General features: G+C 74.1%; 54 protein-coding genes and 1 pseudogene (1 of these 55 only partly in view). 38 read left to right on the plus strand and 17 right to left on the minus strand.

The window, feature by feature from the left end:
* Window positions 1–198: 198 nt before the first annotated feature.
* Window positions 199–831: pseudogene (gene cofC, locus GCE86_RS00800) on the minus strand (2-phospho-L-lactate guanylyltransferase); the annotation flags it as partial.
* Window positions 832–942: 111 nt separating this feature from the next.
* Between cofC and GCE86_RS00805 the strand changes: the two are divergent.
* From GCE86_RS00805 to GCE86_RS00825, 5 genes are all read left to right on the plus strand, one after another.
* Window positions 943–1,668 (plus strand): lysophospholipid acyltransferase family protein, encoded by a 726-nt coding sequence (locus tag GCE86_RS00805; RefSeq protein WP_154225121.1) that lies wholly within the window; start codon window positions 943–945, stop codon window positions 1,666–1,668.
* A gap of 55 nt (window positions 1,669–1,723) precedes the next feature.
* The gene (locus GCE86_RS00810; protein WP_154225122.1) at window positions 1,724–2,731 is read left to right on the plus strand and encodes an NAD(P)H-dependent glycerol-3-phosphate dehydrogenase; all 1,008 of its coding nucleotides are present in this window, start codon (window positions 1,724–1,726) and stop codon (window positions 2,729–2,731) included.
* Window positions 2,732–2,738: 7 nt separating this feature from the next.
* Window positions 2,739–3,851, plus strand: coding sequence for a cystathionine gamma-lyase (locus tag GCE86_RS00815; protein ID WP_154225123.1), 1,113 nt, complete (start codon window positions 2,739–2,741; stop codon window positions 3,849–3,851).
* Between the two features lie 171 nt (window positions 3,852–4,022).
* Window positions 4,023–4,814 (plus strand): putative protein N(5)-glutamine methyltransferase, encoded by a 792-nt coding sequence (locus GCE86_RS00820; protein ID WP_154225124.1) that lies wholly within the window; start codon window positions 4,023–4,025, stop codon window positions 4,812–4,814.
* 97 nt (window positions 4,815–4,911) lie between these two features.
* The gene (locus GCE86_RS00825) at window positions 4,912–5,964 is read left to right on the plus strand and encodes an ROK family protein (RefSeq protein WP_154225125.1); all 1,053 of its coding nucleotides are present in this window, start codon (window positions 4,912–4,914) and stop codon (window positions 5,962–5,964) included.
* Window positions 5,965–6,044: 80 nt separating this feature from the next.
* On the opposite strand, the gene GCE86_RS00830 is transcribed toward GCE86_RS00825, so the two are convergent.
* The gene (locus tag GCE86_RS00830; RefSeq protein ID WP_154225126.1) at window positions 6,045–6,245 is read right to left on the minus strand and encodes a DUF397 domain-containing protein; all 201 of its coding nucleotides are present in this window, start codon (window positions 6,243–6,245) and stop codon (window positions 6,045–6,047) included.
* A gap of 5 nt (window positions 6,246–6,250) precedes the next feature.
* Entirely contained in the window at window positions 6,251–7,096 is an 846-nt protein-coding gene (locus GCE86_RS00835; RefSeq protein ID WP_154225127.1) for a helix-turn-helix domain-containing protein, read from the minus strand.
* Window positions 7,097–7,370: 274 nt separating this feature from the next.
* Between GCE86_RS00835 and GCE86_RS00840 the strand changes: the two genes are divergently transcribed.
* The gene (locus GCE86_RS00840) at window positions 7,371–7,601 is read left to right on the plus strand and encodes a hypothetical protein (protein ID WP_154225128.1); all 231 of its coding nucleotides are present in this window, start codon (window positions 7,371–7,373) and stop codon (window positions 7,599–7,601) included.
* Between the two features lie 254 nt (window positions 7,602–7,855).
* A complete protein-coding gene (locus tag GCE86_RS00845; RefSeq protein ID WP_154225129.1) occupies window positions 7,856–8,950 on the plus strand; it encodes a D-alanine--D-alanine ligase family protein in 1,095 nt (364 codons plus the stop codon).
* A 23-nt stretch (window positions 8,951–8,973) separates the two neighbouring features.
* Here the strand turns inward: GCE86_RS00845 and GCE86_RS00850 are convergent, their stop codons facing one another.
* The gene (locus tag GCE86_RS00850) at window positions 8,974–9,588 is read right to left on the minus strand and encodes a DUF3515 family protein (RefSeq protein ID WP_208818060.1); all 615 of its coding nucleotides are present in this window, start codon (window positions 9,586–9,588) and stop codon (window positions 8,974–8,976) included.
* Entirely contained in the window at window positions 9,589–9,822 is a 234-nt protein-coding gene (locus GCE86_RS00855; RefSeq protein ID WP_091268792.1) for an Lrp/AsnC ligand binding domain-containing protein, read from the minus strand.
* A 162-nt stretch (window positions 9,823–9,984) separates the two neighbouring features.
* Between GCE86_RS00855 and GCE86_RS00860 the strand changes: the two genes are divergently transcribed.
* Together GCE86_RS00860 and GCE86_RS00865 are read left to right on the plus strand one after the other, a co-directional pair.
* On the plus strand, window positions 9,985–10,932 hold the full coding sequence (locus GCE86_RS00860) for a thiamine-phosphate kinase (protein ID WP_154225130.1): 948 nt from the start codon (window positions 9,985–9,987) through the stop codon (window positions 10,930–10,932).
* Between the two features lie 64 nt (window positions 10,933–10,996).
* Window positions 10,997–11,458, plus strand: a complete 462-nt coding sequence (locus GCE86_RS00865) for a GNAT family N-acetyltransferase (RefSeq protein ID WP_244317138.1) — start codon at window positions 10,997–10,999, stop codon at window positions 11,456–11,458.
* A gap of 9 nt (window positions 11,459–11,467) precedes the next feature.
* Here GCE86_RS00865 and GCE86_RS00870 read toward each other — a convergent pair whose 3' ends face one another.
* Window positions 11,468–12,724 (minus strand): ATP-grasp domain-containing protein, encoded by a 1,257-nt coding sequence (locus GCE86_RS00870; RefSeq protein ID WP_154225132.1) that lies wholly within the window; start codon window positions 12,722–12,724, stop codon window positions 11,468–11,470.
* 187 nt (window positions 12,725–12,911) lie between these two features.
* Window positions 12,912–13,103 carry a 50S ribosomal protein L28 gene (rpmB, locus tag GCE86_RS00875; RefSeq protein ID WP_091064024.1) on the minus strand — a complete coding sequence of 64 codons (192 nt, stop codon included), beginning with the start codon at window positions 13,101–13,103 and terminating at the stop codon, window positions 12,912–12,914.
* A 224-nt stretch (window positions 13,104–13,327) separates the two neighbouring features.
* Between rpmB and GCE86_RS00880 the strand changes: the two genes are divergently transcribed.
* From GCE86_RS00880 to GCE86_RS00890, 3 genes are read left to right on the plus strand one after another with little or no spacing between them, the layout of a single operon-like run.
* On the plus strand, window positions 13,328–14,938 hold the full coding sequence (locus GCE86_RS00880) for a DAK2 domain-containing protein (protein ID WP_154225133.1): 1,611 nt from the start codon (window positions 13,328–13,330) through the stop codon (window positions 14,936–14,938).
* Window positions 14,935–17,136 carry an ATP-dependent DNA helicase RecG gene (recG, locus tag GCE86_RS00885; RefSeq protein ID WP_154225134.1) on the plus strand — a complete coding sequence of 734 codons (2,202 nt, stop codon included), beginning with the start codon at window positions 14,935–14,937 and terminating at the stop codon, window positions 17,134–17,136. Before GCE86_RS00880 ends, recG begins: the two co-directional genes overlap by 4 nt.
* Before the next feature lie 36 nt (window positions 17,137–17,172).
* Window positions 17,173–18,099: a serine hydrolase domain-containing protein gene (locus GCE86_RS00890; RefSeq protein ID WP_154225135.1), complete on the plus strand. Its 927-nt coding sequence runs from the start codon at window positions 17,173–17,175 to the stop codon at window positions 18,097–18,099.
* Window positions 18,100–18,151: 52 nt separating this feature from the next.
* On the opposite strand, the gene GCE86_RS00895 is transcribed toward GCE86_RS00890, so the two are convergent.
* Complete coding sequence (locus tag GCE86_RS00895; RefSeq protein WP_154225136.1) at window positions 18,152–19,654, minus strand: LPXTG cell wall anchor domain-containing protein; 1,503 nt, start codon at window positions 19,652–19,654, stop codon at window positions 18,152–18,154.
* 288 nt (window positions 19,655–19,942) lie between these two features.
* On the opposite strand from GCE86_RS00895, the gene rsmD reads away from it, so the two are divergent.
* The 11 genes from rsmD (at window position 19,943) to GCE86_RS00950 (ending at window position 30,116) form a co-directional block, all read left to right on the plus strand.
* Window positions 19,943–20,506: a 16S rRNA (guanine(966)-N(2))-methyltransferase RsmD gene (rsmD, locus tag GCE86_RS00900; RefSeq protein ID WP_154225137.1), complete on the plus strand. Its 564-nt coding sequence runs from the start codon at window positions 19,943–19,945 to the stop codon at window positions 20,504–20,506.
* The gene (coaD, locus tag GCE86_RS00905; RefSeq protein ID WP_154225138.1) at window positions 20,503–20,979 is read left to right on the plus strand and encodes a pantetheine-phosphate adenylyltransferase; all 477 of its coding nucleotides are present in this window, start codon (window positions 20,503–20,505) and stop codon (window positions 20,977–20,979) included. The genes rsmD and coaD overlap by 4 nt, the downstream gene beginning before the upstream one ends.
* Window positions 20,980–21,204: 225 nt before the next feature.
* On the plus strand, window positions 21,205–21,702 hold the full coding sequence (locus GCE86_RS00910; protein WP_091269033.1) for an SPFH domain-containing protein: 498 nt from the start codon (window positions 21,205–21,207) through the stop codon (window positions 21,700–21,702).
* A gap of 165 nt (window positions 21,703–21,867) precedes the next feature.
* Window positions 21,868–22,431, plus strand: a complete 564-nt coding sequence (locus GCE86_RS00915) for a YceD family protein (RefSeq protein ID WP_154225139.1) — start codon at window positions 21,868–21,870, stop codon at window positions 22,429–22,431.
* 5 nt (window positions 22,432–22,436) lie between these two features.
* Window positions 22,437–22,610 carry a 50S ribosomal protein L32 gene (gene rpmF / locus GCE86_RS00920; protein ID WP_091096818.1) on the plus strand — a complete coding sequence of 58 codons (174 nt, stop codon included), beginning with the start codon at window positions 22,437–22,439 and terminating at the stop codon, window positions 22,608–22,610.
* Window positions 22,611–22,717: 107 nt separating this feature from the next.
* Window positions 22,718–23,701: a phosphate acyltransferase PlsX gene (locus GCE86_RS00925; RefSeq protein WP_239542837.1), complete on the plus strand. Its 984-nt coding sequence runs from the start codon at window positions 22,718–22,720 to the stop codon at window positions 23,699–23,701.
* Entirely contained in the window at window positions 23,698–24,471 is a 774-nt protein-coding gene (gene rnc, locus GCE86_RS00930) for a ribonuclease III (protein ID WP_154225141.1), read from the plus strand. Before GCE86_RS00925 ends, rnc begins: the two co-directional genes overlap by 4 nt.
* Entirely contained in the window at window positions 24,464–25,321 is an 858-nt protein-coding gene (gene mutM, locus GCE86_RS00935; protein ID WP_154225142.1) for a bifunctional DNA-formamidopyrimidine glycosylase/DNA-(apurinic or apyrimidinic site) lyase, read from the plus strand. Before rnc ends, mutM begins: the two co-directional genes overlap by 8 nt.
* A gap of 236 nt (window positions 25,322–25,557) precedes the next feature.
* Window positions 25,558–27,777, plus strand: coding sequence for an MMPL family transporter (locus GCE86_RS00940; protein ID WP_154225143.1), 2,220 nt, complete (start codon window positions 25,558–25,560; stop codon window positions 27,775–27,777).
* Between the two features lie 173 nt (window positions 27,778–27,950).
* A complete protein-coding gene (locus GCE86_RS00945; protein ID WP_154225144.1) occupies window positions 27,951–29,456 on the plus strand; it encodes an MFS transporter in 1,506 nt (501 codons plus the stop codon).
* A 195-nt stretch (window positions 29,457–29,651) separates the two neighbouring features.
* On the plus strand, window positions 29,652–30,116 hold the full coding sequence (locus GCE86_RS00950) for a hypothetical protein (protein WP_154225145.1): 465 nt from the start codon (window positions 29,652–29,654) through the stop codon (window positions 30,114–30,116).
* 109 nt (window positions 30,117–30,225) lie between these two features.
* Here the strand turns inward: GCE86_RS00950 and GCE86_RS00955 are convergent, their stop codons facing one another.
* Complete coding sequence (locus GCE86_RS00955; protein ID WP_239542798.1) at window positions 30,226–30,525, minus strand: hypothetical protein; 300 nt, start codon at window positions 30,523–30,525, stop codon at window positions 30,226–30,228.
* A 54-nt stretch (window positions 30,526–30,579) separates the two neighbouring features.
* Window positions 30,580–30,738 (minus strand): DNA-binding protein, encoded by a 159-nt coding sequence (locus GCE86_RS00960; RefSeq protein WP_341874574.1) that lies wholly within the window; start codon window positions 30,736–30,738, stop codon window positions 30,580–30,582.
* A 379-nt stretch (window positions 30,739–31,117) separates the two neighbouring features.
* On the opposite strand from GCE86_RS00960, the gene GCE86_RS31520 reads away from it, so the two are divergent.
* On the plus strand, window positions 31,118–31,291 hold the full coding sequence (locus GCE86_RS31520; protein ID WP_167537016.1) for a hypothetical protein: 174 nt from the start codon (window positions 31,118–31,120) through the stop codon (window positions 31,289–31,291).
* 13 nt (window positions 31,292–31,304) lie between these two features.
* Here GCE86_RS31520 and GCE86_RS00965 read toward each other — a convergent pair whose 3' ends face one another.
* Both GCE86_RS00965 and GCE86_RS00970 read right to left on the minus strand, forming a co-directional pair.
* Window positions 31,305–32,171, minus strand: a complete 867-nt coding sequence (locus tag GCE86_RS00965; protein ID WP_154230278.1) for an endo alpha-1,4 polygalactosaminidase — start codon at window positions 32,169–32,171, stop codon at window positions 31,305–31,307.
* A 148-nt stretch (window positions 32,172–32,319) separates the two neighbouring features.
* Window positions 32,320–33,645: a CAP domain-containing protein gene (locus GCE86_RS00970; protein WP_154225146.1), complete on the minus strand. Its 1,326-nt coding sequence runs from the start codon at window positions 33,643–33,645 to the stop codon at window positions 32,320–32,322.
* 374 nt (window positions 33,646–34,019) lie between these two features.
* On the opposite strand from GCE86_RS00970, the gene GCE86_RS00975 reads away from it, so the two are divergent.
* The 3 genes from GCE86_RS00975 to GCE86_RS00985 all read left to right on the plus strand — a co-directional run bounded on the left by GCE86_RS00975 (window position 34,020) and on the right by GCE86_RS00985 (window position 38,733).
* The gene (locus tag GCE86_RS00975) at window positions 34,020–34,214 is read left to right on the plus strand and encodes a hypothetical protein (protein WP_154225147.1); all 195 of its coding nucleotides are present in this window, start codon (window positions 34,020–34,022) and stop codon (window positions 34,212–34,214) included.
* A gap of 302 nt (window positions 34,215–34,516) precedes the next feature.
* A complete protein-coding gene (smc, locus tag GCE86_RS00980) occupies window positions 34,517–38,116 on the plus strand; it encodes a chromosome segregation protein SMC (protein WP_154225148.1) in 3,600 nt (1,199 codons plus the stop codon).
* Window positions 38,113–38,733 carry an HAD-IA family hydrolase gene (locus GCE86_RS00985; protein WP_154225149.1) on the plus strand — a complete coding sequence of 207 codons (621 nt, stop codon included), beginning with the start codon at window positions 38,113–38,115 and terminating at the stop codon, window positions 38,731–38,733. Before smc ends, GCE86_RS00985 begins: the two co-directional genes overlap by 4 nt.
* Window positions 38,734–38,743: 10 nt before the next feature.
* On the opposite strand, the gene GCE86_RS00990 is transcribed toward GCE86_RS00985, so the two are convergent.
* From GCE86_RS00990 to GCE86_RS01010, 5 genes are all read right to left on the minus strand, one after another.
* A complete protein-coding gene (locus GCE86_RS00990; RefSeq protein ID WP_154225150.1) occupies window positions 38,744–39,280 on the minus strand; it encodes a DinB family protein in 537 nt (178 codons plus the stop codon).
* Window positions 39,281–39,323: 43 nt separating this feature from the next.
* Window positions 39,324–39,812 (minus strand): universal stress protein, encoded by a 489-nt coding sequence (locus tag GCE86_RS00995; RefSeq protein ID WP_154225151.1) that lies wholly within the window; start codon window positions 39,810–39,812, stop codon window positions 39,324–39,326.
* A 4-nt stretch (window positions 39,813–39,816) separates the two neighbouring features.
* Entirely contained in the window at window positions 39,817–41,436 is a 1,620-nt protein-coding gene (locus GCE86_RS01000; protein ID WP_154225152.1) for an MDR family MFS transporter, read from the minus strand.
* 113 nt (window positions 41,437–41,549) lie between these two features.
* Window positions 41,550–41,975: a MarR family winged helix-turn-helix transcriptional regulator gene (locus GCE86_RS01005; protein ID WP_154225153.1), complete on the minus strand. Its 426-nt coding sequence runs from the start codon at window positions 41,973–41,975 to the stop codon at window positions 41,550–41,552.
* Window positions 41,976–41,988: 13 nt separating this feature from the next.
* Window positions 41,989–43,701 (minus strand): alkaline phosphatase D family protein, encoded by a 1,713-nt coding sequence (locus GCE86_RS01010; RefSeq protein ID WP_154225154.1) that lies wholly within the window; start codon window positions 43,699–43,701, stop codon window positions 41,989–41,991.
* A 146-nt stretch (window positions 43,702–43,847) separates the two neighbouring features.
* Between GCE86_RS01010 and ftsY the strand changes: the two genes are divergently transcribed.
* The 11 genes from ftsY to GCE86_RS01065 all read left to right on the plus strand — a co-directional run.
* Window positions 43,848–45,038, plus strand: a complete 1,191-nt coding sequence (gene ftsY / locus GCE86_RS01015; RefSeq protein WP_154225155.1) for a signal recognition particle-docking protein FtsY — start codon at window positions 43,848–43,850, stop codon at window positions 45,036–45,038.
* Window positions 45,013–45,909: a phosphotransferase gene (locus tag GCE86_RS01020; protein ID WP_204342277.1), complete on the plus strand. Its 897-nt coding sequence runs from the start codon at window positions 45,013–45,015 to the stop codon at window positions 45,907–45,909. Before ftsY ends, GCE86_RS01020 begins: the two co-directional genes overlap by 26 nt.
* Window positions 45,910–46,141: 232 nt before the next feature.
* Window positions 46,142–47,539 carry an ammonium transporter gene (locus GCE86_RS01025; RefSeq protein ID WP_154225157.1) on the plus strand — a complete coding sequence of 466 codons (1,398 nt, stop codon included), beginning with the start codon at window positions 46,142–46,144 and terminating at the stop codon, window positions 47,537–47,539.
* Between the two features lie 25 nt (window positions 47,540–47,564).
* Window positions 47,565–47,903, plus strand: a complete 339-nt coding sequence (locus tag GCE86_RS01030) for a P-II family nitrogen regulator (protein ID WP_013284578.1) — start codon at window positions 47,565–47,567, stop codon at window positions 47,901–47,903.
* A gap of 10 nt (window positions 47,904–47,913) precedes the next feature.
* Window positions 47,914–50,178 (plus strand): [protein-PII] uridylyltransferase, encoded by a 2,265-nt coding sequence (locus GCE86_RS01035; RefSeq protein ID WP_154225158.1) that lies wholly within the window; start codon window positions 47,914–47,916, stop codon window positions 50,176–50,178.
* Between the two features lie 76 nt (window positions 50,179–50,254).
* A complete protein-coding gene (locus GCE86_RS01040) occupies window positions 50,255–51,157 on the plus strand; it encodes an ABC transporter ATP-binding protein (protein ID WP_154225159.1) in 903 nt (300 codons plus the stop codon).
* Window positions 51,147–51,968, plus strand: a complete 822-nt coding sequence (locus GCE86_RS01045; RefSeq protein ID WP_154225160.1) for an ABC transporter permease — start codon at window positions 51,147–51,149, stop codon at window positions 51,966–51,968. Before GCE86_RS01040 ends, GCE86_RS01045 begins: the two co-directional genes overlap by 11 nt.
* A gap of 20 nt (window positions 51,969–51,988) precedes the next feature.
* Entirely contained in the window at window positions 51,989–53,113 is a 1,125-nt protein-coding gene (locus tag GCE86_RS01050; protein WP_154225161.1) for a sensor histidine kinase, read from the plus strand.
* Complete coding sequence (locus GCE86_RS01055) at window positions 53,110–53,766, plus strand: response regulator transcription factor (RefSeq protein WP_091268723.1); 657 nt, start codon at window positions 53,110–53,112, stop codon at window positions 53,764–53,766. Before GCE86_RS01050 ends, GCE86_RS01055 begins: the two co-directional genes overlap by 4 nt.
* A 148-nt stretch (window positions 53,767–53,914) precedes the next feature.
* Window positions 53,915–55,468 carry a signal recognition particle protein gene (gene ffh, locus GCE86_RS01060; protein WP_154225162.1) on the plus strand — a complete coding sequence of 518 codons (1,554 nt, stop codon included), beginning with the start codon at window positions 53,915–53,917 and terminating at the stop codon, window positions 55,466–55,468.
* Between the two features lie 104 nt (window positions 55,469–55,572).
* A protein-coding gene (locus GCE86_RS01065) for an amidohydrolase family protein (protein ID WP_154225163.1) crosses the window boundary here: on the plus strand, window positions 55,573–56,644 show its 5' portion. It continues 17 nt past the right edge of the window; the window shows 1,072 of its 1,089 coding nt (coding positions 1–1,072); the start codon lies at window positions 55,573–55,575; its stop codon lies off the right edge, out of view.

Below are 56,644 nucleotides of genomic sequence, written 5' to 3' on the forward strand. Positions count from 1 at the left end.
CGGCAATGTCACCCGGACGACCTCGCCGGCGGCGTCCCGCTCGATGCGGACCCGCTGCCCGAGCCGGAGCAGCCGCAGGCCGGAGGCGTCGAACGCGCGGGCCGGGAACGCCAGCTCGGTGCCGTCGTCGAGGAGCAGCACGCCGCTGCGGGTCGACGCGTCGTAGGTGGCCACCGTGCCCTGCATGCCAGCACCGTACCCGACGTCCCCGCCGGCCCGGGCCAGCAGCGCGGCGGTGCGCGGACCGGCGCCGAGGCGGGCGGCGGCCGCGAGGTCGGCCGGGGTGTCCACGTCCCGGCGCAGCGTGGGCCAGCCGCCGGGCAGCGGCAGCGCCCCGCTCGCCGCGTGCGCCGCCGCCGAGCCGGGCCCGAACCGGGGCGCCAGGGGCACCCCGGGTGGCGCGGCGAGCAGCACGGTGCCGCTGCCCGGGGCGTCGGCCACGAATCCGCGTACCCCGTCGGCAGGAACGGCCCGGAGCGCCGCGGCCAGGTCGGCCGGGCGCAGCGCGGGCAGGTCGGCGGTCAGGCCGGCCACGGCGGCGCCCGCGCCGGCCACCGCCGCGCCGTGCCGGAAGGCCGCGTTCAGGCCGGCCGCCGGGTCCGGCGCGACCGCCGCGCCGGCCGCGGTCGCCTCCGCCGCGACCCGGGGATCGTCGGTCACCACGAGCACCCGGGCCACCGCCGGGCAGGCCCGCACCGCGCGGACCGTGTCGGCCGCGAGGGCCAGCGCCAGCTCCTCATGGGGTACGCCGGGCAGCGCCCCGCGCAGGCGGCTCTTCGCCACCCCGAGGCGCTTCACCGGCACCACCACGGTCCAGGTCGGCTCAGGCACGTGACAATCCTGCCAGCCGCCCGGCGGTACCCTCACTGGCCGGACCGGGAGCGAGCAGGCATGATTTCGTCCCGGGGCGTGCGCGCGCGTGGGGCGGAACGAGGAGGCAGGGTGGCACCGCGGAGGCTGGGATTCTGGCCACGGTTCGCCGTGGTGCTGGTGAAGCCGGTGTTGACCGTCTGGACCCGCCGCACCTGGCGGGGGATGGAGCACCTGCCCCGCGAGGGCGGGATCATCATCGTGCCGAACCACATCTCGCACGCGGACCCGCTGGTGTCCGCGCACTTCATCCACGACGCCGGGCGCTGGCCGCAGTTCCTCGGCAAGGCCAGCGTGTTCCGGGTGCCGGTGATCGGCTGGATCCTGCACCGCTGCAAGCAGATCCCGGTGGAGCGCGGCAGCGTCGAGGCGGCCCGGTCGCTGGACAAGCTGGTGGCCGCCGTGCACGAGGGTGGCGCGGTGGTGATCTACCCGGAGGGGACCACCACCCGCGAGCCGGACCTGTGGCCCATGAAGGGCAAGACCGGCGCGGCCCGGCTGGCGCTGGCCACCGGCGCCCCGGTGATCCCGGTCGCCATGGTCGGCCCGGAGAAGATGTTCGACCCGCGGACCGCCCGCGTCGGGCTGCGCCCGCGTACCCCGGTGACGGTGGTCGCCGGGCCGCCGGTCGACCTGAGCCGGTGGGCGGGCGCCACGCCGACCCGGGCGATCCTGGAGGAGATGACCGACACGATCATGCTGCGGATCCGGGACCTGGTGGCGGAGATCCGCGGTGGCACACCGCCGCCGCTGTGGGAGCGGCCGGCCCGGACGCGTACGCCCGAGGTGACCGAGTGAGCGCGAGGAGTGAGCCGGTGTTGCGAGCCCCGCAGTCGCGAACGAAGGTGGCGCAGTGAGCGGGCATGTCGCGGTGTTGGGAGCGGGCTCGTGGGGCACCGCCTTCGCCAAGATCCTTGCCGACGCCGGCCGGGAGGTGACCATCCTGGCCCGGCGCGCCTCGGTGGCCGAGGCGATCCGGACCGGGCGCCACAATCCGGACTACCTGCCGGACGTGCGGCTGCCCGACCGGGTCACCGCGACCGGTGACGCCGAGGAGGCCATCGCCGGCGCCGAGGTGGTGGTGCTCTCCGTGCCGTCGCAGACGCTGCGCGGCAACCTCGCCGAGTGGACCCCGTACCTGGACCCGGACGCCACGCTCGTCTCACTCATGAAGGGCATCGAGCTGGGCACCACCAAGCGGATGAGCCAGGTGATCATGGAGACCGCCGGGGTGCCGGCCGACCGGGTGGTCGTCGTCTCCGGCCCCAACCTGGCCCCGGAGATCGCCGCCGAGCAGCCGGCCGCGACCGTGGTCGCCGGCACCGACAGCCGCCGGACCGCCCTGGTGCAGTCGTCGATCCGCACGCCGTACTTCCGGCCGTACACCAACGACGACGTGATCGGCTGCGAGCTGGGCGGAGCCGTGAAGAACGTGATCGCCCTGTCGTACGGCATCGCGACCGCCATGGGCTTCGGCGACAACACCCGCGCCATGCTCATGACCCGCGGCCTGGCCGAGACCGCCCGGCTTGGCGTGGCCCTGGGCGCCGATCCGATCACCTTCGCCGGGCTGGCCGGCATGGGCGACCTCGTGGCCTCCTGCACGTCGCCGCTGGCCCGCAACCGCACCTTCGGCGAGCACCTGGGCCGGGGGGAGACGCTGGAGCAGGCGCAGGCGGCCACCCGGCAGACCGCCGAGGGCGTGAAGAGCTGCCTCGCCATCCGGGACCTGGCCCGGGCGCACGGCGTCGAGATGCCGATCACCGAGCAGATCGAGCGGATCTGCCACGAGGGGATGGACCCGCGGCTCGCCGTGGACGCCCTCATGAGCCGCACCGCGAAGCCCGAGTCGTACGAGTGAGGCGGCGATGACCGACGAGTGGGGTGACGGCACGCGCAGCGTGCACGCCGGGCTGCCCGCGCCGGAACCGGGCCAGCCCTTCCTGCCCGGGCCGGTCTTCGCGGCGCCGTACCACCTGGACCCGTGGCGGGGGCCGGAGGCGACCCCCAACGGGTACGGGCGGCCGGACAACCCCACCCGGCGGCTGCTGGAGGCGGCCGTCGGCGAGCTGGAGGGCGGCGACTGCCGGGTCTTCGCCAGCGGCCAGGCGGCCATCACGGGGCTGCTGCTGGCCCTGCTGCGCCCCGGCGACACCGTGCTGCTCCCCGCCGACGGCTACTTCCCGGTGCGCGCCTTCGCCACCGCCACCCTGGAGGGCATCGGGGTACGCGTCGGTTTCGTGCCGACGGCCGGCCCGTACCCGTCGTTCGAGGGCGTCCGGCTGGTGCTGCTGGAGACACCGGCGAACCCCGGCCTGGACGTGGCCGACGTGCCGGCGCTGGCTGTCGCGGCGCACGGCGCCGGAGCGCTGGTGGCCGTCGACAACACCACCGCCACCCCGCTCGGGCAGCGCCCGCTGGAGCTCGGCGCCGACGTGGTGGTCGCCTCCGGCACCAAGGCCCTCACCGGCCATTCGGACCTGCTGCTCGGTTACGTGGCGACCCGCTCGGCCGAGCTGCTCGACGCGGTGACCGCCTGGCGGACCACGACCGGCGGGGTGCCCGGGCCGTTCGACTGCTGGCTGGCCCACCGCTCGCTGGCGACCGTGGACCTGCGGCTGGGCCGGCAGACCGCCAACGCCGAGGCGCTGGCCCGGCTGCTCGCCGGCCGCGACGATGTCACCGGCCTGCGCTGGCCGGGGCTGGCGACCGACCCGGCGTACGCGGTGGCGTCGGTCCAGATGCGACGGATGCCGGGCGTGCTCTCCTTCGACCTGGGTGACGCCGACCGGGTCGCCCGGTTCCTCGACGCGTCCCGGCTGGTGTCCGCCGCCACCTCGTTCGGCGGGCTGCACACCACCGCCGACCGCCGGGCCCAGTGGGGGGACGACACGGCGCCCGGCTTCGTCCGGCTCTCCTGTGGCATCGAGGACGCCGCCGACCTGGTCGCCGACGTGACCGCCGCGCTCGACGCGGCCTGACGCCGGCCCGGCCGCTCCGCTACGCTGACGGGGCAGCAGCGGCCCGCGTGGGCCCCGACCGGAGGAGGTGAGACCGATCCACCAGCAGAGGACCGGCGCTCCCTCCGAGTCCGCGTCGCCCCAGGGTTAGGCGACGCCGGGAGCGCCGACGAGCGTTCCGAAAGGCCTGCCATGCCAGCCACCCTGTTCTCCCCGGACCGTCCCGCCCTCGTCCGGCGGTTGCGCGCCGCCGGCTGCGTCTTCGCCGAGGACGAGGCGGAGCTGCTCATCGCCGCCGCCGACTCGGCCGAGGCGCTGACCGACCTGGTCGACCGCCGGGTCGCCGGCCTGCCGCTCGAGCACCTGCTCGGCTGGGCCGAGTTCTGCGGCCTGCGGGTCGCCGTCGACCCCGGGGTGTTCGTGCCCCGCGGGCGGACCGCCCTGCTGGTCACCGCCGCCGCGGCGGTGGCCGGCCCGTCGCCCGCCGTGCTCGACCTCTGCTGCGGTTCGGGCGCCGCCGCGCTGGTGCTGCACGGCCGGCTGGCGCCCCGCTGGCTGGCCGCCGCCGACGTCGACCCGGCCGCGGTGGCCTGCGCCCGGCGCAACCTGACCCCGCTGGGCGTGCCGGTCTACCAGGGCGACCTGTTCGCGCCGCTGCCGGCCCGGTGGCGGGGGCGGCTGGACCTGGTGGTGGCGAACGCCCCGTACGTGCCGAGCGACGCGGTGGCCATGCTGCCGCCGGAGGCGCGGCTGCACGAGGCCCCGGTGGCGCTGGACGGCGGCGCGGACGGGCTGGCCGTGCTGCGCCGGGTGGCCGCCGGCGCGGCCGAGTGGCTGGCCCCCGGTGGGCACCTCGCGGTGGAGGTGAGCGCCGGCCAGGCCACGGCGCTCTGCGCCATCCTCACCGACGCCGGCCTGGACCCGTCCGTGGTGCACGACGACGACCTGGAGGCCACCGCCGTCACGGCCCGCCGCCCCGGGTGAGGCGCCCGGCCCCGCCCACCCGGGCGGGCCGCGCGACCGTGGCGGGACCCCGCGGCGGCAACTAGCCTCAGGTCAGGCTCGGCGGGAGGCGGTGGCGGTGGGCAGTGCGGGTGTGCCGGTGGTGGTGGGTCTGGACAACGGCGGCACGAGCAACAACGCCACCGTGCTGACGGTCGACGGCCGGTTCCTGGTGGACGGGCTGGTCGAGATCCCGAGCGAGGTCCAGGCCGGTCCGGAGGCGGCGATCGAGGCTCTCGCCCGGGCCCTGGACGGGGTGCTGGCGCTCACCGGGGTGCCCCGCGAGCTGGTCCGCGCGGTCGGGCTGGACACCCCCGGCCCGGCCAGCGCCACCGGGGTGATCTCCTCGCGCGGCTCGACCAACTTCTCCCAGCCCGCCTGGCGCGGCTACGACGTGCGCAGCGCGCTGGAGCACCGGCTCGGCCTGCCCGTGGTCTACGCCAACGACGGCAACGCGGCGGCCCTCTACGCCCACCACACGCATTTCGGCGCCGACGCGATGGCCCGGTCCTCGGTCGCCGCGATCGTGGGCACCGGGCTCGGTGGCGGCGTGGTCGAGAGCGGCCGGGTGGTCGGCGGTGCGGCCGGCATGGCCGGCGAGTTCGGGCACGTGCACATCCCGCTCGACGGGCTGCTCGGGCCGGGCCAGCCGGTGCCCGTGTGCGCCTGCGGCTTCGCCGGCGACGTGGAGAGCGTCGCCTCGCTCACCGCCATCGCGAACAACCTGCTGCCGTACTGGCTGGGCCGGTTCCCGGGGCACCCGCTGGCCGCCGAGGAACCGGCCCGGGCGGCGAAGCTCGTCCGCGGCTACGGCGAGCGGGGCGACCCGCTGGCGCGCGAGCTCTTCACCCAGCAGGCCATGGCGCTGGGTCGGCTGTTCACCATCGCGGCCAACTTCACCGACCCGCACGCGTACTTCGTGGGCGGCGGGGTGGTGGAGGCGGCGCCGGAGTTCCGCGACTGGTTCCTGGCCACCGTGCGGGAGCACACCGTGCTCCGCGCCGAGCAGCGCGCGGTGGCGACCTTCGCGCTGGTGCCCGACCGGGACATGGCCGGGGCGCGCGGGGTGGCCATCGCGGCGCTGGAGGCGGTCCGCGGCGGGGCCGCCGCCGGCCCGCTGGTCGCCGGCTGAGCCGCGGCGTCGCCGCCCGGCGGACCAGGGCCGGCGGGTCAGGGCCGGCGAGTCAGGGGCGGCGGATCAGGGCTGCCGGATCAGGGGCGCGGCGGGGCGTCGGTGAAGGCGGCCCAGGCGGCCGGGCGGAACACCAGCACCGGGCCGGCCGGGTCCTTGGAGTCGCGGACCGCGACCGCCTCCGGCAGCGGCGCCATCTCGACGCACGCGCCCTCATCGCCGCTGTGGCTGCTCTTGCGCCAGCCGGTCACCGGCCGTCGGTGGCTGTTCGTGCCGTTCATGCTTCCTACCTCTCGTTCAGCAGGCGGAGCAGCTCGTCCCGGCTGGCCGCCGGGCTCAGCGCCACGGTCCGCAGGTGCTCCATGATCTTCGTGCAGGTGCGCAGGTCGCCCGGCCGGTCCAGCACCATCTGCCCGGCGACCGTCTCCACCGAGGCGATGATCGGGTCCTCCGGGTCGGCGAACTCCAGGATGTGCAGCGACCCCCGGGTCCCCCGGTGGTATCCGGCGGAGAGGGGGATCACCTGCACGGTGATGTTCGGCAGTTCGGCCATCTTGAGCAGGTGCTGGAGCTGACCCCCCATCACGGTCCGGTCCCCGACCGGGCGCAGTAACGCCCCCTCGTCGATGATGGCGTCGAGGATCGGCGGATCGTCACCCGTGAGCCGTTGCTGGCGGTCGAGGCGCAGCTTGACCCGCTGCTCCACCTGCTCGTCGCTGAGGGTGTGCGGGCCACCGCGCATCACTCCCCGGATGTAGTCGGCGGTCTGGAGCAGGCCGGGCACCACCGACGGCTCGAAGTTCGCGATGCCGGTCGCCTCCGCCTCCAGGGCGATGAAGTCGATGGTCCGCCGGTCCAGCAGGTACGAGTAGGAGACCCACCAGCCCGGCTTGCGGGCGTCCTTGGCGAGCTGCACGGCCGCGGCGATCTCGTCGGGCCCCACCCCGTAGAGGGTGAGCAGCGCCCGCACGGTGGCCGGGCTGACCAGCGTCTGCGCGTTCTCGTAGCGGGACAGGGTGCTGCGGGTGCTGTTGATCTCGTCGGCCGCGGCCTCCAGGGTGAGGCCGGCGGCCTCCCGGTGGGTCCGCAGGGCGATGCCGAGCCGTCGGGCCCGGGCGGTCTTCGGCGCCATGCATCGATGGTCGCACATCAACGGGAGCTTGGGCATGAGAGAAGATCGATGAGAGTTGCATTCACGCGTGTCCACCTGTCAATCTGTGACGGCGTCCTCACCGCCGGTTGTCGTGGCGACGGTGGTGGTGAGCGACCGGAGGGGATGGGGCGCGCGGCGATCGGGTTTTACTCCCCCACGACCCGATCGTCGCGTGCCCCGACCGGCACACCGGACGGGGAGGAGCGGCGATGACGGTGACGGCCTGCCAGCCGGCGGACGAGGGCGGGCGGGGATGACCCGGTTCCTCGTGGTCCTCACCGACGTGCGTCCCCTCGACGGCCTCTGGCGCAACGAGCGCACCAGCCCCGAGCGGCGCCGGCAGGTCGTCGGCGCGAGCAGCCGCGAGGCGGCGGACCGGATCGCCGGCGCCTTCATGGCGCTGGGCATGGTCCGCGCCGGCCGGCAACGGGTCAAGGTCATCGCGGTCGGCCGCCGGCCGCGCACCCCGGATCACCTCAACTGAACCGGGCCCGCCCCCGGATCGCGGCGACGGGGGCGGGGAGCCGGGCGGCCGGTGGCAGGTCCCGCCGCCGGCCGCCTGGCCTGACCGCCGCCCATCCGGTTACTCCCCGTATACGACTCGTTGACCGGCTGCGGCCTGCTGTGCCGTCTCCCCGGGTATCCACCACCGACGCTCGCCACGCACAGTAAGGTCAAGCGGGTGAGCGCCCCCGGCGAGCACGGCCAGCCGCAGTCGTGGACGAAGAGGTGACCGGAGTGACCACCCCAGGTAAGACCCGCGTGGCGATCGTCTTCGGCGGCCGCAGCCCGGAGCACGGCATCTCCTGCGTCAGCGCCGGCAGCGTGCTGGCCGCCCTCGACCCCGACGAGTTCGAGGTCGTGCCGGTCGGCATCACCCGGCAGGGCCAGTGGGTGCTGGCCAGCGGCGACCCCGGCCAGCTCGCCATCGCCGACCGCAAGCTCCCCGAGATCACCGCCGGCTCCGGCGCCGAGCTTGTGCTGCGCGCCGACCCGGCCGTGGGTGGCCTCATGGTGCTCGACCCGACCCAGGGTCCGGTGGCGCTGGCCGACGTGGACGTGGTCTTTCCGGTGCTGCACGGCGCGTACGGGGAGGACGGCACCATCCAGGGGATGCTGGAGATGGCGGACATCCCCTACGTCGGTGCGAACGTGTTCGCCTCGGCGGCCGCCATGGACAAGGAGTTCACCAAGAAGCTCTGCGCCGCCGAGGGCATCCCGGTCGGCCCGTACGTGGTGCTGCGCGCCGGGATGACGCTGACCGAGGAGGACAAGGAGCGCCTCGGCCTGCCGGTCTTCGTGAAGCCGTCCCGCGCCGGTTCGTCGTTCGGCATCACGAAGGTCGACGACTGGGCGCAGCTCGACGCGGCGGTCGCCACGGCCCGGGAGATCGACACGAAGGTGCTCGTCGAGGGCGCGATCGTGGGCCGCGAGATCGAGTGCGGCGTGCTGGAGGGCGAGGCCGGCGGCGCCCCGGAGGCGTCGGTGCTGGCCGAGGTGCGGGTGGTCTCCGGCCACGACTGGTACGACTTCGAGGCCAAGTACATCGACGACGCCTGCGAGTACGACATCCCGGCGAACCTGCCCGAGCACGTGACCCGGCAGGTGCGCGAGTACGCCACGCGCGCGTTCACCGCGCTGGACTGCTCCGGCCTGGCCCGGGCCGACTTCTTCGTCACCCCGGAGCTGGACGTCTATCTCAACGAGATCAACACCATGCCGGGCTTCACCCCGACCTCGATGTTCCCGCGCATGTGGGCGGCCAGCGGGCTGGAGTATCCGAAACTGGTCAACCGGCTCATCCGCACCGCCCTGCGCCGCGCCGGCCGCTGACTCCGCGGCCGGCGCGGCGACGGTCAGGCGGAGCAGCCGGACGGTGCCGTCTTCGCGGCGGGCACCGAGGCGACCACCGCGTCGGAGATCGGCGTGACCCACTGGAGCGGCTGCTCGTACTGCTTCGGCACCCGCACCCGCACCGGGGTCTCCCGGTCGACGGTGGTCAGCACGGTGGCGTCGGCCTCCTGCACGGCATGCCAGCAGACCTTGTTCACCGACCACACCTCGTCGGTGGGCTGCACGATCGGCGGCGTGCCGCCGCAGGCAACGGTGAGCGCCGGATCGCCGTACGCGGCGTTCTGCTCGGCGCCCGCGGTGACCGGACGCTGCGCCAGGTCGCGGACGGTCGCCGGCAGCTGCGACACCAGGGCGCGGCACACCGTGGCGGGCCGCTCGGCCAGGGCCGGGGCCGGCAGCTCGACCGGCGCGCTCGACTGCGGCCGGGCGGCGGACGCCGACGGACTCGGCGCGGCGGCCGGGGAGTCCGGGGCGAGCTTGGCGAAGGTGAACCCGGCCACCGCCAGGGTGACCGGCACCGCGACGAGGGTGGCCCAGAGCGCGGCGCTGCGGGTCGACCGGTCGCGGCGCGCCGGGCGGGACTCCTCGGCGGCGGGGGAGGACGTGATCTCTTCCACTTACAGGCGCACCACCGAACACGTGAGGGTGCGGGTGATGCCGGGCACCAGCTGCACCTTGCTGACGATGAGTTTGCCGAGCTCGTCGACGGTGTTCGCCTCGGTGAGGACGACCACGTCGTAGGGCCCGGTGACGGCGTCGACGCGTACCACGCCGGCGAGGTCCGCGATCTGACCGGCCACGTCACGTGCGCGACCGACCTCCGTCTGGATGAGGATGTACGCCTGTACCACGACTCGACCTCCGTCCGTCGCCGCTTCGGCGGCCCGAAGGGTGAAACTACCCTACGGAGCGGCCCTGATCTGTCTCGGTCGCCGGGGGACCGCGGTGAGCGAGCACACGTGGGGCAGTGGTGGCGGGACTGCGGAGCTGGAAGAGCGCGACGAGGGGACGGCATGACGGTCGCGGGTGTCGGTGAGTTCGGGCTGATCGACCGGGTGACCGCCCGGTTGGCCCAGGGGGAGAGCTGCCTGCTCGGCCCCGGAGACGACGCGGCGGTGGTGGCGGCGCCGGACCGGCGGGTGGTCGCCTCCACCGACGTGCTGGTCGAGGGGCGGCACTTCCGCCGGGACTGGTCGGGGGCCCGGGACGTGGGGCACCGGGCCGCGGCGGCCAACCTGGCCGACATCGCGGCCATGGGGGCCACCCCGACCGCGCTGCTGGTCGCCCTCTGCATGCCGGCGGACCTCGACCCGGGCTGGGCCGAGGAGCTGGCCGACGGGCTGGGCGCCGAGGCGGCCCTGGTGGGCGCGAGCGTGGTGGGCGGGGACATGTCCGCCAGCCCGACGCTGACCGTCGCGGTGACCGCCCTGGGTGACCTGGCCGGCCGGCCGCCGGTGGTCCGCTCCGGCGCCCGCCCCGGCGACGTGGTGGCCCTCGCCGGGCGCACCGGCTGGGCGGCCGCCGGCTACACCGTGCTGTCCCGGGGGTTCCGCACGCCCCGGCTGCTCGTGGAGGCGTTCCGCCGCCCCGAGGTGCCCTACGCCGCCGGCCCGGAGGCCGCCGCGCACGGCGCCACCGCCATGATCGACGTGTCGGACGGGCTGCTCGCCGACCTGGGGCACGTGGCGAAGGCCAGCGGGGTGGCCGTCGACCTCACCCGGGAGGCGTTCGAGGTGCCCCGGCAGATGCGCGACGCGGCGCAGGCGCTCGGCGTCGACCCGTACTCGTGGATCCTGGCCGGGGGCGACGACCACGCGCTGGCGGCGACCTTCCCGGCGGAGGCGACGCTGCCGGCGGGCTGGCGGCCGGTCGGGCGGGTGATCGAGGGAACGGGGGTGACCGTCGACGGCACGCCGTACGCGGGCCCGGCCGGCTGGGACCACTTCCGCCGGGGGGAGTGATCTGCGTCCGATGCGGGTGATCGGGCCACCGGCGGGCCGGGGACCGGCCGTACGCTTGCATCCCGTGAGTGAGATCGAGATCCGGGCGCAGCGCTTCGACGCGCCCGAGTCGCAGGCGTTGATCCGGGCGGCCCTGGCCGACCTCGGCGCGCGGTACGGCGGCAACGGCGACGACACCCCGGTCGACGCGGCCGAGTTCGAGCCGCCGGCCGGCACCTTCCTGGTGGCCTACCTCGACGGGGAGCCGGTGGGCTGCGGCGGGTGGCGCAGCCACGGCGACGACACGGCCGAGCTGAAGCGGATGTACACGGCGCCGGCGGCCCGGGGCCGGGGCGTGGCCCGAGCGGTGCTCGCCGCCGTCGAGCGGTCCGCCCGGGACCACGGCCGCAAGCGGATCATCCTGGAGTGCGGCGACAAGCAGCCCGAGGCGATCGCCATGTACACCTCGGCCGGCTACGAGCGCATCCCGAACTTCGGCTTCTACCAGGACGCGCCCGGCTGCCTCTCGTACGGCCGCACGCTCTGACCCGCGCCGTCAGCCGGCGGTGATCCGGATCTCGCCGGCGGCCTTGCGGGCGGCGCTCTCCGCGTCGGTGGGGGTGGCGCCCCAGGCCAGCAGGTGCCCGCTGCGGTGCGCCGAGGAGAGCAGCTCCGGCACCTGGTCGCCGACCTTCGCCTCGATCTGCACGTCGAGCACACCGGGCACCCGCAGGGCGGCCCGGCGGCCGTCCACCGCGGTGACCCGGCCGGGTGCGGCGACCAGGAACTCCACGGCCGCCGCGCCGGTCGGCCGGGCCGGCAGCGTGGGCCGCTCGCCACGCAGCACCCGCAGGTACGCCTCGATGAAGTCGACCTCGTAGGCGATCGAGACCAGCGCGGTGATCATGTCGCCGGGCATCCGGGCGGCGCACTCGACCAGCGTCGGCACACCGTCGACCAGGATCCACTCGCTGTGCAGCATGCCGCTGCGGAAGCCGGCCGCCCCGGCGAGCCGGACCGCGGCGTCCCGCAGCGCCGCCTGCTCGGCCCCCGGCAGCGCGGACGGCACCGTGTGCCCGGTCTCCACCGGGTACCGGCCGCGGGCGACCCGCTTGTCCGTGACGTTCGCGAAGATCGTCTCGCCGTCGGCGACCAGCAGCTCGACGCTGTGTTCCGAGCCGACCAGCAGCTCCTCGACCAGGACCCCGGTGGGCAGACCGCGCTCGACGGCCTCGTCCGGCTCCGGCGGCGCCGCGCTGGCCGCCCACCGCCCGGCGATCTCCGCGGGATCGCTGACCAGCTGCACGCCCAGGCTGCCGGACCGGCGGGTGGGCTTGAGCACGCACCGGCCGCCGTGCGCCCGGGCGAACGCTTCGGCCCGCGCCGGGTCGTCGACCAGCTCGTACGCGGGGTTGGCCAGGCCGGTCGCGTCGGCCAGCAGCCGCATCCGGTGCTTGTCGGAGAAGACGTCGGCCGCGGGCACCCCGGCGCCGGGCAGGCCGAGCCGGTCGGCGAGCCGGGCGGCGGCGCCCACGGCGTACTCCAGGCCGGGCAGGACGAGCCGGGCGGCGGCGAGGCCGGGCTCGCGGTCGAGCAGGGCGTCGGCGTCGAAGCCGGTCTGGTACTCGGCCGGCACCAGCCGGGCGACCAGCGGCAGCCCGGCGACGAAACGGTCCAGGCCGCGGCGCCGGATCACGTCCGGCTCCTCGACCAGGACCACGCTGCCCGGCGGCAGCTCCTGGTCGAACCAGCGCAGCGAGCCGAACGACCCGCCGACCACCACCAGCTGCTCCCGCCCCAGGTCCAGCTCCACCGGTCGTTCCTCCCCACGCCTGGCACCGGAACGGACGGCCGGCGCAGCAGCACCCTAACCGGGCCGGGGCGGCCGGTCCTCGGACGGTCGGCGACCCGTCAGCGGGAGACCGGTGGGCACGACGAAAGCCGGCGGACCCGAGGGGTCCGCCGGCATCCGGCGAAACTGTGCAGGCGGTGCGGCCGCGTCAGGCGCGGGCGACCTTGCCGGCCTTGATGCACGAGGTGCAGACCTGCAGCTTCTTGGTGGTGCCGCCACCGGCCGGGGTGCGCACCGACTGGATGTTCGGGTTCCAGCGGCGGTTGGTCTTCTTCTTGGACCAGGGCACGTTGTGGCCGAAGCCCGGCCCCTTGCCACAGACGTCGCACACGCTAGCCACGGGATACTCCTGGGATTGAAACGTTCATGAGGTCGCCGCCAGGCGCAGCCCGGGCAACCTGGCCAGGTTACCCGATGACAGGCCCGGACGCCCAACCGGCCCGGTCGGGACCGGCCCAGCGTACCCGGGAGGCCGCCGGGCGGCGGCGGGCCCGTCCCCGGACCGTCCGGGACACGCCGGGCGGGCCCCGGCGGCTGTCGGTGCGCGCCAGTAGGCTTCCCGACGTGCTGGACACCCTCGACGCCGCCGCGGTGCGCCGCTGGTGCGCGAGCGGGCTGGCCGCCCTCCAGCGCCATCAGGGCGAGATCGACGAGCTCAACGTCTACCCGGTCCCCGACGGCGACACCGGCACCAACCTGGTGCTCACCCTCACGTCGGCCCAGCAGGCCCTCGCCATGGACCTGGAGACCCTCCCCGACGACGGGCACACCCCGCACGGGCACGCCCTGCGGCTGATGGCCCGGGGCGCGCTGCTCGGTGCCCGGGGCAACTCCGGGGTGATCCTCTCGCAGATCCTGCGCGGCTTCGCCGACGCGCTCGCGGCCGCCCCGGCGGTCCGTGGCCGGCAGCTCGCCGCCGCGCTGGCCGACGCCACCACGGCCGCCTACGCCGCGGTCGCCCACCCGGTCGAGGGCACGCTGCTCAGCGTGGTCGCCGCCGCCGCCCGCGCGGCCGAGCGGGCCGACTCCGACGACCTGCGCGCGGTGGCCCGGGCGGCGGCCGGCGAGGCGGCCCGCGCGCTGGCGCGTACCCCCGAGCAGTTGCCCGCGCTCGCCCGGGCCGGCGTGGTCGACGCCGGCGGGCGTGGCCTGTGCCTGCTGCTCGACGCGCTGGTCGAGGTGGTCACCGGGGAGAGCCCACGGCAGGCGGCGCCCGCGCCGCCGGCGGCCCGGGCGCCCGTCACCGCCGTCCGGGAGACCGGCTCCTCGGCGTACGCCTACGAGGTGCAGTACCTGCTCGACGCCACCGACGAGGCGGTGGCCCGGCTGCGCGGCGAGCTGGACGCCCTCGGCGACTCCCTGGTGATCGTCGGCGACGCCGGCACCTGGAACGTGCACGTGCACGTCAACGACGTCGGGGCGGCCGTCGAGGCCGGGGTGGTGGCCGGCCGGCCGCACCGGATCACGGTGACCCGGTTCGCCGACCAGGCGGCCCCGGCGCTGTCGCCCCCGGCAGCGCGACCCGACGGCCGGGCGGCCGTGGTGGTGGCCACCGGCGCCGGCATCGCCGAGCTGTTCGGCGCCGAGGGCGCCACCGTGGTGCCGGCCAACCCGTCGACCGGCGAGCTGCTCGACGCGATCCGGGCCACGCGCGCCGCCCGGGTGGTGGTGCTGCCCAACGACCCCAACACCCAGTCGGTGGCGAGCGCCGCCGCGCGGGAGGCGCACGGCCTCGGGGTGAAGGTGAGCGTGGTGCCCACCCGGTCCCCGGTGCAGGCCCTCGCCGCCCTCGCCGTGCGGGACCCGCAACGCCGCTTCGAGGACGACGTCATCGCCATGGCCGAGGCCGCCGGCGCCTGCCGCTACGCGGAGGTCTGCCACGCGAGCAAGGAGGCGCTCACCGTGGCCGGGCCGTGCCGGCCCGGCGACGTACTGGCGCTGGTCGAGGGGGAGGTGCACCTCATCGGCGCCGACCTCCTCGACACCTGCACCGCCGTGGTCGACCGGATGCTCGGCGGCGGCGGCGAGCTGGTCACCCTGCTCTGCGGGGCGGACGCCCCGGCCGGGCTGGCCGACCGGGTGCGCGAGCACGTCGAGCGGTCCTGGCCGTTCGTCGAGGTGCAGGCGTACGAGGGCGGCCAGCCGCACTATCCGCTCCTGGTGGGGGTCGAATGACGAGCGAACCGGCGACGGTGGACACGCCGCTCAAGAAGCTGGTCGGGGAGCGCACGGCCAAGGCCCTGGCGAGCCACCTCGACCTGCACACCGCCGGCGACCTGATCTACCACTTCCCCCGCCGCTACGACGAGCGCGGCGAGCACACCGACATCCGCTCGCTGGACGTGGGGGAGCAGGTCACCGTGCTGGCCCAGGTGCAGCGCACCGCGGTCCGGCCGATGCGGCAGCGCCGGGGCAACCTGCTGGAGGTCACCGTCGGCGACGACTCCGGCGGGGTGCTCACCCTCACCTTCTTCGGCAACCAGGCGTGGCGGGAGCGGGAGCTGCGTCCCGGCCGCTGGGGGCTGTTCGCCGGCAAGGTCACCGAGTTCCGGGGCAAGCGGCAGCTCAACGGCCCCGAATACGTGCTGCTCGGCGAGGGCGGCGACGGCGAGGCGGCGGCCAACGAGGAGGTCGAGGAGTTCGCCGGGGCGCTCATCCCGGTCTACCCGGCCGCCGCGGCCGTGCCGACCTGGGTGATCGCCCGCTGCGTGCGGGTGGTCCTGGACACCTTCACCCCGCCGGACGACCCGCTGCCGGCCACCGTGCGGGCCAGCCGCAACCTGGTCGGCATCGGCGCCGCGCTGCGCGAGATCCACCGGCCCACCAGCAAGGAGGAGCTGTACAAAGCACGCCGCCGGCTCAAGTGGGACGAGGCGTTCGCCGTGCAGCTCACCCTGGTGCAGCGCAAGCACCGGGCCGCCGCGTGGCCGGCGAAGGCCCGGCCGGCGAAGCCGGGCGGGCTGCTCGACGCGTTCGACGCCCGGCTGCCCTACGAGCTGACCTCCGGCCAGCAGGCCGTCGGCCGGGAGATCGCCGCCGACCTGGCCACCGCGCACCCGATGCACCGGCTGCTCCAGGGCGAGGTGGGCAGCGGCAAGACCGTGGTGGCGCTGCGGGCCATGCTCCAGGTGGTCGACGCCGGTGGGCAGGCCGCGCTGCTCGCCCCGACCGAGGTGCTCGCTGCCCAGCACCACCGGGGCATGCTCGACCTGCTCGGCCCGCTCGCGCAGGCGGGCGAGCTGGGCGCCGCCGACGACGCCACCCGGGTGGAGCTGGTCACCGGCTCGCTGGGCGCGGCCGCCCGGCGGCGGGCACTCGCCGAGGTGGCCGAGGGGCGCGCCGGCATCGTGCTCGGCACCCACGCCCTGCTCTACGAGGGCGTCGACTTCGACGACCTGGGCCTCGTCGTGGTCGACGAGCAGCACCGGTTCGGCGTGGAGCAGCGGGACGCGCTGCGGGCCAAGGCCGAGCAGCCGCCGCACGTGCTGGTCATGACGGCCACCCCGATCCCGCGCACGGTCGCCATGACCGTCTATGGCGATCTGGAGACCTCCACCCTGTCGCAGCTGCCGCAGGGCCGCTCGCCGATCGCCTCGCACGTGGTGCCGGCCGCCGAGAAGCCCGCCTTCCTCGACCGGGCCTGGCGCCGGCTGCGCGAGGAGGTCGCGAAGGGACACCAGGCGTACGTGGTCTGCCCGCGGATCGGCGAAGGTCCGGCCTCCGATGAGGAGGCACCGCGCGAGGACGACAACGGCCGGCGGCCCCCGCTCGCCGTGACCGAGGTGGCCCCGCTGCTGGCCGAGGGACCGCTGCACGGGCTGCGGATCGGTGTGCTGCACGGGCGGCTGCCGGCCGACGAGAAGGACGCCGTGATGCGCTCCTTCGCCGCCGGCGACCTGGACGTGCTGGTGGCCACCACGGTGGTCGAGGTGGGCGTCAACGTGCCCAACGCCACCGTCATGATCGTGCTGGACGCCGACCGGTTCGGCGTGTCCCAACTGCACCAGCTGCGTGGCCGGGTGGGCCGGGGCTCGGCCGCCGGCCTCTGCCTGCTCGTCACCGAGGCCATGGAGGGTTCCGCGGCCCGCGAACGGCTCGACGCGGTCGCCTCGACCACGGACGGGTTCAAGCTCGCCGAGCTCGACCTGGAGCAGCGCCGGGAGGGCGACGTGCTGGGCGCCACCCAGTCGGGCCGCCGGTCCCACCTGCGGCTGCTGTCGCTGCTGCGCGACACCGACCTCATCCGGGACGCCCGGGCCGAGGCGATCACCCTGGTCGAGGAGGACCCGGAACTGGCCCGGCACCCGGCGCTGGCCGCCTCGGTCGCGGCCCTGGTCGACGAGGAACGCGCCGAATACCTGGAGAAGGGCTGACCCCACCGGGTGGCCGTTCCGGCCTAGGCTCGGCCGATGCCGAAACCCTCTCTCGACCGCGGCGTGCTCCTGCTGGCCCAGGGCGACGAGATCCTGACGTCCCGGGTCACCGGTGCGGCCGACGCGGCCACCGCATCGCCCTGCACGCCCGCGACCCGGTTCCAGATCGCCTCGATCAGCAAGCAGATGGCCGCCGTCGCGGTGCTGCTCCTCGCCGAGCGGGGCGCGCTGCGCCTGGACGACCCGATCGGCCGCTGGCTGCCGGACCCGCCGGCGGCCTGGTCCGGGATAACCCCGCACCATCTGCTCACCCACACCTCGGGCCTGGGTCATTGGGAGGAGTACCCGATGATCGACCTGGCCGAGCCGGCCGAGCCCGACAAGCTGCTGGCGGTCTTCGCCGGCGTGCCGCCGCTGTTCGCCCCCGGCACCGGCTGGCACTACAGCAGCCCCGGCTACGTCCTGCTGGCCCGGGCCGTCGAGCGGGCGTCCGGCCGCCCGTACGCCGCGTTCCTCGCCGAGGAGGTCTTCGCGCCGCTCGGCATGACGGGCAGCTTCGCGGGCGGCGCCGCCGGGCGGGACGACGTGGCCACCGGGCACGAGGGCGGCCGGCCCGTGCCGTCCTGGGACCTGGACACGGTGAGCATGGGCGCCGGGGACGTCTGGTGCACCGGCGCCGACCTGCTCACCTGGCTGGACGTGCCCCGCCGGGGACGGCTGCTCGGGCCGGCGGCGGCGGCCGTGCTGACCGCCCCCCACGCGCCGACCGGCCGCCCCGGCGAGGCGTACGGCTACGGCTTCTTCGTCGGCCGGCTGGCCGGGGAACGGGCCGTCCACCACTCCGGGGACAACGGGGGCTACAAGGCGTTGGCGGCCTGGTTCCCCGACTCGGACCGCCGTCTCGTGGTGCTGACCAACCAGGCGGAGATCGACCCCGCGCTGCTGAAGGCGGAGCTGGAATGAGGGCGAGGGCGCGCCGGCCGGGTGGGCGGCGCGCCCTCTGCTCACGCGTACGTCAGGCGGTGAAGCGGATCCGCCGCCGCCGGGTCACCACGAAGAGCACCGCGCCGGCCGCCACCAGGGCACCCGCCGCGGCGGCCATGACGCCGGCCGCCGCGCCGGTGACCGGCAGGGCCGGCTCCCCGCCACCGCTGCCGCCGCAGTTCCCCTCGGGGGCGTAGACCGCCTGCATCTCCAGGTCGAGGTCGGGCAGGGCCACGGTGGCCTGGTCGTCCTTGCCGGCCTGGAAGGTCACCTTCTCGGTCCCGCCGGGCGCGACCGTCCGGGTCTCGGTGCGCCCGCCGTAGGTCAGCTCGGCCTTCACCGGCAGGCCACCCTTGGGGTTGGTCACGGTGAGGGTGAAGGTGTCGCAGTTCGCCTTGGTGGCCACCGTCGGCAGCGCGCAGTCCTTCGGGCGCTGCCAGGAGTAGGTGCCCTTGTCGACCACCTTCCCGTCGACCAGCACCTCGACGGCGCCGGCGTTGGCGGCCGGGACGACGGTGTCGGTGTTCGCCTTGCCCGGCTCGACGGTCACCTTCTTCGACCAGCCGTTCGCGCCGCGCACCTCGAACTCGACCGCGTAGCGGCTCAGGCTGCCGTCGTTGCTCAGGGCCACGGCGACCGTGCCGTCGCACTTCGAGGTGAAGAGGGTGGCGGGGTTGGCGCAGGTGCGGCTGCCGCCGTTGTACCAGCCCTGCGGGCCGTGCGACCGGTTGCCGGGTGCCCCCGGCGAGCCGAGCTTGAGGTTGCCGTACCGCTTGCCGTCCTCGGTCAGCGGGTCGATGACCTGGCTCGTGTCGCCCCAGATCAGGTCCACCTGGGTGTTGCAGTCGGGCAGGTCGACCTTCAGCTCGATGGAGGTCCTGGTGCCGCCGATCCAGTCGCTGTCCGGGGTGCCGTGGACGTACTGCGGGGTGGCGAACCGCGGGCGCGGCGCGAAGTAGGAGACGAGGGTGAACCACTGCTTGCCGTCGCCGCAGAGCGGCAGGTCGTCGTCGAGCTTGACCGTCGCGGTGCCCTTCGGGCCGTCGAAGGTGTGGCTGTAGGTGGCCTTGTCGAGGTCCACGCACTTGGGCGCCGGGGCGCAGGAGCGGTCGCCGGTCAGGTCGACGGTGCCGGTGTCGGTGTGTTCCTGGCCGTTGGCCTTCCACAGCGCGTAGATGGTCAGCGAGGCCGACCGGGTGTCGCCGGGCACGCGCTGGACCGCCTGGACGGAGCCGCCGTCGGGAACGACGGTGCCCTCCAGCGGGACGGGGGAGGCGCCCTCGACGGCGACGGTCACGTCGGTCTTCGGGTTCGGGGTGACCTGCTGGAGCGTGGCGGCCTTGTCCCGTTCGCTGTTCTCCACCGTCCAGGTGAGGACCCGCTCTCCGGTGAGCTGGTCACAGGCGGAGGTGGCCTTGATGGTGGTGTGGTGGGCGCTGGCGGGTGCGGAGACCGCCACTGCCCCGACGAGGCCGAGCAGGGCGGCGCCCAGCACGGCGAGCGGTCGCCGGGGCGACAGCCTGGTACGGATCACGGGTACTCCCGGATTGAGGGGGTTCGGGGTGGTTGCGCGGGGGCCGCGGGCGCGCGGGGGTTCCTGCGCCGGCGGCGTCCCGATGCCGATGCCGGCGAGGCGAGCCGACAACCGGGCAGACGCTAGCGAAATCGACACGGATGGCGTTACCGCTACCGATGGCTCGTAAAGGGTCTGTTATAGATTTGAGATCATTGATGTACCGCCGGTGACGGGCCGTCGCGCCGGGTGGTCCGCGCACCCCAGTTCGGGCATCGCGTAGCGTCGGGTCATGCGGAGCGAGCGACGGTGACCCGGATCGTGGGCGGGACGCTCGGCGGCCGGCGGATCGCCGCGCCGCCCGGCGCCGGCACCCGGCCGACCTCGGACCGGGTCCGGGAGGCGTTGTTCAGCGCGGTGCAGGCCGAGCTCGACCTCGACGGCGCCCGCGTCGCCGACCTCTACGCCGGCTCCGGCGCGGTCGGGCTGGAGGCACTGTCCCGGGGTGCCGCCCATGTGCTGCTGGTCGAGTCCGACCCCCGGGCCGCCCGGGTGATCCGCGAGAACGTCGCCGCGCTCCGGGCCGCTCCGGCCGCACGCCTGGTCACCGGCAAGGTGGCGACCGTGCTGGCCGCCGGCCCGGACGGTGGGCCGTACGACGTGGTCTTCGCCGATCCGCCCTACGCCGTACCCGACGGCGAGATCACCGCGATGCTGGCCGCGCTGGTCGGCGGTGGCTGGCTGGCCCCGGACGCCCTCGTGGTCGTCGAGCGTTCCAGCCGCACGGGCCCGGTCGAGTGGGTGGAGGGCGTCACTGGCGAGCGCAGCCGCCGCTATGGCGAGACCACCCTTTGGTACGGTCGCCGATCATGAGACGTGCGGTCTGTCCCGGCTCGTTCGACCCGGTCACCAACGGACACCTCGACATCATCGGCCGGGCGAGCCGGCTCTTCGACGAGGTGATCGTCGGCGTGCTGGTCAACCAGTCGAAGCAGGGGCTGTTCACGGTCGAGGAGCGCATCGACATGCTCCGCGAGGTGACCGGGTCCTACGAGAACGTGCGGGTCGAGTCGTTCCGCGGCCTGCTGGTCGACTTCTGCCGCGCCCAGCACGCGAGCGTGCTGATCAAGGGCCTGCGCGCGGTCAGCGACTTCGACTACGAGCTCCAGATGGCCCAGATGAACATCGGCCTGGCCGGGGTCGAGACCCTCTTCATGCCGACCAACCCGCTCTACTCGTTCCTCTCCTCCAGCCTGGTGAAGGACGTGGCCAAGTGGGGCGGCGACATCTCGGCACACGTCCCGGACGTGGTCCGCGATGAGTTGGTGGCCCGCCTGCGCCGCTAACCCCCCGGCCCTCGGTGATCTTGCACATGTGGCCCTTGCGATGCCCGGTATGGAGGGAATGTCGGGGCCGAAAGTGCAAGATCGGCACGCCGGGGGTGAGCGACGCGCCGGGTAGGGTGCAGCGGCACGGGGTCAGGGCGCGTTACATGATGATGTGACAGCGCTGAACCCGGGCGCAGGCCGCATCATGAAGGTCGGCCGACCAATGACAGGAGTGAGGTGCCGGTGGACCCGCTCGATCGCATCGACGAACTGATCGCCATGGTGGAGCAGGCCCGCTCCGTGCCGATGTCGCGCAACAACTGCATGGTCGACCGGGGCGAGATGATCGCCGCTCTGGACGAGCTGCGGGTGGAGCTTCCCGCCGACCTGCGCCGGGCCGCCGCGCTGCTGGAGGAGCGGGACAAGATCATGGAGGCCGGCAAGCGCGAGGCCGACCGGATCATCAGCGAGGGTGAGGCGGAACACGCCCGCCTGGTCTCGGTGAACGAGATCACCGTCTCCGCCGAGCACGAGGGCGCGCGGATCATCGCGGAGGCCCGGGCCGAGGCGCAGCGCCTGCGGGACGAGGTCGACGACTATGTCGACACCGCCCTGGCAAACTTCGAGCAGTTCCTGACCCGGGCGCTCGCCTCGATAGAGCGCGGCCGGGACAAGATGCACGCGCTGCGGGAGATCGGCACCTTCGCCGGCGACGAGGCGGACCGCCCGCTGCCCTTCTGAGCGACGCCGGCGGCGGTCGGCGGCCGCGCTACCCTTGCCAGCGGCACGCGGGCCGGTGGCCGACAGCCGGCAGTCGACGGGCCAGGGACGACGCCCCGGTTCGACGGTGCGCCGGTCGTCCAGGTAACCTTCTTTGTCGGCCTCTCACCCGGCCGGAGTCTGACTATGCCCAAACACACGCCAAGCACACTCGACCCCAGGTCGCCGCTGGTCCTCGACACGAGGGACCTGCCGCGTCGGCCTGGCGCGTTGCGTACGCTCCAGCGCGTCGTGCCGGCACCGGCGGACCTCGGCGTGGAGTTGATCACCGTACCGGAGGGTGCGGACCTCGACCTCGACCTGAGGTTGGAGTCGGTGTCCGAGGGTGTGCTCGTCTCCGGGACCGTCACCGGTCCCGTCAAGGGCGAGTGCGGGCGTTGCCTGCGCGAGATCGACGAATCGGTGGCCGTGACGATCCAGGAGCTGTACGCGTACGAGAACAGCACCACGGACGACACGACCGACGAGGACGAGGTGGGCCGGATGCAGGGCGATCTGATCGACCTGGAGCCGGCACTGCGGGATGCGGTGGTGCTCGCACTGCCGACCAACCCGCTCTGCCGGGAGGACTGCCCAGGCCTGTGCCCCGACTGCGGGGTGCACTGGGACGATCTGCCGGCCGACCACAGTCACCAGCAGGTCGACCCGCGTTGGGCGGGCCTGTCGCAACTGACCCGTACAGAGGAGTAAGAACCGTGGCCGTCCCCAAGCGCAAGATGTCGCGCAGCAACACCCGCGCCCGCCGGGCGAACTGGAAGGCTGCGGTTGTGGCGACCGTTGCCTGCCCGCAGTGCAAGTCGGCCAAGCTGCCGCACGCCGCCTGCTCCGTCTGCGGCACCTACAACGGCCGTCAGGTCCTCGAGGTCTGACCGGACGCCGAGTGACGTCCCCGACCACAGGTCGGGTCACGCACGCGCCACGGCTCTCGCCCGGTGCCCCGGCTCCCTCCGCCGCCGGCCGTTCCTCGGCCGGCGCACTGACGGAGCCGGGCACCGCGCGGATCGCCGTCGACCTCCTCGGCGGGGACGATGCTCCCGCCGTCGTGGTTGACGGCGCTCTGCGGGCGGTGCGCACCGACCCAGACCTGCACCTGCTGCTCGTCGGCCCCACCGAGGTCGCCGACGGGCTGATCGGTGCGCTCGACCCGGAGCAGCGCTCCCGGGTCACCGTCCGCCCGGTGCGGACGGCCGTCGGCATGGCCGACCACCCCACCGCCGCGCGCGGGGAGAGCACCGTCCGCGCGGCTGTGCACGCCGTCCGCGACGGGATCGCCGACGCGATCGTCTCCGCCGGCTCGACCGGCGCCACCGTCACCGCCGCCGCGCTCGGCCTGGGTCGCTGGCCCGGCGTACGCCGGCCCGCCCTGGTCGCCACCCTGCCCGCCGTCGAGGGGCCGGTGGTGCTGCTGGACGTCGGCGGCACCCTGGAACCCGGCGCCGCCACCCTGGCCCGGCATGCGGTGCTCGGCGCCGCCTACGCGGCCGTGGCGCACGCCGTCACCGCGCCCCGGGTCGGGCTGCTCTCCGTCGGCACCGAGGCGGGCAAGGGCGACCGGCTGCGCCGCTCCGCCGACCCCGCCCTCGCCGCCGTGCCCCTGCCCTGCGGCGCCCGCTACGTGGGCCTGGTCGAGGGGTACGACATCGGCGTCGGCGCCCGCGCCGACGTGGTGGTGACCGACGGCTTCACCGGAAACGTGCTGCTCAAGGCCATCGAAGGCGCGTACGCGATGGCCGGCGGGCCCCCGGCGAGCGGCGGCGCGCCACGGGCGGCCGCCCTGCTCGGGGTGGCCGGCACCGTGGTGGTCTGCCACGGCGCGGCCCAGCCCGACGACGTCGCCTCCGGCATCGCCCTCGCCGCCCACCTGTGGCGCCGGGGCGCCACCGACACCGTCTCGTCCGTGCTCGACGCCGTCCCGCACGATCCCGCACCTGACCGCAACGACACCGAGGTAGCACCATGACCAACGACAAGCGGCGGCGTGCTCCCGTCGGCCACCTGGAGGCGGCCTTCGGGGTGTCGCTCGACCCGGAACTGCTGGAGCGCGCGCTGACCCACCGCTCCTACGCGTACGAGAACGGTGGCCTGCCCACCAACGAGCGGCTGGAGTTCCTCGGCGACTCGGTCCTCGGCGTGGTGATCACCACGGCGCTCTTCCACAACCACCCGGACCTGCCCGAGGGGCAGCTCGCCAAGCTGCGGGCCAGCGTGGTCAACATGCGGGCCCTCGCGGACGTGGCGCGTGGCCTCGGCCCGGACGGGCTGGGCGCGTACCTGCTGCTGGGCAAGGGCGAGGAGGCCACCGGCGGCCGGGACAAGGCCAGCATCCTGGCCGACACCCTGGAGGCGCTGCTGGGCGCGATCTACCTCCAGTACGGCCTGGACACCGCGGCCCTCGTGATCCACCGGCTGTTCGACCCGCTGATGGCCGAGTCGGCCGGCCGGGGCGCGGCCCTGGACTGGAAGACCAGCCTCCAGGAGCTGACCGCCGCCCTGGGGCTGGGCGTTCCCGAGTACCGGATCGAGGGCACCGGCCCGGACCACCTGAAGACCTTCACGGCCTGGGTGGTGGTGGCCGGCAACCGCTACGGCGGCGCGGAGGGGCGCAGCAAGAAGGAAGCCGAGCAGCGGGCCGCCGAGTCGGCCTGGCGCACGCTGACCGAGCAGGCCGAGGCCGAGGCCGCCGCGAAGGCGGCGGACGAGGCCGCGGAGGCCGGTGCGGGCCGTGCCTGAGCTGCCCGAGGTCGAGACCGTCCGGCAGGGGCTGGCCGACTGGGTCATCGGCCGGCGGATCAGCGCCGTCGAGGTGCGCCACCCGCGGGCGGTCCGCCGGCACGAGCCGGGCGGCGAGCACTTCGCCGACGTGCTGACCGGCCGGACGATCACCGACGTGCGGCGCCGGGGCAAGTACCTGTGGCTGCCGCTGGACAGCGGAGACGCCCTCATCGGGCACCTCGGCATGTCCGGCCAGCTGCTGCTCCAGCCGGTCGGGGCCGCCGACGAGCTGCACCTGCGGGTGCGGTTCCGGTTCGCCGACGACGGCCCGGAGCTGCGCTTCGTCGACCAGCGCACGTTCGGCGGGCTGTCGGTCTCCGAGGGCGGGGCGGAGCTGCCGGCCGAGATCGCGCACATCGCCCGGGACCCGATGGACCCAGAGTTCTCCGACGCCGGCTTCGTGGCGGCGCTGCGGAAGCGGCGGACCGAGGTGAAGCGCGCGCTGCTCGATCAGACGCTGATCTCCGGTGTCGGCAACATCTACGCCGACGAGGCTCTCTGGCGGGCCAAGCTGCACGGCGCCCGGCCGACCGACGCGCTGACCGGCCCCGCGGCCACCCGGCTGCTCGGCCACGTCCGGGACGTGCTCGGCGAGGCGATCAAGCAGGGCGGCACCAGTTTCGACGAGCTGTACGTCAACGTCAACGGCGAGAGCGGCTACTTCGACCGGTCGCTGAACGCGTACGGCCGGGAGGGGGAGCCCTGCCCGCGGTGCGGGACGCCGATCCGGCGCGAGGCGTTCATGAACCGCTCCTCCTACAGCTGCCCGCGCTGCCAGCCGCGCCCCCGGGGCACCCTCCGGGGATGACCCCGAGCCGGCTCGGGGTTGCGCCGGTGTGCCGCACCGGCAACGGCCCGGCGGGTCCCCCGGTCGTACCCTGAAAAGTCCTTTATGTCCGATTGGCCGACGCGGTTCCGGCCGCCCAGCCGGAGCCGGACGGATGGGGGACGAGCGGGGGCCGTTCCCCGATGTCCGGGCGCGGTCCGCTCCCTAGCGTCAGCAGACGTCGGCACAGGGCCGACGTCTGGAGGGGGATCCCGGATATGGGCAGGCGACCGGTGACCGTGCGGCTGGCACGGTGGAGTGCGGAGCATCCGTGGCGGGCCATCGCGCTCTGGGTGGTGTTCGTGGCGGTGTGCTTCGTCGGTGGCAACGCCGCCGGCCTGAACGAGGCGACCGACGACGACCAGGCAATCGGTGAGATGGGGCGGGCCCAGCTGATCGTCGACAGTGGCGGCTTCCACGAGCCGGCCACCGAGAACGTGCTGATCACCCCGCGCTCCGGCAAGCTCGACCCGGCCGCCGCGAAGGCCGCCGCCGACGACGCAGCGGCCCGGCTGCGGCAGGTCGACGGGGTGACCTCGGTGGGCGCGCCCATGCCGTCCCGGGACGGCAACGCCCTGCTGGTGCCGATCACCATGTCGGGCGACCCGGAGACCGCCGCGGACCGGGTGCAGCCGCTGCGCGACACCACCGCGAAGGTCCAGGAGGCGCACCCGGCGCTGCGGGTCGAGCAGGTCGGCGGCCCGTCGATCGGCAAGGCGCTCGACGACACCCTGGGCAAGGACTTCAAGCGGGCCGAACTGCTGAGCCTGCCGGTCACCCTGGCCATCCTGATCATCGCGTTCGGGGCGCTCATCGCGGCCGGCGTGCCGGTGCTGCTGGCCCTCTCCTCGGTGGCCGCGGCCATGGGGCTCTCCACCCTCGCCTCGCACCTGGTGCCGGCCACCGACACCACGGCCAGCGTGATCCTGCTGATCGGCATGGCCGTCGGCGTGGACTACTCGCTCTTCTACGTCCGGCGAGAACGCGAGGAACGGGCCAAGGGCCGCTCCGGGCTCGACGCCGTGGAGATCGCGGCGGAGACCTCCGGGCACGCCGTGGTGGTCTCCGGCACCGCCGTGATCATCTCGATGGCCGGGCTGCTGCTCGCCCAGGACGCCATCTTCTCGTCGCTCGCCGTCGGCTCGATCCTGGTCGTCGCGGTCGCCGTGATCGGCTCGCTGACCGTACTCCCGGCGCTGCTGGCCAAGCTGGGCCGCTGGGTCGACCGGCCCCGGGTGCCGCTGCTGTGGCGGCTCACCGCGCCGCGCGTCGGGCGGCACGGCCAGCCGGCCCGGCCCCGCTTCTGGCCGGCCGTGCTGAAGCCCGCGCTGCGCGCGCCGCTGGCCACCCTGGTGGTCTCGGTCGGCCTGCTGCTCGCCCTGGCCGCCCCGGCACTGGGCATGAAGCTGAAGTTCCCGGGCATGGAGGACGTGCCCCGCACCACGGCGGCCATGCAGGCGTACGACCGGCTCACCGCGGCCTTCCCGAGCAACGGCACCAGCCACACCGTGGCCGTGCGGGCGCCCGCCGACCAGGCCGACCGGGTGAAGGCGGCGCTCACCGCGCTGGCCGGCCGGGCCGCCACCGACCCGCTCTTCGCGCCGGCCGAGGGGGACGGCCCGAAGATCAAGGTGTCGGAGGACCGGCGGGTGTCGGTGCTGGAGGTGGCCACGCCGTACGCGAGCCGCACCGACGAGGCGTCCCGGTCCCTGCACGAGCTGCGCCAGGACCTCGTCCCGGCCGCGCTGGACGGCATCCCCGGCGTCGAGTACGCCGTGGGCGGCGGCGTGGCGGCCAGCGAGGACTACGCGGACCACATCTGGGCCAAGCTGCCCCTGGTGGCGGCCTTCGTGCTGGCGCTGACCTTCCTGGTGATGGCGTGGACCTTCCGGTCCGTGGTGGTGGCGCTCACCTCGATCCTGCTGAACCTGCTCTCCGCCGGGGCCGCGTACGGCCTGCTCGTGCTGGTCTTCCAGGGCACCTGGGCGGAGGGGCTGCTCGGCTTCACCTCGATGGACGCGATCGTCACCTGGCTACCGATGTTCCTGTTCGTGGTGCTGTTCGGGCTCTCCATGGACTACCACGTCTTCGTGGTCAGCCGGATCCGCGAGGGGATCCGCCAGGGGATGTCGAACAAGGACGCGGTGGCGTACGGGATCACCTCGTCGGCGGGGGTGGTGACCAGCGCGGCGATCGTCATGGTCGGGGTGTTCTCGATCTTCGCGACGCTGAGCACCATCGACTTCAAGCAGCTCGGCATCGGGCTGGCCGCCGCGATCCTGCTGGACGCCACGATCATCCGGGCGGTGGTGCTGCCGTCGCTGATGACCCTGCTGGGCGACGCGAACTGGTGGGCGCCGCGGTTCCTGCGCGGCCGGGCGGCGACCCCGCCGGCCGAGCCGCCCGCGCCGGCGCCGGAGCTGGTCGGCGCCCGCTGAGCCGACGGGACGGGGGAGGGCGGGCCGGTCCGGTCCGCCCTTCGTCCTGTGACCGGGTTGTCACGGCAGGATTAACGGCCGCGGAGGCGGGGCATCTGGGCCGCCATGGACGAACAGCTCACGCCGGCGGCCCGTCGTCGCGCCCCGGCCACCGCAGCCTCCCGGAGCGCGTCATGAGCACCGACGTGCGGACCGGCACCGTACGGACCAACGTCCCGGCCCGCCTGGACCGGCTGCCGTGGTCCCGCTGGCACTGGATGATCGTGATCGGCCTCGGAACGGTGTGGATCCTCGACGGCCTCGAGGTGACCATCGTCGGCAACCTGTCCGGCAAGCTCGCCGAAGAGGGCAGCGGCCTCAGCATCACCCAGAGCCAGGTCACCGGCCTGGCCGCCGCCCTCTACGTGGCGGGTGCCTGCACCGGTGCGCTCTTCTTCGGTTGGCTCACCGACCGGTTCGGGCGCAAGAAGCTGTTCCTGCTGACCCTCGGGCTCTACCTGGTCGCCACGGCGCTGACCGCGCTGTCCTTCGACACCTGGTGGTTCTTCCTGTTCCGGTTCCTCACCGGCATGGGCATCGGCGGCGAGTACGCGGCCATCAACTCGGCCATCGACGAGCTGATCCCGGCGCGGCACCGCGGCCGCATCGACATCATCATCAACGGCACCTTCTGGCTCGGCGCGGCGCTCGGCGCCCTGCTGACCGTGCCGCTGCTCAACGGCCTGCCCACCAACCTCGGCTGGCGGGTGGCGTTCGGCCTGGGCGCGGTGCTCGGCGTGGTGATCCTGCTGGTCCGGCGGCACGTGCCCGAGAGCCCACGCTGGTTGTTCATCCACGGCCGGGCCGACGAGGCGAACCATCTCGTGGACTCGGTCGAGGCCGAGGTGAAGCGGGAGACCGGCAAGGACCTCACCGAGGCGGACAACTGGATCGAGATCAAGCAGCGGAAGAGCACCAACTTCCTGGAGATCGCCAAGACCCTGTTCGCCCGCTACCCGAAGCGCGCCACGCTGGGCTTCGCGCTCTTCATCGGTCAGGCGTTCCTCTACAACGCGATCACCTTCGGCTTCGCCCAGATCCTCCAGACGTTCTTCGACGTCCCGCCGGGCAACAGCGGCTACTACTTCGCGGTGATCGCGGTCGGCAACCTGCTCGGCCCGCTGCTGCTGGGCCGGCTCTTCGACACCGTCGGCCGCGTGCCCATGATCGCCGGCTCGTACATCGGCTCGGGCGTGCTGCTGCTCGGCACCGCCTGGCTGTTCCACTCGGGCGTGCTCAACGCCGTGACCATGACCGCCTGCTGGTGCGTGGTGCTGTTCTTCGCCTCGGCGGGCGCCAGCGCCGCGTACCTGACGGTCAGCGAGATCTTCCCCATGGAGACCCGGGCCATGGCCATCGCGTTCTTCTACGCCCTCGGCACCGCCGCCGGCGGCATCACCGGCCCGCTGCTCTTCGCCAAGCTGGTCGGCACCGGCAAGGTCGGCGACACCGTTATCGCCTTCGTGGTCGGCGCCGCCGTGATGATCATCGGCGGCCTCGTGGAGCTGACCCTCGGCGTCAAGGCCGAGGGGAAGTCCCTGGAGGACCTGGCCACCCCGCTCAGCGCCGAGCACGCCGGCATCCCGTCGCAGCGCGACGCCGGCACCCCCGCACCGGTCACCGGCGGCGCTCCCGGCTGACCTCCGCCGTTCCCCCAGGCACCGCCCCCCGCCCCTCCAGGCCGGGGGCGGTGTCGCTTTCCCAGGGGTACGCGCACCGCACCCTTCCCCGGCTGCCGCCGGCTCCCGGTTCCTGTACTCGATGGGGCTCGTCTTCCGCTCTGACGGGCTCTGGCCCTTCTTCCCGCCAGCCGGCGGGAGGTACGGTCCATCGCCATGAGCTACGACCTGATCTTTGTGCCCAGAAGGGACGACCAGTCCTGGGATGACGCACTGGAGGCGGCAGAGGATGCCGACGGTGACGAGCGCCCCAGCGGCGAGGTGTGGGCTCGGCTGGTGGCGGCGGCACGGCAGGTGCTGGGTGAGGTCTCCGTCTTCGAGGGGGACCACAACTACGAGCTGACCCACGAGCCGACCGGCATCCAGCTCAGCTACTACCCAGCAGAGGCTGGGATCACGGTTCCCTACTGGTACCGAGGCGCAGATGCTCGGACAGTCGTCACGGCCATGTATCAACTCGGCGAAGCTGTGCAGTCGATCACGGGCCTACCTGGGTACAACCCCCAGGTGGATCTGCCGCTGTCGGATGCCGCTGCGCGGCTGGAGCTTGCCGTCAAGTGCTTCGACGACGTCGCAGCGTCCTTCGCGCAACGAGGAATCTCCAGTCCCAGCAACGGCTGAGGCGACTATCGTCCCTGGCTGCTGCCGGCTCCCGGGTCGTTCGTGGCGAACCGCAGGGTGTAGCAGCCGGGGCGTGGTGGTGGCGCGGCCCGGTCGCCTCGCTTCGCACTCACTCGCCGGTTGAGCGCGCGACCGGCCCGAAGTCGTCGGCGCTGGGCGCGGCCAGGACACGGTGCAGATTGTGGTCGGCGTGGATCTCGGCGGTGTGCCGCCACTCGGTGACCAACTGCGATACCGGCGACGTGTTGCCCGCGGCGGCGGCCTCCGCTGTGGCAACGATTTCGTCGGCCATTTGATTGGCATCCACCGGAGGGAGGAACCGCACCCAGGGCAGCACGGTGGGCAGTGCCTCGCGCACCAGTCCCGGGTTCCGACGCACCAGGCTGGCCAACAGAATCTCGGGACTCACCCCGTCATCCTGTGGCACAGCATGAGTTGGTCGGCGGATGTGCGCTGTCCGGCATCAGGCCGGTGTGTCGTCCTCGGTGGGGCGGGGCTGGCGGTACTCCTTGATCCAGCGCTCGATGTCGTCGGCCAGCCACACCTTCATGCCGCGCAGTTCCTGGTACGGCTTCGGGAAGGTGGGATACCTGGCGAGCTGCTGGAACCGCTGCCGCGACACGCCTAGGCGCTGGGCAATCTCGTAGGGCCCCATGAGCTGCCCCGGCCCTCGGTCTATGGCCCGAACGTAGGTCGATGGCTGCTAGTCTATTGGCTATTGCCAGTTGACTAACCGGTCGGTTGAACGGCATCGTGGTCGTATGCCGCGAGAGACCTGCCCGGTCCATGACTGATCACGGACCCATTCAACCGATCTGGACCTGCTCGGGGTGCAGCCTGCCCTGGCCCTGTCCCACGCGCCGTCGGCAACTGCTCGCCGAGTACGACAACGCCCCGCTGTCTCTCTCCCTCTACATGGCCTCGCACCTGGTGTCCGCCACTCAGGACATGGGTTGGGCTCCGGCCGGCTCGCTCTATCGTCGCTTCCTCGGCTGGATGCCGTGAGCGTGCTCAGGCCGGGTGACGAGAAGTTCCACTACTCGGACAACTCGCACAGGTGGATAGCGCCGGACCCCGACTTCCCGCAGGAGGTGTGGGACGAGATGGTCCGGCAGCACAAGGAGAGGCACCTGCGACCACCACGGCGGCCGCGCCTCGCACGTCGTTCGATCTGACCGGGATGCCACCTCAGGGCAGCGTGCAGGGTTCGCGCCAGGCGTCGAGTTTGCGGTCCTTGAGGATCGAGGCGAAGCCGTAGCCGACCGTGGTGACGCAGAACTCTGCCGGGTCGCCCGCGTACTCCACATGGAACACCGGCTTGTCCGCATCCACGAACGGCAGCAGCTTGTCGCACCCGCCGCGCCGGACGCACTCCTGGTTGACCGCGAAGTCGAAGTCGGGGGCGAGCGCCGCCACCTGCGGCAGGTCGTCCACCAGCCCGGGGGAGAGGTCCAGCCGCCGCGCCAGCTCGGCCAGTCTGCGGTTGAACAGCAACTGGTCGTCGAAGGTGAGCGGGAAGCCGGAGCGGTGCAGGTAGCCGTCCGCATCGTCGAGCGCCACCGCTCCGAAGCCCTTGCCCCGGCAGAGCCGGAACCGGTCGGCCAGCACCGGCTCCAGCGCGTCCCACCCGCGGACGTCCAGCCACCGGCTGCCCGCCCGGCCGGGCACCGCCGCGCCGCGTACCGCCGCGGGGAAGCGGCTGGCGTCCGGATCGCCGGTCGCGTACGTGCCGACCCGCACCTGGCAGACCAGCCGCCGGTCGCGGGCGCGCAGCGCGCCGGTCTCGGTGGAGGTGGTACGCACCGGGTCGAGCAGGAAGACGTCGGCGTCGACGGTGACGTCCACCGGGCCGGTGAGCTGCCACTGCCACTGCCAGTCCCGGGCGTGCGCCGAGGGCCACGGGGTGGGCGCTCCGGGCGGCACGATCGGCTCCTGGCAGGCCGACGCCGGGGCGAGCAGCAGCGCCGTCAGCACCACCGCAACGCCCCGGCGCGGCCCGCGTCGGCGGACGCGGGCCGCCCGGGGCGGCACGGCCCACGCCGGCCGCATCCGCATCGACAGCTCCCGGGTCGCGGGCGGCACCCCGCCCCCTGCCGGTACGTCTCCGGCGGCCCCGGTGCGCCGGCGCGGGGCCGGCACGGCTCAGGCGTCCCCGGCGTACCTCACCCGGTCAACGAGCGCGGGCCCGGTCACGACGCGCGGGTCAGCGCGGGGTGCCGAAGTCCTGCGTCCAGTACGGCCCGTTGCTCCGCGCCACGCCCACACCGATCTCGGTGAACGAGCAGTTCAGGATGTTCGCCCGGTGCCCCGGGGAGTTCATCCAGGCGTCCATCACGGCGGCCGGGCTCTGCTGGTTCCAGGCGACGTTCTCGCCGTACGACCGCCAGGCGTAGCCGACCCGGTCGAGGCGGTCGCCCACGTCGCTGCCGTCGCTGCCGTCGTGCGACATCTTCTTGTGGTCGGCCTGGTCCTGGCTGTGCCGCTGGGCGGCGAGCGTCAGCTTGTCGTCGACGGTCAGCGCCTTGCAGCCGGCCTTGGCCCGCTCCTGGTTGACCAGGTCGACGACCTCCCGCAGTTCCGCCGTGAGCCCCTTGGCCGAGGCCGTCGTGGCGCCCGTGCTGCTCGGTGCGGTGCTCCGCGGCAGCTGCCGGGACGGGGCGGTGGTCCGGGTCGGCTTCGGGGTCGGCTTCCGGCTCGGGGTCGGCCGGGCGGTGGTCGGCGCGGCGCTCGGGCTGGCCGACTCCGGCGCGAGCGCGTCGGCCGGGGCGTCCTCGGCGCCGTCGGTCGCGAGCGGGGCGGCGGCCACCGGCCTGTCCGCGGACGTCGGTTCGGTCGGCTGGTCGCCGTCGGGCAGCACCAGGGCGCCCACGCCGAGGCTCACCACGAGGGTCGCCGCGGCGGCGGCGCCACCGATCAGCAGGGGACGCCGGAGCCGGCGCCGCTCCCGGTGCCGGCCGGTGTCGTCGTCCGCCGCGCCGGTGCCCGGCTGCCATGCGCCCGTCGGCCGCTCGTCGGCGACCGGCTGCCAGGCGCCCGGCCGCTCGTCCACGCTCGGCTGCCAGGCGCCGGCCCGCTCGTCCACGGGCTGCTGCCAGGCGGTGTGCTGCTCCTCGGGGCGCCAGCCGCCGGACCGCTCGTAGGGCGACATCGGGGCCTGCTCGTAGGGGCCGCCCGGGTGGGCCGCCGGGCCGTACGCCGGTGGCTCGACGGCCGGGGAGTACCCGGTCCGGTCGGCGTCGGCGTACCGCCCGGCGTCGGCCCACCCGTGCGTCCCGGCGCCGGCGGTGGGGAGGTGGCCGGTGCGCTCGGGAGTGTGGTCGTCCCGCCAGGGCGTGGCCGGGGCGTCGGCGCCCCAGGCGCCGGTGTGCGGCTCGGTGCGGTCCGGGCCGGACTGCCCCGGCTCGTCCCCGAAGAGGTACGACGACCGCGGCTCGGGCCGGTCGGTGAGCCAGGCCGGTCCCTCGTCGGTCGGCGGCTCGGGGCGTCGGGGAACGCCATCCGGTTCGATCGGGTCGGTCCAGCGGTACACGCCTGTCCCCTCCACGGGTCGGTTGCGGGCCGCAGTGACGCTACGGGCGCGCCGCGAGCTGCGGCAACGTGGCTAAGAAAGAGTTAAGGGGAACCAGACAGCAAGGGTGAGGCGTTCACACATTCCCGGGCGTACAGTAAAGGCGTCCGGACAGAGCGTGTCCGCGCCTTGTGGCAGCCCCCCGACAAGTGGACCGGTGGACGTAGAGATGATCTACGGCCTGCGGGAACTTGACGAAGGAGGGGGGTTCGGCTCAATATATAGGTGTCGCCAGTCGCGCCCAGCCATGCCCGGATTTCGCGGGGATGGCAGCCGCGAACATCAGTGGGCGCGCGTTGGCCGGCCTTTCCGGCAGCGCATATCAAGGAGTCAGCATGGCGAAGGCCCTCTACGGCCACGTAGGTGCAGCGCCCGACCGGCGTCTGCTCGACGAGGTCACCCGACTGCGTGCCAGGGTTCAGGCACTGGAGTTCGAGATCACGCGTTTGCGCGCCGACAACGATCGGCTTGCGGCGGCTGCGGCTGAGGCTGACGACCTCATCCGTCTGGCCGAGCCCGCGCTGACCTGATCTCCGGTCGTCGGAAAACTGAATCGCACCACACAGAAAACGCGCGCCGACACCCAGTGCCGGCGCGCAGCTTTTTGTTTCCGGTACCGCATTGCGCGATCTTGAACGGTCGTCCCGGAATTGCGTCCCGCAATTCTGATCTTGCACTTTTCCGTGGCGTGCGCCACACCGCCGGAAACCGGACACGTCCGGCAGCGGGTGGGTCGCGTACCGGGCACTCCCCGCCCGCGGGTTAGTCTGCGGGTTCGCCAGGTCCGCGCAGCCGGCGACGGTACGGCGGCCACCGGACGAGGATCGAGAAGGTGCATCTCAAGAGCCTGACGGTGAAGGGCTTCAAGTCCTTCGCCTCCGCCACGACGCTGAAGCTGGAGCCCGGGATCACCTGCGTGGTCGGCCCGAACGGCTCCGGCAAGTCCAACGTCGTCGACGCCATCGCCTGGGTGCTCGGCGAGCAGGGCGCCAAGGCGCTGCGCGGCGGCAAGATGGAGGACGTCATCTTCGCCGGCACCGCCGGGCGGGCGCCGCTGGGCCGGGCCGAGGTCACCCTCACCATCGACAACACCGACGGCGCGCTGCCGATCGAGTACACCGAGGTCTCCATCACCCGCCGGATGTTCCGCTCCGGCGAGAGCGAGTACGAGATCAACGGCGACTCCTGCCGGCTGCTCGACATCCAGGAGCTGCTCTCGGACTCCGGCATCGGCCGGGAGATGCACATCATCGTGGGGCAGGGCCGGCTCGACGGCATGCTGCACGCCAAGCCGGAGGACCGGCGGGCGTTCATCGAGGAGGCGGCCGGCGTCCTCAAGCACCGCAAGCGCAAGGAGAAGGCGCTGCGGAAGCTCGACGCGATGCAGACCAACCTCAACCGGCTCACCGACCTCACCGCCGAGCTGCGCCGCCAGCTCAAGCCGCTGGGCCGGCAGGCCGAGGTGGCCCGCCGGGCCGCCGCCATCCAGGCCAACCTGCGCGACGCCCGGCTGCGGCTGCTCGCCGACGACCTGCACACCCTGCGCACCACGCTGGACCGGGAGATCGCCGACGAGACCGCGCTGCGCGAGCGGCGCGAGCAGATCGAGGGCGAGCACGGCGAGGTGCAGGCCCGCCTCGGCGAGCTGGAGGCGGCCCTGGCCGAGGACGCCCCGCTGCTCGCCGCGGCCCAGGACACCTGGTACAAGCTCTCCGCGCTCCAGGAGCGGTTCCGCTCCATCGAGCAGCTCGCCCGGGAGCGGCTGCGGCACCTCAGCGCCACGGGCGACGACGAGCGCCCCGGCCGCGACCCGGAGCAGCTGGAGGCCGAGTCCCGGCGGGTCCGCGAGCAGGAGGAGGAGCTGCGGGCGGCGCTCACCGAGGACCAGATCCGCCTCGCCGAGGCGGTCGAGCACCGTCAGGAGCTGGAGCGGCAGCTGGCCGCCGCCGAGCGGGAACTGGTCGCCGCGGCCAAGGCCATCGCCGACCGGCGCGAGGGGCTGGCCCGGCTGACCGGCCAGGTCAACTCCGCCCGGGCCCGCACCACCAGTGCGGGCGAGGAGATCGAACGGCTCGCCGCCGCGCACACCGACGCCCTGACCCGCGCCGAGAAGGCCCAGGCCGACCTGGACGCCGTCGCCGAACAGTCCACCGAGGCCGATCGGGACAACGCCGACCTGGACGCCCGGCACGCCGAGGCGGTCGCCGTCCACGAGCAGGCCCAGGCCGCCGTGCGCAGCCTCGCCGACGCCGAGCGCGCCGCCGAGAAGGACGCGGCGACCTGGAAGGCCCGCGAGGAGGCGCTGGCCCTCGGCCTGCGCCGCAAGGACGGCGCGGGCGCGCTGCTGGCCCGCGCCGACCAGGTGCCCGGCCTGCTCGGCAGCCTCGCCGGGCTGCTCACCGTCGCCCCCGGTAACGAGGCGGCGCTCGCCGCCGCGCTCGGCGGGCTCGCCGACGCCGTCGCGGTCACCGGAGTGGACGAGGCCGTCGAGGCCATGCGGCTGCTCAAGATCTCCGACGCCGGCCGGGCCGGCCTGCTCGTCGGCAGCCCCGCCGGCCCCGGCATGGCCGGCTCCGCCGACGCGCTGCGCCCGAAGCTGCCCGACGGCGCCCGCTGGGCACCCGACCTGGTGGAGTGCTCCGCCGAGATCCGGCCCGCGGTGCACCGGGCGCTGCGGGACGTGGTGCTGGTCGACGACCTCGCCGCCGCGGCCGAGGTGGTCGCCGGCAACCCGGAGCTGCGCGCGGTCACGCCCGACGGCGACGTGGTCGGGGCGTACGCGGCGGCCGGCGGGTCGGCCAAGGCGCCCAGCTACATCGAGGTGCAGGCGGCCGTCGAGGAGGCCCGCACCAACCGGGCCGCCGCCGAGCGGACCAGCGCCGAGCTGCGCGAGCAACTGGTCGAGGCGCGCGCCGAGGTGGCCGGCGCCAAGGAGGCCGTGCAGCACGCCGCCGCCGCCAAGCGGGAGGCGGAGAGCCACCGCAACGCCGCCGCCCGCCGCCTCGCCGAACTGGGCGCGGCCGCCCGGTCCGCGAAGGCCGAGACCGACCGGCTCGGCGAGTCGCGGGCCCGTGCCGAGGCCGCCCGGGAACGGGACCTGCAGGCCCTCGCCGAGCTGGAGGAGCGGCTCCGCCTCGCCGAGGCCACCCCGTTCGACGCCGAACCGTCCACCGAGGAACGCGACCAGCTCGCCGCCATGGTGCCGCAGGCCCGGCAGAACGAGATGGAGGTCCGGCTCGCCGTGCGTACCGCCGAGGAGCGGGTCTCCTCGATCGCCGGCCGGGCCGACTCCCTGGCGCGGCAGGCGACCGCCGAGCGGGCCGCGCGGGAGCGCGCCGCCGCCCGGCGCGCGGCCCGCACCCGCGGCGCGGAGATCGCCCGGGCCGTGGTCGGCGGCGCCCGCGAGGCGCTCACCCGGCTCACCGTCTCCATCGCCCGGGCCGAGGAGCACCGCGACGAGGTGGCCCGCGAGCGCGCCGCCCGCGAGGCCGAGCTCTCCGAGGTACGCGGCGCGGCCAAGCGGCTCGGCGCCGAGCTGGAGCGGCTGACCAGCCAGGTGCACCGGGACGAGGTGGCCCGCGCCGAGCAGCGGCTGCGCATCGAGCAGCTGGAGGCGAAGGCGGCCGAGGACTTCGGCCTCGACGTGGCGACCCTGATCGCCGAGTACGGCCCCGACCAGCCCGTGCCGCCCACCGACGCGGACGTCGCGGCGGCGGAGAAGGAGGGCACGCCGCTGCCCGATCCGGTCCGCTACGAGCGACCGGTGCAGGAGAAGCGGGCCGCCAAGGCGGAGCGGGAACTGGCCCTGCTCGGCAAGGTCAACCCGCTGGCGCTGGAGGAGTTCGCCGCGCTGGAGGAGCGCTTCAAGTTCCTCTCCGAGCAGCTGGAGGACCTCAAGGCCACCCGCCGGGACCTGCTCACCGTGGTCAAGGACGTCGACGACCGGATCCTGGAGGTCTTCGCCAGCGCGTTCGAGGACACCGCCCGGGAGTTCGAGCAGGTGTTCACGGTGCTCTTCCCGGGTGGCGAGGGGCGGCTCGTGCTCACCGACCCGGAGGACCTGCTCACCACCGGCGTCGAGGTCGAGGCGCGGCCCCCCGGCAAGAAGATCAAGCGGCTGTCGCTGCTCTCCGGCGGCGAGCGGTCGCTGACCGCGGTGGCCATGCTTGTGGCGATCTTCCGCGCGCGGCCCAGTCCGTTCTACATCATGGACGAGGTGGAGGCGGCCCTCGACGACGTCAACCTGGGCCGCCTGATCACGCTGCTGGCCCAGCTCCGCGAGAAGAGCCAGCTCATCGTGATCACGCACCAGAAGCGCACCATGGAGATCGCCGACGCGCTCTACGGCGTGACCATGCGCAGCGGGGTCACCCAGGTGATCAGCCAGCGGCTCAACCGGGCCGACGACGAGGGTCAGGAGACAAACGAGTGAGTCGGGAACGCGCCACGGCGCTCCTGGTGGACTTCGACGGCGTACTGCGCCACTGGGACCCGGCGGTGGCCGCGCGGGTCGAGCGGGAGTACGGGCTGAGCGAGGGCGTCCTCGGCGAGATCGCCATGTCCTGGGGGCTGCTCCAGCCGGTGCTCACCGGCAAGGTCAGCCACGCCGAGTGGATGACCAGCGTGGCTGATGCCCTGACCCCCTCGGTCGGCGACCCGGGCCGCGCCCGGGCCGCCGTGCAGGCGTGGCAGCGCTACCGGGGCGAGGTCGACCCCGACGTGCTCGCCTTCATCCGGGAGGTCCGGGCGGCGGGCGTGCGGGTCGGGCTGGGCACCAACGCCACCGACGTGCTCGACGCCGACCTGGCCGCGCTGGACCTGACCGACGAGCTGGACGTGGTGGTCAACTCCTCGGTGATCGGCGTGCACAAGCCGGCGAAGGAGTACTTCCAGGCGGCCTGCGAGGCGCTGGGGACGCCCCCGGCCAGGGTGCTGTTCGTCGACGACGAGGACCGGTCGGTGGCCGGCGCCCGGGTGGCCGGGCTCTCCGCGCACCGCTGGAGCGGCCCGGCCGACCTGCGTTACCTGCGGGCGGCGCTGGCGTACTGACCCCGGGCGGTCAGTCGCCCGTGACGCCGTCGATGCGCTCGCGGATCAGGTCGGCGTGGCCGTTGTGCCGGGCGTACTCCTCGATCATGTGCACGTAGACCCAGCGGACGCTGATCGTCCGGGTCTCGGCGCTCCCGTCACGCCGGGTGCGCTGGAAGGTCTGGTCCAGGGAGAGGCCGGCGGCGGCCTTCCGGGCCGCCTCGACCTCGGCGCGGAAGGTGGCGAAGGTTTCCTCCGGGTCGGCGTCGGCGACGGCGTTCAAATCCGCGTCCGGATCCTCGTCGGCGTCGTAGAGGCCGGGGATGTCCTCGCCGGCGGCGCGGATGCGGAACCACCAGCGCTCCACGTCGGCCAGGTGCCGGACCAGCCCCAGCAGGGTCAGGGTGGACGGTTCGACGCTCGCGGTGCGCAGCTGCTCGGCCGTCAGGCCGGCGCACTTGTGCAGCAGGGTGTCGCGGTGGTAGTCGAGCCAGCCTTCCAGCATGGTGCGCTCGTCACCGACGTAGGGCTCGTGGCTGCGGTCGATCTCGGGTGCTCTCCAGGTCATCCGGCCATCCTCCGGCCCGGGTGCGCCTGGCCGCGACCGGATTTCAGGGCACCACGACGACCGGCCAGCGGCCGGTGCGGACCAGCCGGGTGGCGACCGAGCCGACCAGCTTGTGGCCGGCCTGCTCGGAGGACCCGACGACCACCAGGTCGGCGCGCTGCTCGTCAGCGGCCTTGGCCAGCTCGGCGTACGCGTCGCCGCGCCGGCACAGGAAGGTCACCGGCAGGCCCAGCTCCTCCGCGCCGCGCCGGCACTCCTCGCGCAGCTCGGCGGCCAGCTCGTCCTGGGTCTGCTGTACCGCCCCCGCCACCACGCCGGACATGATCGCGGTGTACGGGGACGGCGAGCTGACGAAGACGACCACGAGGCCGGCGCCCTGCCGGCGGGCCAGCCCGGCGGCGTACGAGGCGGCACGCAGCGAGGTGCGGCTGCCGTCGACACCGACCAGGACCACCCGGGGCCCGTCCGTGCCGCGCTCGAACGGCAGCGGCCGGGCCTCCGGGCCGTACCTCTCACGCTCGGGAGCGTTCATGGGGTCAGCCCCGCCCGCCCGTGCGTACCACCGGGGCGCCGGCGCCGGCCGCGACGGCCGACTCCCGCTCGACCTCGGCGGAGACCGCGTCGCCGTTGGTGCGGCGCAGCGGCACCTCCTTGATGAACACGACCGCGAGCAGCGCGATCAGCCCGAACGGGGCGGCGGCCAGGAAGATGTCCCCGGCGCCGTGCCCGTACGCGGCCTCGACGACCGCGCGGATCGGTGCGGGCAGGGTGTGCACGTTCGGCAGGGTACCGCCGCTGCCGGAGCTGGACGCCGGAATGCCGAGCCCGGCGAGTCCCTCGGCGAGGTAGTCCTTGACCTTGTGGCCGAGGATCGCGCCGAGCGCGCTCACCCCGATGGCACCGCCGAGGCTGCGGAAGAAGGCCACCACCGAGCTGGCGGCGCCGAGCTCGTGCGGGCCGACGGTGTTCTGCACGGCGAGGACCAGGTTCTGCATGGTCATGCCCAGGCCGAGGCCGATCAGCGCCATGAAGACGGCGAGCCGCCAGTACGGGGTGTCCGCGCGCATGGTGCCCATCAGCGCGAAGCCCGCGGTGAGCAGCACCGAGCCGGTGACCAGGTAGCGCTTCCAGCGGCCGGTGTTGGTGATGATGCGGCCGACCACGGTCGAGGCGACCAGCAGGCCGAGGATCATCGGCAGGGTCATGAGGCCGGACATGGTCGGGCTCTCACCGCGGCTGATCTGGAAGTACTGGCCGAGGAAGACCGAGGCCCCGAACATGCCCACGCCGACCGCGATGCTGGCGATCACGGCGAGGGTGATGGTGCGGTTGCGGAACAGGCGCGGCGGGATCATCGGCTCGGCGGCCCGGTTCTCCACCCGGAGGGCGAGGGCGCCGAGCAGCACGGCGCCGGCCACCATGACGGCGCTCTGCCAGGACATCCAGTCGTACTTGTCGCCGGCCAGAGTGACCCAGATGAGCAGCAGGGAGACGGCCGCGGTGATGAGGGTGGCGCCCCACCAGTCGATCTTCGCCTCGCGCTTGACCACCGGCAGGTGCAGGGTCTTCTGGAGCACGACCAGGGCGAGGACGGCGAACGGCACGCCCACGTAGAAGCACCAGCGCCAGCCGAGCCAGTCGGTGTCGACGATGACGCCGCCGATCAGCGGGCCGCCGATGGTGCCGACGGCCATGACCGCGCCGAGGTAGCCGCTGTACCGGCCGCGCTCGCGCGGCGCGATCATCGTGGCCATGATCACCTGGGCCAGGGCCGTGAGGCCGCCCGCGCCCACGCCCTGCACCACCCGGCAGGCGATGAGTTCGCCGGTGGTGTGCGACTGCCCGGCCAGCACCGAGCCCAGCACGAAGATGCCGAGGGCGAGCTGAACGAGGACCTTCTTGCTGGTCAGGTCGGCGAGCTTGCCCCAGATCGGGGTGGTCGCGGTGGTCGCCAGCAGGGTCGAGGTGACCACCCAGGTGTACGCGGACTGGCCGCCGTGGAGGTCGGTGATGATCCGCGGCAGCGCGTTCGAGACGACCGTGGAGGAGAGGATCGCGACGAACATGCCCAGCAGCAGGCCGGAGAGCGCCTCCAGGATCTGCCGGTGGGACATGTCGACGGCGGTCGCCCGGGTGGGCGCTGTCGCCTGCGTCATCGTGGAATGCCTCCGGGAAAGACGGGGGAAGGGGTTGCCTCGGGCAACCGTATGACTTGGTTGCCTCAAGCAACAACCGCACGTGGCGCAGGTCTTATTCCGGGCGCACCCGGTCAGAAGGTCTCGTTGAACCGGTGCATGAGCCGGGCGAAGTCGTCGACGTCCTGTTTCGGCCACGATTCCAGCGATCGCCGGATCTGTCCGAGTCGGGCCGCCCGCGCCGCGTCGAACCGGCGGGTGCCCTCCTCGGTGAGGCTGAGCTGGGCGGCCCGCCGGTCGGTCGGGTCCGGGTCGCGGCGCACCAGCCCCAGCGCCTCCAGGCCGCCGATCTGCCGGCTCAGCGTCCCCTTGCCGATGCCCAGCTTGACGGCCAGGTCGGTGAGCCGGATCGAGCCGGACCGGCGCAGCCAGAGCAGCAGACCGTAGGCGTTCGGCTCCAGGTTCGGATGCACCTCGCGGGCGATCTCCCAGGACAGCGCGCGTCCACGCCGCAGCAGCGCGGTCAGTTCGTGCTCCACGGCGCGCAGGCTCTCGTCCACGCTGAGAGGGTACTCACACCTCGTCGCTGAGCGGCTGGCGCGCCACCGTGCGCAGGTGCCCGTCGCTCGTGGTGCCCTCGATGACCACCTCGGCGCTCCGGCCCCGGTGGGTCAGCGTGGCCACGGCGTTGCCGAAGTAGGGTCCGGCCAGCTTCTTCCAGCGCACCGGCGGGCGGCGCACCCCGGCCGAGCGGGCGAGTGCCCGGGCCGCGCCGGCCGGCCCCGGGGTCCAGCCGAGCCGCATGAGCGGGCGCATCCCGGCCGGCACCTGGTTGTGGATGGGCGAGCAGGTGAGCTGGTGCACCGGGGTGCGCACGCTCTTGTCGGCGAACCGGGCCCGGGCCACGTACGAGTGGTGCACGTCCCCGGAGAGCACGCTGATCGAGGCCGGCCGCGAGTACGCCGGACCGGCGCCGACCCGGGCCCCCTCGTGCGGCGCGGTGCCGCTGCCCAGCCGGACGAACAGCGCGCCGAGCGCCTCGAAGGAGCGCCGGAACGAGGCCCAGTGCTCCAGGTCCCAGGCCCGGCGCATCTGCTCGGCCAGCTTCGCGACCCAGGGCCGGCGGGAGTCGGCGAGCTTCTCGTTCCACGACTCGACGTGGTGGATGCCCGGCGGGAGCAGCCAGGGCAGCGAGGCGCCGACCACGAGGTGGTCGTAGACGCCGTGCGCCCGGTCCAGGAACCAGGACCACTCGCCCGGCGGCAGCATGGCCCGGTTGCCGGAGTCGAGCACCCGGCTGGAGCGGTTGTCCAGCATGACCAGGCGGGTCCGCCCCAGGTCCAGCGCGTAGCTCCACTGGTACTGCACGGCCCGCCAGCGCTCGGTGTCGTGCGCCACGTCGGCCTCCTGGTCGACCCGCTCGCCGAACTCGTGCAGCACGCTCGTGGCGTCCTCGGCGGCGGTCACCTTGGCGTAGACCGGGTCGGCGGCGATCTCGTCCGGGGACAGGTTGCCCAGGTGCTGGTAGACCCAGTAGGAGGCCAGGCCGCTGCGGATGCGTTCCGCCCACCAGGGCTGGGCGCGCATGTCCGCCCGCCAGGACGCCGAGGTGTTCCAGTCGTCGATGATCTCGTGGTCGTCGAAGATCATCACGCTCGGCACGGTGGAGAGCAGCCAGCGGATCTCCGGGTCACGCCAGGACTCCAGGTAGAGCTTCGTGTACTCGTCGAAGCTGACCACCTGGGTGGCCGGGGCGCCCTTCGGCCGGCGCCGCCGCCGCTTCAGCAGCCGGCGCACGGTCGGCGAGGTCTCGTCGGCGTAGACCTGGTCGCCGAGGAGCACCAGCAGGTCGGGCAGCGCGTCCGGGTCCGGGGTGGCGATCAGCCGCCGGGCGTACGCGTCCAGCGCGTCCGGGGGCAGCCGCCGGGCGGTCGCGTGCTGGGTGGTCTCGCGGCAGGAACCGAAGAGCAGGGTCACCGGCTGGTCCCGGTCGTCCGCCGCCCGGGTGCGGATGAAGCTGGCGGGGAAGCCGCTGTCCGGCACCGGCCAAACCACCTCGTCGTCGACGAGCACCTCGTAGGTGGTGCTGCTGTCCGGCGCCAGCCCCGACACCACCACGATCGCGTAGTGGTGGTCGTACGCCGAGAAGGTGGGCGCGCTGCCGGTGGCGCCGTCGGCCGTGCGGACGGTGACCACCGCGGGCGCGCTGGTCTCCACCCAGACGGTGGCCCGGGTCCCGACGACCCGGCGCAGCAACGGGCCGATGAGCAGACGGGGACCGGTCACGGCGCACCTCCGACGAAGATCATCAAGTCCTTCCTACCCGGCCGGCGGTTGCGGCACGCCTTCCAGCCGCGAGCGTACTCGCAGCTCGTTCACGTGCCGAGGCGGTGAGTGGGACGCCGTCGCCGGCATCTGACAGGATTTCGAGCATGAAGGAATACCTCCTCGTCGCACTCGCCCTGCTCGTGGCGCTGATCCTCGGCGGCCTCAGCCTCGTGGTGCCCCGGCTGCGCCGGCGCCCCGAGCCGCCGCTGCCGGAGACGGAGGTCGACACCCGGGCCGAGGAGGACCTGGCCGGGCCGCCGGTCGAAGCGGCGGAGTCGGACCTGCCCACCGGCGTGCTGGTCGAGCCGCCGGTGGTCGAGGCGCCGCCGCTGCCCACCATCGAGGTCCCCGAGCCCACCGCCGGCCGGCTGGTGCGGCTGCGCTCCCGGCTGTCCCGCTCGCAGAACGTCTTCGGCAAGGGCCTGCTCGGCCTGCTCAGCCGGGACCGCCTCGACGAGGACACCTGGGAGGAGATCGAGGACAGCCTGATCACCGCCGACGTGGGCATCGACTCCACCCGCGAGATCGTCGACCGGCTGCGCGAGCGCACCCGGGTGCTCGGCACCCGCTCGGTCGACGAGCTGCGCACCCTGCTCGCCGCCGAGCTGGTCAACGCGCTCGACCCGACGCTGGACCGGTCGCTGAAGACCGCCCCCAAGGAGGGCGTGCCGGCGGTGCTCCTGGTCGTCGGGGTCAACGGCGCCGGCAAGACCACCACCTGCGGCAAGATCGCCCGGGTGCTCATCGCCGACGGCCGGACCGTGCTGCTCGGCGCGGCCGACACCTTCCGGGCCGCCGCCGCCGACCAGCTGGAGACCTGGGGCGGCCGGGTCGGCGCGGAGACCGTCCGCGGCCCGGAGGCCGCCGACCCGGCCAGCGTCGCCTTCGACGCCGTGAAGCGGGGCATCGACACGAAGGTCGACACCGTGCTCGTGGACACCGCCGGCCGGCTCCAGAACAAGATCGGCCTCATGGACGAGCTGGGCAAGGTCAAGCGGGTCGTGGAGAAGCACGGCCCGATCGACGAGACCCTGCTGATCCTCGACGCCACGACCGGCCAGAACGGCCTGGAGCAGGCGCGGGTCTTCACCGAGGTGGTCAACGTGACCGGCGTGGTGCTCACGAAGCTCGACGGCACCGCCAAGGGGGGCATCGTGATCGCCGTCCAGCGCAAGCTGGGGATCCCGGTCAAGCTGGTCGGCCTCGGCGAGGGCCCGGACGACCTGGCCCCCTTCGACCCCGCACAGTTCGTCGACGCGCTGCTCGGCAATGAGCCGATCGCCCGGGACGCGTAGCCTCGACGTGACGACTGACGATCGCGCCTACGCGGGGTGGCGCGACCCCAGCCACCCGTCGCCGCGCCTCGGGAGACCGTACGTGACTTCGCAGGAGATCCCGCTCCACGGCGGGAACGTGAGCACCGTGGTCCGGGTGGGCGACACCGTCCGGCGCAACGCCGGCCCGTGGACCCCCTCGGTCCACGCCCTGCTGCGCCACCTGGAGTACGTCGGCTTCACCGGCGCGCCCCGCGCCCTCGGCATGGACGAGCGCAACCGGGAGGTCCTGTCGTACCTGGAGGGGGAGTGCGGGGAGTACCCGCTGGCCCCGCACTGGGTCACCGACGAGGCCCTGGTCACCGTGGCGACCATGCTGCGGATGTTCCACGACGCCCAGTACGGCTTCACCCCGCCGCCGGGCGCGGTGTGGCGCTCGTTCGGCCCGCCCCCGCCGGACACCGAGGTGATCTGCCACCACGACGCCGCCCCGCACAACGTGATCTGGCGGCCGGACGGCACCCTCGGGCTCATCGACTTCGACCTGGCCTCGCCCGGCGCCCGGATCTACGACGTGGCGTACGCGGCCTGGACCTGGGTGCCGATCTTCTCCGACCGGGACTCGATCACCCTCGGCTGGAAGCACCCCGACCGGCCGCGCCGGCTGCGCCTCTTTGCCGACGCGTACGGCCTGATCCCCCGCGACCGGCACCGGCTCATCCGCACCATCCGCAAGCGGATCGTCGACCACGTCGAGGGCATCCGGCGGATGGCCGCGGCCGGTGAGCCGGCGTTCGTCCGGATCGTGCACAAGGGCCACCTGCGCCGGCCCATGCGCGACCTGCGCCTCCTCGACTACGAGCGCAACGCCCTGGAGTACGCGCTGCGCTGAGCGCCGACCGGGTGGAAGGGTGGCCGGTTCTCCGCGGAGCCGGCCACCCTCCCCGTTGTCCCCAGGCATGATCGACGTACTTCACACGCCCGAAACAACCCGTCACGCGTCGGAAATCGAGCGGTGTCGGTGGAGGAAACAGCGGCCGAGCAAGCTTCCGCGCAACCGGCTGACGGGCGACGCTGCCAGGACTCAGTCGGAAGGAGGACATTCCACACCGAGAGGAGGCAGCGTGGAGATCAACACCGGCAACACCGCCTGGTTGCTCCTGTCGTCTGCGCTCGTGCTGCTCATGACGCCGGGTCTCGCCCTGTTCTACGGTGGGCTGAACCGGTCCAAGGGCGTACTGAACATGATGATGATGAGCTTCAGCGCCATCGGGCTCATCTCCGTGCTTTGGGTCATCTACGGCTTCACCCTGGCGTTCGGCACCAACGACAGCGCCGGGCTCAACAACGTGATCGGCAGCTTCACCCAGTACCTCGGGACCGAGACCAAGTTCATCGGTGAGGAGTGGCTCTTCCTCGGCGCGGGCACCGGCATCCCGACCTACGTCGTCATGGTCTTCCAGATGATGTTCGCCGTCATCACGGTGGCCCTGATCAGCGGCGCGGTCTCCGACCGGTTGAAGTTCTCCGGTTGGCTGCTGTTCGCCTTCGCCTGGTTCACCCTGGTCTACGTGCCGGTCGCGCACTGGGTCTGGGGCGGCGGCTTCATCGGCGCCAAGATCAAGGCGCTCGACTTCGCCGGTGGTACCGCGGTGCACATCAACGCCGGCGCCGCCGGTCTCGGCCTCGCCCTGGTGCTCGGCAAGCGGATCGGCTGGCCCAAGGAGAGCTTCAAGCCGCACAACGTGCCGCTGGTCGCCCTCGGTGCCGGCCTGCTCTGGTTCGGCTGGTTCGGCTTCAACGCCGGCTCTGAGCTGACCGTGGACGGCACCACCGCCGTCGCCTTCGTCAACACCCAGGTCGCCACCGCCGCCGGCCTGATCGGCTGGGCCATCGTCGAGTGGCTGCGCAGCGGCAAGCCGACCCTGGTCGGCGCCTCCTCCGGCGCCGTCGCCGGCCTCGTCGCCATCACCCCGGCCTGCGGCTTCATCGCCCCGATCCCGGCGGTGCTGCTCGGCCTGGTGGCCGGCGCGGTCTGCGCGGTCGCGGTCGGCCTGAAGTACCGGCTGGGCTTCGACGACTCGCTCGACGTGGTGGGCGTGCATTTCGTCGCCGGCTGGCTCGGCTCGCTCGCCATCGGCCTGTTCGCCACGCTCCAGGTCAACTCGGCGATCGAGGGCCTGGGCGCCAGCGAGGGCCTGTTCTACGGCGGTGGCCTCACCCAGCTCGGCCGCCAGGCGCTGGGCAGCGGCATCGTCTCGATCTACTCCTTCGGCGTCGCCGCGCTGATCGCCCTCGCCGTCAAGGCCCTGATCGGGCTCCGCTCCGACCCGGAGGACGAGGTCGCCGGCATCGACGTCGCCGAGCACGCGGAGAGCGCGTACGACCTGTCGCCCACCACGGGCAGCAGCGCCGGTGGCGCGTTCGCGCTGGCCGGACTCGGCGCCGGCAAGCCGGCCCCGGAAGCCGCCACCGAGGCGGGCAAGCCCGCCCCACCGGTCAGCGAGAAGGTCGCCGGTTAACGTTCCTGGGATGGAGGGGTTGGACATGAAGCTGGTGACCGCGGTCATCAAGCCGTACCAGCTGGACGCGGTGAAGGAGGCCCTGCACGCCCTCGGCGTGGCCGGCCTGACCGTCAGCGAGGTCCAGGGCTACGGCCGGCAGAAGGGGCACACCGAGGTCTACCGGGGTGCCGAGTACACGGTCGAGTTCCTGCCCAAGATCCGGGTCGAGGTGCTGACCGATGAGATGGACGTCGACAAGATCGTCGATGCCATCGTGGGCGCCGCCCGGACCGGCAAGATCGGCGACGGCAAGGTATGGGTGACCGGCGTCGAGGAGGTCGTCCGGGTGCGCACCGGCGAGCGCGGGCTCGACGCCCTCTGAGGACGTCCCGATGACCTCGTTGACCACGACGACCGGCCCCACCGGGGACGGCCCGCCCGTGGTCAACGAGGTCGCCGGCGTACCCGGGGGGATCGGCGCGGAGGCCCGCGCGGCCCGCGCCGACGCCCTGGACGCCTGGCTGCGCGGGATCTTCCCGGCGCGGGAGGGGATCGCGCTGATCGCGGTCGGCGGGCTGGGACGGCGGCAGTGTGCGCCGCATGGCGACCTCGACCTCCTGCTGCTGCACGCCGGGGTGCCCGGCACCGACGAGCTGGCCGCCTCGCTCTGGTATCCGATCTGGGACGCCGGGCTGCGCCTCGACCACTCGGTGCGCACCGTCGCCGAGGCGCTCTCGGTGGCCCAGGACGACGTCAAGGTTGCCCTCGGCCTGCTCGACGCCCGCCACGTGGCCGGCGACCCGGTGCTGGCCGACCAGCTCGTCCGCACCGCCGCCGACCACTGGCGGCGCACCGCCGTCCGGCAGCTCCCGCGGCTGCGGGAGATCACCAGCGCCCGCTGGGAGGCCCACGGCGAGCTGGCCTTCCTGCTCGAAGGCGACCTCAAGGAGGCCGCCGGCGGGCTGCGCGACGTCGGCCTCCTCCGGGCCATCGCCACCGCCGGCGTCACCGACGCCCTCCGCCCCGCCGTGCACGCCGCCCACCGGCGGCTCCTGGACACCCGCGACGCCCTGCACCAGCAGGTTGGCCGCCGGGTCGACCGGCTGGTCGCCCAGGAACGCGACGGCGTCGCGAAGCTGCTCGGACTGGACGACGGTGATGCACTGTTGCGCCGGGTGGCCGGGGACGCGCGGACCGTCAGCCACGCCCTCGACGACGCCTGGCGGGCCGCCGACCGGCTCCGCGCCGGCCGGCACCGCGGCGCCGCCGGCCGGCCCCTGCGCCGCCCGGTCGCCCGGGACGTGGTCGAGCAGGACGGCGAGCTGGTGCTCGCCCGCACGGCCATCGGCGCCCGCCCCGACCCCAGCCTGTCGCTGCGGGTCGCCGCCGCGGCGGCCACCACCCGGCTGCCCATCGCCCGGGCCACCTGCGAGTGGCTGGCCGCGTACTGCCCGCCGCTGCCCGCGCCCTGGCCGCCGGCCGCCCGGGCCGCGCTCATCACCCTGCTCGGCGCCGGTCCCGGTCTGGTGCCCGCCTGGGAGACCTGCGACCGGTACGGCCTGATCGACGGCTGGCTGCCCGAGTGGACCCGGCTGCGCAGCCTGCCCCAGCACAACCCGGTGCACCGGTTCACCCTCGACCGGCACCTCGTGCAGGCCGCGTACGAGGCGAGCCGGCACACCCGCGACGTGGACCGGCCCGACCTGCTGCTGCTCGGCGCGTTCCTGCACGACATCGGCAAGGGACTGCCGGGCGACCACAGCACCGTGGGCGCACCCCTGGCGGAGGCGGTGGCCGCCCGGATCGGCCTGCCCGACGACGAGGTGGCGCTCATCGGCCGGCTGGTCCGGCTGCACCTGCTGCTGCCCGACGTGGCCACCCGGCGCGACCTCTCCGACCCGAAGACCGTCGCCGGTGTCGCCGAGCGGGTCGGCGACACCACCACCCTGGACCTGCTGCACGGCCTGGTCCGGGCCGACGCGGCGGCGACCGGGCCGGCCGCGTGGTCGGAGTGGAAGGGCCGGCTGATCGCCGAACTCGTCGCCCGGGTGCGGACCGCCCTGGACACCGGCGTGGTGCCCGCCCCGCCGGCCCCCGACCCGGCGCTGGTCGCCGGGCCGCTGCCCGTCGTACACCTGGGGGAGGACCGGGTGTCGGTGGCCGCAGCGGACCGGCGGGGGCTGCTCGCCACGGTGGCCGGCTGCCTGGCCCTGCACCGGCTGGAGGTCATCTCCGCGGACGCCGCCACCGTCGACGGCCGGGCCCTGGTGCAGTGCCGGGTGCAGCCGCGCTACGGCCTGGCCCCCGACCCCATCGCGCTCAGCGCCGACCTGCGCCGCGCGGTCAGCGGCGACGTCTCGGTCACCCAGCGGCTGCGCGGCCGGGCCCTCGCCGCGCGCGGCCAGGGCGCCGCGCCCCGGGTGGTGTGGCACCGCGAGGCGGCCACCGACGCGGTGCTGCTGGAGCTGCGTGCGGCCGACGCGGCCGGGCTGCTCTACCGGGTCACCTGCGCCCTCGACGAGGCCGGCGCCCAGGTGCGGGCCGCCCGGATCTCCACCCTCGGCGGCGACGTGGTGGACGCGTTCTACCTGGTCGGCGGCTGGCCGCCCGACGCCGACCGGGCCCGCGTCGAGGCCGCCGTGCTCGCCGCCGTCTGAGTACGTCCGGTGACGTAGGCGCGGAGCCGCTCGCGGGGCGACGTGCCGGGGGCCGTCCGGCGGGACGCTCGGTGGCATGAACCTGCCAGTGCAGACCGAAGGGCTCACCAAACGGTACGGCGGCCTGACCGCCGTGCAGGACCTCAACCTGACCGTCCGGGCCGGCGAGGTGTACGGCTTCCTCGGCCCCAACGGCGCCGGCAAGACCACCACCCTGCGCATGCTGCTCGGGCTGGTCCGGCCCACCGCCGGCACGGTACGGCTGCTCGGCCGGCCGCCCGCCGCGGGCCGGCTCACCGGCGTCGGTGCGCTGATCGAGGGGCCGGCCTTCTACCCGTACCTCTCCGGCCGGGACAACCTGCGGGTGCTGGCCCGCTACGCCGGGGTCGGCGCCGACCGGGTCGCGCTCGTGCTCGACCTGGTCGACCTGACCGACCGGGCCGGCGACCGCTACGCCGGCTACTCGTTGGGCATGAAGCAGCGGCTCGGGGTGGCCGCCGCGCTGCTGAAGGACCCCCGCCTGCTGATCCTGGACGAGCCGACCAACGGGCTCGACCCGGCCGGCATGGCGGACATGCGCACGCTGATCCGCCGGCTCGGCGCGGCCGGCTGCACGGTGCTGGTCTCCAGCCACCTGCTCGGCGAGGTCGAGCAGGTCTGCGACCGGGTCGGGGTGATCGCCCGGGGCCGGCTGGTCGCCGAGGGCAGCGTGGCCGAGCTGCGCGGGGCGGCCGGGCTGCGGCTGCTCGCCGACCCGCTGGACGCCGCGGCCGCCCGGGCCCGGGACCTGGTCGGGGCCGAGCGGGTGCGGGTGGTCGACGGCGGGCTGGAGCTGGCCGTCGAGCCGGAGCGGGCCGCCTGGCTCAACACCGAACTGGTCGGGGCCGGGCTCGCCGTGCGCGAGCTGCGCCCCCGGGAACGGGACCTGGAACAGGTCTTCTTCGACCTCGTGGAGAAGGGAACGGCCGATGTCGCGTAGCTTCCGCGCCGAGACGGTCAAGCTCGTCCGGCGGCCCGCCAGCTGGCTGCTGCTGGCCATCACGCTGGTGCTCGCACTGATCTTCACCTACGTCTTCCCGTACGCCGGCATCGCGGGCGGCACCGACGGGCCGAACACCGGCCGGGCGCTGCCCGCCCTGCTCCCCGACCAGCTGGTCGGCAACTCCCTCGGCGGGCTGCCGGTCTTCCTCGGCTCGATCCTGCTGATCCTCGGTGTGCTCACCGTCGGCGGCGAGTACGGCTGGGGCACCTGGAAGACCGTGCTCACCCAGGGCCCGACCCGCCTGGAGGTGTACGCGGGCAAGCTGCTCGCCCTCGCCGCCGCCGCGCTGGCCGTGGTGCTGGCCGTCTTCGCGGTCGGCGCGGTGGCCAGCGTGCTCATCGCGTCCGCCGAGGCGCAGCCGGTGACCTGGCCGTCGGCCGGTGACCTGCTCACCGGGATCGGCGCGGGGTGGCTCATCGCGACGATGTGGGCCATGCTCGGTGCCGTGCTCGCCGTCGCGCTTCGGGCCGTGGCGCTGCCGGTCGGGCTGGGCCTGGTGTGGATGCTCGCGGTGCAGAACCTGCTCGCCGCGATCGCCGCGCCGCTGGTCGACTGGGTGGCCAAGGCCCAGGAGGGGCTGCCCGGGCCGAACGCCGGCTCGCTGGCCGCCGCGCTGGGCGCGCCGGGAGACACCCCCGGGGTGGCGGCCACCGTCGGTGGCGGGCAGGCGGCCGTGGTGGTGGCCGCGTACCTGATCGGGTTCGCGGCGGTCGGCGCGGTGCTGCTGCGCCGGCGGGACATCGGCTGAGGCGGGGTGGGGGAGGGGACGTGGACCGCGAGCGTGGCAACCGGGGCCCCTGGCTCCTGGACGGCCTCGTCGCCCTGGCCCTGCTGGCGATCGGGCTGGCCGGCACCGCGCCGGCCGGCCTCAACCAGGGCGTGGGCATCGGGCCGGCCGCCTACCCGCTGGTCGTGGTGGCCGCCCTCGCGGTGGCCGTCCGCCGGCGCTGGCCGCTGGCCGCCCTGGCCGTGGTCACCGCCGCGAGCACCGCGTACCTGGTGCTCGGCTACCCCTACGGCCCGATCCTGCTGTCCTTCTTCGTCGCGATCTACACGGTCGCCGCGTACCGGCCGGTGCGGATCGCGGCGGCGGCCGCCGGGGTGGCGCTGCTCGTGCTGCTCACGCACGTCTTCGTCGGGGCGCACCCACCCGGCCTGGTCGGGCTCATGCCGGCCGCCGCCTGGGTGGTGGTGCCGTTCGCCGTGGGGGTCACGGTGCGGCTGGGCCGGGAGAACGCGGCACGCAACCGCACCGACGAGGCGCGCCGGCTGGCCGACGCCGAGCGGCTGCGGGTCGCGCGGGAGGTGCACGACGTGGTCGGCCACGGGCTCGCCGCCATCCACCTCCAGGCCGAGGTCGCCCTGCACCTGCTGGCCCGCAAGCCCGAGCAGGCCGAGGCGGCGCTCACCGCGATCAGCCGCACCAGCAAGGAGGCGCTCGACGAGTTGCGGGTGACGCTGACCGTGGTCCGCCGCGACGAGGCGGCCGACGAGCGCGCGCCCGCGCCCGGGCTGGCCCAGCTCCCGCAGTTGCGCGAGCGGTTGGCCGGCGCCGGGCTGCCGGTCACCGTCGAGGTAGAGGGGCCGCCGCGCCCGCTCCCGGTTGCCGTGGACCTGGCCGCGTACCGGGTCGTGCAGGAGGCGCTGACCAACGTGCTGCGGCACGCCGGGCCGGCCACCGCCACGGTCCGCATCCGGTACGCGCCCACCGAGGTCGCCGTCGAGGTGACCGACACCGGCCGCGGCCCGGGCGCCCCGGCGGACCGGCCCGGCTACGGGCTGGCCGGCATGCGGGAGCGGGTCACGGCGCTGGGCGGCTCGTTCGCCGCCGGCCCGGCCTCCACCGGCGGGTTCCGGGTGTCCGCCACACTGCCCGTGGAGGAGGTCGCATGATCCGCGTGCTGCTCGCCGACGACCAGGACCTGGTCCGGATCGGGCTGCGTGCCCTCATCGAGAGCGAGGACGACCTCACGGTGGTCGGGGAGGCCGCCGACGGGCTCGCCGCCGTCGAGGCGGCCCGCCGGGAACGCCCCGACGTGGTGCTCATGGACGTCCGGATGCCCGGCGTCGACGGCATCGAGGCGACCCGCCGGATCGTCGCCGACCCCGCGCTGGGCGGCACCCGGGTGGTCGTGCTGACCACCTTCGAGCTGGACGAGTACGTCTTCGACGCGCTCCGGCACGGCGCCAGCGGCTTCCTCACCAAGGACACCCGCCCGGCGGAGCTGCTGCGGGCCGTCCGGCTGGTCGCCGAGGGGGAGGCACTGCTCTCCCCGTCGGTGACCCGGCGGGTGGTCCGGGAGTTCGCCACCCGGCCGGCCCGGGTGCCCCGCCCGCACCCCCGGCTCGGCACGCTGACCGACCGGGAACGTGAGGTGGTGGGGCTGGTCGGCGAGGGGCTGAGCAACGTCGAGATCGCCGAGCGGCTGGTGGTCAGCCCGGCCACCGCGCGGACCCACGTGAGCCGCGCCATGGTGAAGCTCGGCGCCCGCGACCGGGCCCAGTTGGTGGTCTTCGCGTACCAGTCGGGCCTGGTCGCATCGTGATCGCCCGGCCGCGCGGGCCGTGGTGATCTCCTGGTGGGGGTCGGGCCGGCGGGAAGCAGTGCGGAGGCGGGACCGTTACCCTTGCGGGTAGCCGGACGTGTGCGTGCCGGCCGACTGTGCTCGCCAAACCGACAAACGGGATGTTCGCGTGTTTGACACCTTGAGTGACCGCCTGTCCGGGATCTTCACCAAGCTCCGCGGCAAGGGTCGGCTCACCGACGCCGACATCGACGCCACCGCGCGCGAGATCCGCATGGCGCTGCTGGAGGCCGACGTCGCCCTGCCGGTGGTCAAGGGCTTCATCGCGAACGTCAAGGAGCGGGCGCGCAGCGCCGAGGTCTCCCAGGCGCTCAACCCGGCCCAGCAGATCGTCAAGATCGTCAACGAGGAGCTGATCAAAGTCCTCGGCGGCGAGGGGCGGCGGCTCCAGTTCGCCAAGCACCCCCCGACCGTGATCATGCTGGCCGGCCTCCAGGGTTCCGGTAAGACCACCCTCGCCGGCAAGCTGGCCCGCTGGCTCAAGGCCCAGGGCCACCAGCCGCTGCTGGTCGCCGCCGACCTCCAGCGCCCCAACGCCGTCGGGCAGCTCCAGGTGCTCGGCGGCCGGGCCGGCGTCGAGGTGTACGCCCCGGAGCCCGGCAACGGCGTCGGCAACCCGGTGCAGGTCGCGCGCGACTCGATCGAGCACGCCAAGCGGGCCGCCCGCGACATCGTCATCGTCGACACCGCCGGCCGGCTGGGCATCGACGCCGAGATGATGCAGCAGGCCGCGGACATCCGCGACGCGGTCCAGCCCGACGAGGTCATCTTCGTCATCGACGCGATGGTCGGTCAGGACGCGGTCCGCACGGCCGAGGCGTTCCGCGACGGCGTGGGCATCACCGGTGTGGTCCTCTCCAAGCTCGACGGTGACGCCCGCGGTGGCGCCGCGCTGTCGGTCCGGGAGGTCACCGGGCAGCCGATCCTGTTCGCCTCCACCGGCGAGAAGCTGGAGGACTTCGACGTCTTCCACCCCGACCGGATGGCCAGCCGGATCCTCGGCATGGGCGACGTCCTCACTCTGATCGAGCAGGCCGAGCAGGCCTTCGACGCCGATCAGAAGGAGAAGATGACCGCCAAGCTGATGGGCGGCGAGCAGTTCACCCTGGAGGACTTCCTCGATCAGCTCATCGCGGTCCGGCGGATGGGCCCGATCGCCAACGTGCTGGCCATGATGCCGGGCATGGGGCAGATGAAGGACCAGCTGGCCGAGCTGGACGACAAGCACTTCGACCGGGTCACCGCGATCATCCGGTCGATGACTCCGGCCGAGCGCACCACCCCGAAGATCATCAACGGCTCCCGCCGGGCCCGCATCGCCAACGGCTCCGGCGTCACCGTCATGGACGTCAACCAGCTGCTCAACCGCTTCGCCGACGCGCAGAAGATGATGAAGCAGATGGGCGGCATGATGGGCCTGCCCGGTGGCGGCCGGCGCAAGGCGACGAAGTCGCCGAAGAACAAGCGCAAGGGCACCAAGGGCGGCGGGCGTCCGCGCACCGGCGCCGGGGTGCCGGGCGGCTTCCCGGGCGGCATGCCGCAGCTCCCGCCGGGCCTCGACCCGGGCGACCTGGCCGGCGGTCAGGGCCTGCCGCCGGGCTTCAAGCTGCCGAAGATCGACTTCAACAAGCTCGGCAAGGGCGGTGACAAGGGTCCCCGCTGACCCACGTGCCGACGGCCCCGTCCCCACCCCTGGGGGCGGGGCCGTCCGCGTACCGGGGCGGGCTCGTCACACGTTGGCGGACGTGATCGGGTAGGACTGTGCACATGGCTCTGCATGTGCGCGGTGTGCTCCTGCCCGACGACGAGGTCCGGGACGTGTGGCTGGTCGGCGACCGGGTCACCTTCGAACCGGTGCCCGGCGCCGAGACGGTCGCCGACGGCGGTTTCGTGCTGCCCGGCCTGACCGACGCCCACTGCCACATCGGCATCGCCCGCGGCGGCGCCCCGATCACCACTCTCGACCAGGCTCGCGAGCTGGCCCGCACCGACCGGGACGCCGGCGTGCTGGCCATCCGCGACGCCGGCTCCCCATACCCGTACCCGGAACTCGACGACGAGCCGGACCTGCCGCGACTGGCCCGCGCCGGCCGGCACGTCGCCCCGCCGAAGCGCTACCTGCGTGACATCGGGGTCGAGGTCGGCGCGGCCGAGGTGGCCGCGACGGTGGCCGCGCAGGCGGCCGCCGGCAACGGCTGGGTGAAGCTGGTCGGCGACTGGATCGACCGCGGGGTGGGCGACCTGGCGCCGGCCTGGGACGCCGAGACGATGACCGCGGCGGTCGCCGCCGCGCACGCCGCGGGGGCACGCGCGGCCGTGCACACCTTCTCCGAGTCGGCCGTGGAGATCATGGTGCGGGCCGGGGTGGACTCGGTGGAGCACGGCACCGGCCTCAGCCTCGACCTCATCGACCTGATGGCCCGGCAGGGCACCGCGCTGGTTCCCACCATGATCAATATCCGGACCTTCGGCCACATCGCGGAGCAGGCCCGCGGGAAGTTCCCCGGGTACGCCGACCACATGCTCGCCCTGCGCGACCGCTTCCCCGAGGTGGTGCGCGCCGCGCACGAGGCGGGGGTGCCGATCTACGTGGGCACCGACGCGGGCGGCGGCATCGACCACGGGCTGGCCGCCGAGGAGATGCTGCTCCTGCACGAGCAGGCCGGCATGTCCGCCGAGGACGTGCTCGCCGCCGCCTCCTGGCGGGCCCGGGAGTGGCTCGGCTTTCCCGGCCTGGTCGAGGGCGGCCTGGCCGACCTCACCGTCTATTCCGAGGACCCCCGCCGGGACCTGCGCGTGGTCCGCACCCCGTCCCGCATCATCCTCCGCGGCCGCGTCC

Origin of the sequence: Micromonospora terminaliae, assembly GCF_009671205.1 — a bacterium.
In the GTDB taxonomy this organism is placed as follows: Bacteria; Actinomycetota; Actinomycetes; order Mycobacteriales; family Micromonosporaceae; genus Micromonospora; species Micromonospora terminaliae.

What these genes read in the sequence shown, in the direction of transcription:
- GCE86_RS00815 (WP_154225123.1), top strand. Translation starts at nt 2,739, where the DNA reads ATGACCGACGAGTGGGGTGACGGCACGCGCAGCGTGCACGCCGGGCTG.
- GCE86_RS00820 (WP_154225124.1), top strand. Translation starts at nt 4,023, where the DNA reads ATGCCAGCCACCCTGTTCTCCCCGGACCGTCCCGCCCTCGTCCGGCGG.
- GCE86_RS00830 (WP_154225126.1), bottom strand. Translation starts at nt 6,245, where the DNA reads ATGAACGGCACGAACAGCCACCGACGGCCGGTGACCGGCTGGCGCAAG.
- GCE86_RS00835 (WP_154225127.1), bottom strand. Translation starts at nt 7,096, where the DNA reads ATGGCGCCGAAGACCGCCCGGGCCCGACGGCTCGGCATCGCCCTGCGG.
- GCE86_RS00840 (WP_154225128.1), top strand. Translation starts at nt 7,371, where the DNA reads ATGACCCGGTTCCTCGTGGTCCTCACCGACGTGCGTCCCCTCGACGGC.
- GCE86_RS00860 (WP_154225130.1), top strand. Translation starts at nt 9,985, where the DNA reads ATGACGGTCGCGGGTGTCGGTGAGTTCGGGCTGATCGACCGGGTGACC.
- recG (WP_154225134.1), top strand. Translation starts at nt 14,935, where the DNA reads ATGACGAGCGAACCGGCGACGGTGGACACGCCGCTCAAGAAGCTGGTC.
- GCE86_RS00890 (WP_154225135.1), top strand. Translation starts at nt 17,173, where the DNA reads ATGCCGAAACCCTCTCTCGACCGCGGCGTGCTCCTGCTGGCCCAGGGC.
- coaD (WP_154225138.1), top strand. Translation starts at nt 20,503, where the DNA reads ATGAGACGTGCGGTCTGTCCCGGCTCGTTCGACCCGGTCACCAACGGA.
- GCE86_RS00915 (WP_154225139.1), top strand. Translation starts at nt 21,868, where the DNA reads ATGCCCAAACACACGCCAAGCACACTCGACCCCAGGTCGCCGCTGGTC.
- rnc (WP_154225141.1), top strand. Translation starts at nt 23,698, where the DNA reads ATGACCAACGACAAGCGGCGGCGTGCTCCCGTCGGCCACCTGGAGGCG.
- GCE86_RS00940 (WP_154225143.1), top strand. Translation starts at nt 25,558, where the DNA reads ATGGGCAGGCGACCGGTGACCGTGCGGCTGGCACGGTGGAGTGCGGAG.
- GCE86_RS00945 (WP_154225144.1), top strand. Translation starts at nt 27,951, where the DNA reads ATGAGCACCGACGTGCGGACCGGCACCGTACGGACCAACGTCCCGGCC.
- GCE86_RS00950 (WP_154225145.1), top strand. Translation starts at nt 29,652, where the DNA reads ATGAGCTACGACCTGATCTTTGTGCCCAGAAGGGACGACCAGTCCTGG.
- GCE86_RS00965 (WP_154230278.1), bottom strand. Translation starts at nt 32,171, where the DNA reads ATGCGGATGCGGCCGGCGTGGGCCGTGCCGCCCCGGGCGGCCCGCGTC.
- GCE86_RS00975 (WP_154225147.1), top strand. Translation starts at nt 34,020, where the DNA reads ATGGCGAAGGCCCTCTACGGCCACGTAGGTGCAGCGCCCGACCGGCGT.
- GCE86_RS00990 (WP_154225150.1), bottom strand. Translation starts at nt 39,280, where the DNA reads ATGACCTGGAGAGCACCCGAGATCGACCGCAGCCACGAGCCCTACGTC.
- GCE86_RS00995 (WP_154225151.1), bottom strand. Translation starts at nt 39,812, where the DNA reads ATGAACGCTCCCGAGCGTGAGAGGTACGGCCCGGAGGCCCGGCCGCTG.
- GCE86_RS01000 (WP_154225152.1), bottom strand. Translation starts at nt 41,436, where the DNA reads ATGACGCAGGCGACAGCGCCCACCCGGGCGACCGCCGTCGACATGTCC.
- ftsY (WP_154225155.1), top strand. Translation starts at nt 43,848, where the DNA reads ATGAAGGAATACCTCCTCGTCGCACTCGCCCTGCTCGTGGCGCTGATC.
- GCE86_RS01020 (WP_204342277.1), top strand. Translation starts at nt 45,013, where the DNA reads ATGAGCCGATCGCCCGGGACGCGTAGCCTCGACGTGACGACTGACGAT.
- GCE86_RS01030 (WP_013284578.1), top strand. Translation starts at nt 47,565, where the DNA reads ATGAAGCTGGTGACCGCGGTCATCAAGCCGTACCAGCTGGACGCGGTG.
- GCE86_RS01035 (WP_154225158.1), top strand. Translation starts at nt 47,914, where the DNA reads ATGACCTCGTTGACCACGACGACCGGCCCCACCGGGGACGGCCCGCCC.
- GCE86_RS01040 (WP_154225159.1), top strand. Translation starts at nt 50,255, where the DNA reads ATGAACCTGCCAGTGCAGACCGAAGGGCTCACCAAACGGTACGGCGGC.
- GCE86_RS01045 (WP_154225160.1), top strand. Translation starts at nt 51,147, where the DNA reads ATGTCGCGTAGCTTCCGCGCCGAGACGGTCAAGCTCGTCCGGCGGCCC.
- GCE86_RS01055 (WP_091268723.1), top strand. Translation starts at nt 53,110, where the DNA reads ATGATCCGCGTGCTGCTCGCCGACGACCAGGACCTGGTCCGGATCGGG.